The 42835-nt window shown below is 63.3% G+C and carries 51 protein-coding genes and 2 pseudogenes; 25 read left to right on the top strand and 28 right to left on the bottom strand.

What is annotated here, in order from left to right; genetic code table 11:
* Window positions 1-124: 124 nt before the first annotated feature.
* Both DH10_RS21950 and DH10_RS21945 read right to left on the bottom strand, forming a co-directional pair.
* Window positions 125-328, bottom strand: a complete 204-nt coding sequence (locus tag DH10_RS21950; protein WP_192244646.1) for a hypothetical protein — start codon at window positions 326-328, stop codon at window positions 125-127.
* 11 nt (window positions 329-339) lie between these two features.
* Window positions 340-678 (bottom strand): hypothetical protein, encoded by a 339-nt coding sequence (locus DH10_RS21945; RefSeq protein ID WP_192244648.1) that lies wholly within the window; start codon window positions 676-678, stop codon window positions 340-342.
* Window positions 679-900: 222 nt separating this feature from the next.
* Between DH10_RS21945 and DH10_RS21940 the strand changes: the two genes are divergently transcribed.
* Window positions 901-1242, top strand: coding sequence for a hypothetical protein (locus DH10_RS21940; protein WP_376774823.1), 342 nt, complete (start codon window positions 901-903; stop codon window positions 1240-1242).
* Window positions 1243-1245: 3 nt separating this feature from the next.
* Here DH10_RS21940 and DH10_RS21935 read toward each other — a convergent pair whose 3' ends face one another.
* From DH10_RS21935 to DH10_RS21900, 8 genes are all read right to left on the bottom strand, one after another.
* On the bottom strand, window positions 1246-1641 hold the full coding sequence (locus tag DH10_RS21935; RefSeq protein WP_192244652.1) for a dihydrofolate reductase family protein: 396 nt from the start codon (window positions 1639-1641) through the stop codon (window positions 1246-1248).
* Window positions 1642-1851: 210 nt separating this feature from the next.
* Window positions 1852-2400, bottom strand: coding sequence for a cupin (locus DH10_RS21930; protein WP_192244654.1), 549 nt, complete (start codon window positions 2398-2400; stop codon window positions 1852-1854).
* A 59-nt stretch (window positions 2401-2459) separates the two neighbouring features.
* Window positions 2460-3671, bottom strand: coding sequence for an arabinose transporter (locus tag DH10_RS21925; RefSeq protein WP_192244656.1), 1212 nt, complete (start codon window positions 3669-3671; stop codon window positions 2460-2462).
* 40 nt (window positions 3672-3711) lie between these two features.
* Complete coding sequence (locus DH10_RS21920) at window positions 3712-4050, bottom strand: lipocalin-like domain-containing protein (RefSeq protein WP_246505885.1); 339 nt, start codon at window positions 4048-4050, stop codon at window positions 3712-3714.
* A 155-nt stretch (window positions 4051-4205) separates the two neighbouring features.
* On the bottom strand, window positions 4206-5222 hold the full coding sequence (locus tag DH10_RS21915) for a zinc-dependent alcohol dehydrogenase family protein (RefSeq protein ID WP_192244658.1): 1017 nt from the start codon (window positions 5220-5222) through the stop codon (window positions 4206-4208).
* Between the two features lie 27 nt (window positions 5223-5249).
* On the bottom strand, window positions 5250-5645 hold the full coding sequence (locus tag DH10_RS21910) for a (R)-mandelonitrile lyase (RefSeq protein WP_192244660.1): 396 nt from the start codon (window positions 5643-5645) through the stop codon (window positions 5250-5252).
* Between the two features lie 19 nt (window positions 5646-5664).
* Window positions 5665-6135, bottom strand: coding sequence for a cyclophilin-like fold protein (locus DH10_RS21905; RefSeq protein ID WP_192244662.1), 471 nt, complete (start codon window positions 6133-6135; stop codon window positions 5665-5667).
* On the bottom strand, window positions 6132-7322 hold the full coding sequence (locus DH10_RS21900; RefSeq protein WP_192244664.1) for an MFS transporter: 1191 nt from the start codon (window positions 7320-7322) through the stop codon (window positions 6132-6134). The genes DH10_RS21905 and DH10_RS21900 overlap by 4 nt, the downstream gene beginning before the upstream one ends.
* Before the next feature lie 158 nt (window positions 7323-7480).
* Here DH10_RS21900 and DH10_RS21895 point away from each other — a divergent pair, with 158 nt between their 5' ends.
* Window positions 7481-8374, top strand: coding sequence for a LysR family transcriptional regulator (locus tag DH10_RS21895; protein ID WP_192385308.1), 894 nt, complete (start codon window positions 7481-7483; stop codon window positions 8372-8374).
* A 93-nt stretch (window positions 8375-8467) separates the two neighbouring features.
* Here the strand turns inward: DH10_RS21895 and DH10_RS21890 are convergent, their stop codons facing one another.
* Window positions 8468-8938, bottom strand: a complete 471-nt coding sequence (locus DH10_RS21890) for a hypothetical protein (protein WP_192244668.1) — start codon at window positions 8936-8938, stop codon at window positions 8468-8470.
* A 295-nt stretch (window positions 8939-9233) separates the two neighbouring features.
* Here DH10_RS21890 and DH10_RS21885 point away from each other — a divergent pair, with 295 nt between their 5' ends.
* The 3 genes from DH10_RS21885 to DH10_RS21875 all read left to right on the top strand — a co-directional run bounded on the left by DH10_RS21885 (window position 9234) and on the right by DH10_RS21875 (window position 12029).
* Window positions 9234-9812, top strand: a complete 579-nt coding sequence (locus DH10_RS21885) for a TetR/AcrR family transcriptional regulator (protein ID WP_192244670.1) — start codon at window positions 9234-9236, stop codon at window positions 9810-9812.
* Between the two features lie 39 nt (window positions 9813-9851).
* The gene (gene fabF, locus DH10_RS21880; protein WP_192244672.1) at window positions 9852-11150 is read left to right on the top strand and encodes a beta-ketoacyl-ACP synthase II; all 1299 of its coding nucleotides are present in this window, start codon (window positions 9852-9854) and stop codon (window positions 11148-11150) included.
* A 63-nt stretch (window positions 11151-11213) separates the two neighbouring features.
* Complete coding sequence (locus DH10_RS21875) at window positions 11214-12029, top strand: oxidoreductase (protein ID WP_192244674.1); 816 nt, start codon at window positions 11214-11216, stop codon at window positions 12027-12029.
* Window positions 12030-12106: 77 nt separating this feature from the next.
* Here the strand turns inward: DH10_RS21875 and DH10_RS21870 are convergent, their stop codons facing one another.
* Complete coding sequence (locus tag DH10_RS21870; protein WP_312891211.1) at window positions 12107-14050, bottom strand: putative bifunctional diguanylate cyclase/phosphodiesterase; 1944 nt, start codon at window positions 14048-14050, stop codon at window positions 12107-12109.
* A 573-nt stretch (window positions 14051-14623) separates the two neighbouring features.
* On the opposite strand from DH10_RS21870, the gene DH10_RS21865 reads away from it, so the two are divergent.
* The gene (locus tag DH10_RS21865) at window positions 14624-16159 is read left to right on the top strand and encodes an FAD-dependent oxidoreductase (protein WP_192385307.1); all 1536 of its coding nucleotides are present in this window, start codon (window positions 14624-14626) and stop codon (window positions 16157-16159) included.
* 104 nt (window positions 16160-16263) lie between these two features.
* On the opposite strand, the gene DH10_RS21860 is transcribed toward DH10_RS21865, so the two are convergent.
* Window positions 16264-16602: a hypothetical protein gene (locus tag DH10_RS21860; RefSeq protein WP_192244680.1), complete on the bottom strand. Its 339-nt coding sequence runs from the start codon at window positions 16600-16602 to the stop codon at window positions 16264-16266.
* A 155-nt stretch (window positions 16603-16757) separates the two neighbouring features.
* On the bottom strand, window positions 16758-16958 hold the full coding sequence (locus DH10_RS21855; protein WP_192244682.1) for an SDR family oxidoreductase: 201 nt from the start codon (window positions 16956-16958) through the stop codon (window positions 16758-16760).
* Window positions 16959-17085: 127 nt separating this feature from the next.
* On the opposite strand from DH10_RS21855, the gene DH10_RS21850 reads away from it, so the two are divergent.
* The 3 genes and pseudogenes from DH10_RS21850 (at window position 17086) to DH10_RS21840 (ending at window position 19202) form a co-directional block, all read left to right on the top strand.
* Window positions 17086-17361 (top strand): nuclear transport factor 2 family protein, encoded by a 276-nt coding sequence (locus DH10_RS21850; protein WP_246505886.1) that lies wholly within the window; start codon window positions 17086-17088, stop codon window positions 17359-17361.
* Between the two features lie 164 nt (window positions 17362-17525).
* Window positions 17526-18458 (top strand): NAD(P)-dependent alcohol dehydrogenase, encoded by a 933-nt coding sequence (locus DH10_RS21845; RefSeq protein WP_192244684.1) that lies wholly within the window; start codon window positions 17526-17528, stop codon window positions 18456-18458.
* Between the two features lie 44 nt (window positions 18459-18502).
* A pseudogene (locus DH10_RS21840) lies at window positions 18503-19202 on the top strand (helix-turn-helix transcriptional regulator).
* Window positions 19203-19253: 51 nt separating this feature from the next.
* Here the strand turns inward: DH10_RS21840 and DH10_RS21835 are convergent.
* Both DH10_RS21835 and DH10_RS21830 read right to left on the bottom strand, forming a co-directional pair.
* Window positions 19254-19985 (bottom strand): SDR family oxidoreductase, encoded by a 732-nt coding sequence (locus tag DH10_RS21835; RefSeq protein WP_192244686.1) that lies wholly within the window; start codon window positions 19983-19985, stop codon window positions 19254-19256.
* A 36-nt stretch (window positions 19986-20021) separates the two neighbouring features.
* Window positions 20022-20507, bottom strand: coding sequence for a VOC family protein (locus DH10_RS21830; RefSeq protein ID WP_192244688.1), 486 nt, complete (start codon window positions 20505-20507; stop codon window positions 20022-20024).
* A gap of 135 nt (window positions 20508-20642) precedes the next feature.
* On the opposite strand from DH10_RS21830, the gene DH10_RS21825 reads away from it, so the two are divergent.
* From DH10_RS21825 to DH10_RS21770, 12 genes are all read left to right on the top strand, one after another.
* Window positions 20643-21530 (top strand): transcriptional regulator GcvA, encoded by an 888-nt coding sequence (locus tag DH10_RS21825; protein WP_192244691.1) that lies wholly within the window; start codon window positions 20643-20645, stop codon window positions 21528-21530.
* 54 nt (window positions 21531-21584) lie between these two features.
* Complete coding sequence (locus DH10_RS21820) at window positions 21585-21815, top strand: hypothetical protein (RefSeq protein ID WP_192244693.1); 231 nt, start codon at window positions 21585-21587, stop codon at window positions 21813-21815.
* A gap of 91 nt (window positions 21816-21906) precedes the next feature.
* The gene (locus tag DH10_RS21815) at window positions 21907-22068 is read left to right on the top strand and encodes a hypothetical protein (protein ID WP_192244695.1); all 162 of its coding nucleotides are present in this window, start codon (window positions 21907-21909) and stop codon (window positions 22066-22068) included.
* A 116-nt stretch (window positions 22069-22184) separates the two neighbouring features.
* On the top strand, window positions 22185-22490 hold the full coding sequence (locus tag DH10_RS21810; RefSeq protein ID WP_192244697.1) for a hypothetical protein: 306 nt from the start codon (window positions 22185-22187) through the stop codon (window positions 22488-22490).
* Between the two features lie 349 nt (window positions 22491-22839).
* A complete protein-coding gene (locus DH10_RS21805) occupies window positions 22840-23145 on the top strand; it encodes a DUF982 domain-containing protein (protein WP_192244699.1) in 306 nt (101 codons plus the stop codon).
* A 25-nt stretch (window positions 23146-23170) separates the two neighbouring features.
* Window positions 23171-23455, top strand: coding sequence for a DUF982 domain-containing protein (locus DH10_RS21800; RefSeq protein WP_192244701.1), 285 nt, complete (start codon window positions 23171-23173; stop codon window positions 23453-23455).
* 353 nt (window positions 23456-23808) lie between these two features.
* Entirely contained in the window at window positions 23809-24807 is a 999-nt protein-coding gene (locus tag DH10_RS21795) for a L,D-transpeptidase (protein WP_192244703.1), read from the top strand.
* Between the two features lie 147 nt (window positions 24808-24954).
* Window positions 24955-27393, top strand: coding sequence for a GcvT family protein (locus tag DH10_RS21790; protein ID WP_192385306.1), 2439 nt, complete (start codon window positions 24955-24957; stop codon window positions 27391-27393).
* 45 nt (window positions 27394-27438) lie between these two features.
* Window positions 27439-28524, top strand: coding sequence for an alcohol dehydrogenase family protein (locus DH10_RS21785; protein ID WP_192244707.1), 1086 nt, complete (start codon window positions 27439-27441; stop codon window positions 28522-28524).
* A 104-nt stretch (window positions 28525-28628) separates the two neighbouring features.
* A complete protein-coding gene (locus tag DH10_RS21780) occupies window positions 28629-28952 on the top strand; it encodes a DUF2934 domain-containing protein (RefSeq protein ID WP_192244709.1) in 324 nt (107 codons plus the stop codon).
* A 218-nt stretch (window positions 28953-29170) separates the two neighbouring features.
* Window positions 29171-30121 carry a S1/P1 nuclease gene (locus DH10_RS21775; RefSeq protein WP_192244712.1) on the top strand — a complete coding sequence of 317 codons (951 nt, stop codon included), beginning with the start codon at window positions 29171-29173 and terminating at the stop codon, window positions 30119-30121.
* A 171-nt stretch (window positions 30122-30292) separates the two neighbouring features.
* Entirely contained in the window at window positions 30293-30760 is a 468-nt protein-coding gene (locus DH10_RS21770) for a methyltransferase family protein (RefSeq protein ID WP_192244714.1), read from the top strand.
* A gap of 58 nt (window positions 30761-30818) precedes the next feature.
* Here the strand turns inward: DH10_RS21770 and DH10_RS21765 are convergent, their stop codons facing one another.
* The 4 genes from DH10_RS21765 to DH10_RS21750 form a co-directional block, all read right to left on the bottom strand.
* Window positions 30819-31091 carry a PilZ domain-containing protein gene (locus DH10_RS21765; protein WP_192244716.1) on the bottom strand — a complete coding sequence of 91 codons (273 nt, stop codon included), beginning with the start codon at window positions 31089-31091 and terminating at the stop codon, window positions 30819-30821.
* 186 nt (window positions 31092-31277) lie between these two features.
* Window positions 31278-32603: a cation diffusion facilitator family transporter gene (locus DH10_RS21760; protein WP_192385305.1), complete on the bottom strand. Its 1326-nt coding sequence runs from the start codon at window positions 32601-32603 to the stop codon at window positions 31278-31280.
* A gap of 7 nt (window positions 32604-32610) precedes the next feature.
* The gene (locus DH10_RS21755; protein WP_040973109.1) at window positions 32611-32868 is read right to left on the bottom strand and encodes a metal-sensing transcriptional repressor; all 258 of its coding nucleotides are present in this window, start codon (window positions 32866-32868) and stop codon (window positions 32611-32613) included.
* Between the two features lie 100 nt (window positions 32869-32968).
* Window positions 32969-33118 (bottom strand): hypothetical protein, encoded by a 150-nt coding sequence (locus DH10_RS21750; RefSeq protein ID WP_095770090.1) that lies wholly within the window; start codon window positions 33116-33118, stop codon window positions 32969-32971.
* A gap of 421 nt (window positions 33119-33539) precedes the next feature.
* On the opposite strand from DH10_RS21750, the gene DH10_RS21745 reads away from it, so the two are divergent.
* Entirely contained in the window at window positions 33540-33722 is a 183-nt protein-coding gene (locus tag DH10_RS21745; RefSeq protein ID WP_210324999.1) for a hypothetical protein, read from the top strand.
* Between the two features lie 59 nt (window positions 33723-33781).
* Here the strand turns inward: DH10_RS21745 and DH10_RS37125 are convergent.
* The 5 genes and pseudogenes from DH10_RS37125 to DH10_RS21725 all read right to left on the bottom strand — a co-directional run.
* Window positions 33782-33958, bottom strand: a pseudogene (locus tag DH10_RS37125) (sulfite exporter TauE/SafE family protein); the annotation flags it as partial.
* A gap of 8 nt (window positions 33959-33966) precedes the next feature.
* Window positions 33967-34374: an arsenate reductase (glutaredoxin) gene (gene arsC, locus DH10_RS21740; protein WP_192244720.1), complete on the bottom strand. Its 408-nt coding sequence runs from the start codon at window positions 34372-34374 to the stop codon at window positions 33967-33969.
* Window positions 34371-35084, bottom strand: coding sequence for an aquaporin (locus DH10_RS21735; RefSeq protein WP_192244722.1), 714 nt, complete (start codon window positions 35082-35084; stop codon window positions 34371-34373). The genes arsC and DH10_RS21735 overlap by 4 nt, the downstream gene beginning before the upstream one ends.
* Window positions 35081-35431 carry an ArsR/SmtB family transcription factor gene (locus DH10_RS21730; protein ID WP_192244724.1) on the bottom strand — a complete coding sequence of 117 codons (351 nt, stop codon included), beginning with the start codon at window positions 35429-35431 and terminating at the stop codon, window positions 35081-35083. Before DH10_RS21730 ends, DH10_RS21735 begins: the two co-directional genes overlap by 4 nt.
* 511 nt (window positions 35432-35942) lie before the next feature.
* A complete protein-coding gene (locus tag DH10_RS21725) occupies window positions 35943-36161 on the bottom strand; it encodes a hypothetical protein (RefSeq protein ID WP_192244726.1) in 219 nt (72 codons plus the stop codon).
* A 247-nt stretch (window positions 36162-36408) separates the two neighbouring features.
* Between DH10_RS21725 and DH10_RS21720 the strand changes: the two genes are divergently transcribed.
* Together DH10_RS21720 and DH10_RS21715 are read left to right on the top strand one after the other, a co-directional pair.
* A complete protein-coding gene (locus DH10_RS21720) occupies window positions 36409-37809 on the top strand; it encodes a sensor histidine kinase (RefSeq protein ID WP_192244729.1) in 1401 nt (466 codons plus the stop codon).
* On the top strand, window positions 37806-38450 hold the full coding sequence (locus tag DH10_RS21715) for a response regulator (protein WP_192244731.1): 645 nt from the start codon (window positions 37806-37808) through the stop codon (window positions 38448-38450). Before DH10_RS21720 ends, DH10_RS21715 begins: the two co-directional genes overlap by 4 nt.
* Window positions 38451-38623: 173 nt before the next feature.
* On the opposite strand, the gene DH10_RS21710 is transcribed toward DH10_RS21715, so the two are convergent.
* The 3 genes from DH10_RS21710 to DH10_RS21700 form a co-directional block, all read right to left on the bottom strand.
* Entirely contained in the window at window positions 38624-39085 is a 462-nt protein-coding gene (locus DH10_RS21710; protein WP_192244733.1) for a hypothetical protein, read from the bottom strand.
* Between the two features lie 811 nt (window positions 39086-39896).
* Window positions 39897-40421 (bottom strand): hypothetical protein, encoded by a 525-nt coding sequence (locus tag DH10_RS21705; RefSeq protein WP_192244735.1) that lies wholly within the window; start codon window positions 40419-40421, stop codon window positions 39897-39899.
* A 320-nt stretch (window positions 40422-40741) separates the two neighbouring features.
* Complete coding sequence (locus DH10_RS21700) at window positions 40742-41770, bottom strand: EamA family transporter (RefSeq protein ID WP_246505887.1); 1029 nt, start codon at window positions 41768-41770, stop codon at window positions 40742-40744.
* A gap of 449 nt (window positions 41771-42219) precedes the next feature.
* Between DH10_RS21700 and DH10_RS21695 the strand changes: the two genes are divergently transcribed.
* Window positions 42220-42835, top strand: a 616-nt coding sequence (locus DH10_RS21695; protein WP_192385304.1) for an acyltransferase family protein, incomplete at its 3' end; no start/stop codon positions are given.

Here is a 42835-nt window from a genome sequence, read left to right as displayed (position 1 = left end):
GAAGCAAGGCCCTGCGAAAGACGTCAAAACGCCGGAGACACGGAAAGGCTCGATAGCGCTTGACCTCAACATGCCGAATAGAGAAGTGTCTCGGGCGCCGTTTCACGCTTTTTCTGGAACTGCTTTAGTCTTCAGCCTCTGAGGCCGGCACTCCGTTGGCGGGGATCTTGCGGAAGTTTCTGCTCTCGACATCGATAATGGCTCCGCAGCCCGGGCATTCCACCTGCGTGTGCGCGCGCAGCCAGCCGACGCTCTTGCGCGACTCATAGGCGCAGTCCGTGCAAACGACGCCTATCTCGTCGTCCTCGAGCGATCTGTCGGTCTCCACGGATTTGCCGCTCAGATCAACAGATGGCGCGCTACCGTCTCGCGGTCGCGCCGTCGCATTCCGCTCGTGTCGTTGTCGATCCAGCGCCGCGCTTCGGTTCGCGGTTCTGTTCCGACGGCGCCACCCTCATTTTTCCATTGAGCGAGTGCGTCCTGGTACGAGTCCAAGCGTTTTACGTATGCGCTCAGGATCGCGCGCAAATGCGTTTCCGAATCTCCATCGAAGCGTTCGGCAAGAAAGCGTGCGGCAGCCGTTCGGCGGCGGCTGCCGTGGATCAAAGTTGGGCGAACCTCGGCGAGAATTTTCTCGATCGCCGTTATTTGCTCGGTTGTCGGGTAGGCGGAAGACATGGCGTCCTCCTTCTTGTTGGGGCTAGGGCACCCTGGCCGCCCTCTGTCGGCATCGCCCATTGCAGAAGCTGCTGACGCGTGACGATACGCCTGTTGCGGATGAATGACGATGGCCAGTCGGGAAATAGTTGGCGGATGCCGGTCCAGCCGTCTCCTTGCCCGAAGAAGCGTTCTGTGTTTTCTCCCCCGAACATTAGGAAAGGCTTGTGGATGAGAATCGCAATGATCGTCGCGCTGGCCGCGACGCTGGCTGGATGTGTGACCTCTCCGGTCGACTACGGAACGAAGCTTTCGCAGCAGGACCCTAAATGGGCGTCGCCGGGTTGCCAGCAGGCCCGCATGGCGGCTTCGGACTACGACGCGCGCGAAAAGGAGCACCCCGGCTGGGGTTTTGGCGTCCTGCTCGGCCCGTACAGCATGGGGCTGGTGGCGTCCATCAAGGAGCACGAGCAGCAGCAACGCAAGCTGTTCGCCCGCCAGGTGCACTTGCAGTGCTCAAGCCTGCCGCTGCCAAAGGAACTGGAGGGCGCGCCAGAGGCCATCAAGCCGACGAAATATCCCTAAGCGTCACGACCCGCGCGCTGACGCGCAGGAATAGGTGAGGATCGCGACGCCGGTATCGGTCGCGACCTGGTTCGACAATTCGAGCTTCGCCAAGGCCGGCGCGGCATCGAAAAAACGGAATCCTTCGCCTAGGACCAACGGATGGATCATCAGCACGAGTTCATCGATCAACCGGTCCTGCATCAGCCAACCCACCAGCCTGCCGCTGCCGAAAACGATCAACGGCCTCCCATGGCTTGCCTTGAGCTCGCCGACCGTCTGCCCGGCCTCGCCGGCGAGCAGCGTCGAATTCTCCCAGCGCGGCTCGTAGCCAGGATCGTGGGAAGCGACGAATTTCCGCACGCCAGTGAGCGCCCGCGTCATCGGACTGGTGGGCTGCCTGACGAACCAGGCCTTCATAGAGGTCTTCGTAGGTGGTTCTGCCTGCTAGCAGCGACCATCCTGCGCTCATGCAGCGGCCGATGATCTCCTGCATCTTCCGGTCGCTCCCGGGAATGGACCAGCCGCCATGCCCGAAGCCATTGCGGGTGTCCTCATCGGGACGTGCGGGCGCCTGGTACACACCTTCGAGGGTCAGATGCTCGATGGCGACAATCCGTGCCATTTCCGTCAGTCTTCGTCCCATGCGGTCAGCAGCGGGCCTTCGCTGCCGTAGACCGGGTCCTTCTCCGGGCGGCCGACCTTCGGGATCGTGCGCAGCGCCTCGGCGTGCTGTTCGGCGCGCGTGCACAGATCATAGGTGCCGAAGGGCGGATAGGCGCCGACGACGAGCAAATCGGATGACGAGGACAGGCGCTGGTGGCCGGTGCCGGCCGGCAGGATGGCAACGTCGCCGGCCTTGACGGTCAGCACCTCACCCTTGTCGCCGCCGAAGCGTACTTCGGCCGTGCCTCGCGCGATGCCCAGCACTTCGTGGATGCGCGAATGGTAGTGAACGTAATCGTAGATGCCGTTGCGCCAGCCGTCGCCCCAGCCATTCGTGCTGAAGAGATCCTCGAACACGGAAGCCAGATCGACACCGTTCGGCAGCCTCACGGCGCCAGGATAGACGAGCATCGGCCAGCGGGGATTGTTGGGCACAAGGCCGTCATCCGCGAAGCGGAAGGTGAGCGGTTCCCGCCGCTCGACAAGCTCGGTCAGCTTCGCGTGTCCTGGCATGCCGTGACCTTTCCGCTTCTTCGCTCGAACCCGCTCCAGCCAGCCGGTGCCGACCGGTCTCAACCAGCGGCGGCGCGCTTTGTTCCCGGACTTGTCGCGCGCGCCTTGGCGCGGAGCACGAGCGCGATGGAGAAATCGGGAAGCGCTGCCGCCGCGACGGCGAAGAAGACGAACTGCAGCCCGGCCGACGCGGCGATGAGCCCGAGCGCCGGACTGCCGAAGCCGAGCGCCACGTCGAGGAAGGCAGTGTAGAGTCCCATGGCAAGGCCGCGGCTGCCTGGCGGAAGATGGCTTACGGCCTCGGCCCCGAGACCGGGATAGACCAGCGAGTAGCCGAGGCCGGTCAGGCCCGCTCCGATGGCGGCGAGAACAGGCCCGGGCGCAAGCCAGATCAGCACGAGGCCCGCCGCCTCGACCGCCACGAAGATCGCGGCGACGCGCGCGCCCCCAAACCTGTCAGGCAGGTGGCCGAAGCACAGCCTTGCCGCGATCAGCGAAGCGGCATAGGCGGTGAAGGGAAGCCAGACCGGCTGCCAGCCGCGTTCGGCAAAGAGCAGCGCCCCGAAGGACAGGATCGCGCCATAGCCGAGGCTGCTGAAAGCTGCTCCGACGCCAGGAAGCCAGACCGCTTGCGCCACGCTCGTCCATGATTGCCGGGCGGCGCTGCCGGCCAACCTGATGCCGCGCATCGGCAGGGCGGCAAGCAGCGTTGCAAGGGGCAGGACGATCGTGGCGAGAGCGATCGCGGCGAAGCCGCCGGCCGCGTAAAGCGCGGATCCGATCGGGGCGCCGAGCGCGAGTGCGGCGAACATTGCGGTGCCCACCCAGGCGATCACCTTTCCGGAGTTCTGTCCGCCCGCAAGCGCAAGGCCCCAGGCCGCGCCGCCGGTGATGATGAAGCTCTCGGCCGCGCCCAGCACCGCCCGACGGACGAAGAGCGCCGCCGCGGACGCTAGCGGCCGGCCCAGCAATGCCAGCGAGCCGAGATAAATGAACCCCGCCAGGGCGGCGGCGATGAGGCCGACGACGACGGCCCGCTTGCCGCCGCGCCTATCGGCATAATTTCCGGCGCCGATGCGCGACAGCAGCGAGGCGACGAACTGGCTACCCGTCACCAGTCCGACGGCGAAGGGGCCGAAGCCGAGCCCCCGGTGAAGATGCAGCGGCAGGACGGGCAGCGCCAGGCCGATCAGCAGGAAGCCAGCGAAGACAGCCGCCATGATCGGCAACAGTTCCGCCATTGCGCCATTTCGGTCCGATGTCCGCGCCATTGTGGCCACCGATAAAACCTTCGCAGCCGGGCTGTTCAGATCAGTAGCGCTCGTAGGTCACGCGCCAGCCTTCGGCCGGATTGTCCGGCGTGAGGACCAGTTTGTTGTCCGAGACTTCGAATTTGCGCTTCATGCTCTGCCCGACAAGGTTGCGGACCAGAGAAGACTCGACGGTGATGACGAAGGTCTTGTCCTGGTCGTTGATGGCGACTGGCCCATAATAGGCCTCGTAGCCGTTCGCGGTGTAAGGCGTGTCCGGCGCCTTGGCGTCGGGGTTCTGCGCCTGCACCGACAGAGTGCCGGCCTCAGTGAAAATGACCTGGCCGGAATATGGCACGGGCTTGAGGTTTCCCTCGGCGCCGACCTCGAGCGACGTCATGCGCGAATGCACCGACGATCGGGGACTCCCCGGAAAACGCCGGCGTGGCGGCCGAAAGCGCAAGCGCAAGGGCGGCGATCTTCAACCTCATCGTCATATGTCGTTTTTCCTTTCCTGACTTGCGAGTGCGGACAGAGCGCCCTCCCAATTTTCGCTCACACCGAAAGCATGACCTTAATGGCGCGTCGCTCGCCCATGGCGCGGTAGCCTTCGGCGACCTCCGCCAGCGGCAGCTGGAGGTCGAAGACCTTGCCCGGCTTGATCGTGCCCTGCAGCACACGATCCATCAGATCGGGCAGGAAGCGGCGCACCGGCGCCGGGCCGCCCAGCATGCGCTTCTGGCCGAAGAACAGGCGCTGGCCGTCGAAGCTCACGCCATGCGGCACGCCGACATAGCCGATGGTGCCGCCGGGCCGCGAGCAGGCCAGCGCCTGGTCGAAGGATTCCGCCGTGCCGACGCATTCCAGCACCGAATCCGCGCCGACGCCCTTGGTGAGCTCCTTGATGCGGGCAATGCCTTCCTCGCCGCGTTCGGCCACGATGTCGGTCGCACCGAATTCGCGCGCGAGTTTCTGGCGGCTCTCGTGCCGGCTCATGGCGATGATGCGCTCCGCGCCCATTTCCCGGGCCGCCAGCACACCCATCAGGCCGACCGCGCCGTCGCCGACGACGACCACAGTCGATCCCTCGCGAACCTCGGCAGCGTCCGCCGCATACCAGCCGGTTCCGAGCACGTCCGAGACGGCCAGGAGGTCGGGCACCAATTCCGCCGGCGGCACCTCGGCGGTGGCGACCAGGGTGCCGTCCGCCAGCGGCACGCGGGCATAGGGCGCCTGCGCGCCCGACATGAACTCGCGCTGCACGCAGGAGGACTGGAAGCCGAAGCGGCAATGCGGGCAGGTGTTGTCGGAGAGGCAGAAGGAGCCGACGACGAACTGGCCGGGACGCACCGTGCGCACCTCTGCGCCGACCTCGACGACGATGCCGCAATATTCGTGGCCCATATGCATCGGGCTGTCGACCGGCTGCAGTCCGCGATAGGGCCACAGATCCGAGCCGCAGATGCAACTCGCCGAGAGTTTGATGATGGCATCCGTCGGGCGAAGGATTTTTGGGTCTTCGATTTCCTCGCAACGGATATCGCCCGGCTTGTGCAGAACGGTTGCTAGCATTTTGGTTTTCCTTTCGTTCCATCTGGGTCAGGCGCCGTAGTCGGCGTTGCTGACATGTTCCAGCCAGTCCACGACCTTGCCGTCCTTGACCTCCTGGAGGGCAATGTGGGTCATGGCAGTCTCGGGTGACGCACCGTGCCAGTGCTTTTCGCCGGGGGCGAACCAGACGACGTCGCCCGGCCGTATCTCCTCGACCGGGCCGCCAGAGCGCTGCACGCGGCCGCGGCCGGAGATGACGATCAGCGTCTGCCCGAGCGGATGCGTGTGCCAGGCGGTGCGGGCGCCAGGCTCGAAGGTCACCTGCGCGCCCTGCACCCGCTCGGCGTCGAAGGGGTTGAAGAGCGGGTCGATCCGCACCGTGCCGGTGAACCAGTCTGATGGGCCTTTGCCGGACGGCCGCGTGCCTGCGCGAAGAATGTCCATAGCGATCTCCTTTGTGCCCTCAAATGCGCTCGATGCGAAGCGGGAACTCGCCGCGTGTGTGCAGCGCCTCTTCGCCCTCGTCGAAGCGGCCGAGCCTGATCAGCCCGGGGTGGCGATAGTCGGCGTAGAACATGGCCAGATTGCCCCAGGGCACAAAGTAGCAGAGGTCGTAGGGCCGCTCGTTGCCGAACGGACCGCTGCCCTCCTCGGTCAGCTTGCGCGGCAGGTAGGCGATCTTCTCATTGTGCGCATAGTCGTCGATCGTGAGATGGAGCGGCAGCATGGAAAAGAAATCCCGCGCCGACGGGTTGTCATAGAGCGTGGCCGTCATGGTCCGGCCGTTGAAAAACATCCTGATCCTCATGCCGGTGGGCTCCTGGCTGGCTGGGTCCCTGCCCTGCTGGCTGCGGGCGGCCCGCGGCAGGATCGCTGTCGCGAGCGCGGCGCCGAGCAATGTCCGGCGGCTGAGCTTCGAGCGGTCGAACGTCATGACACGGACCTCCCGGCCATACGCCATGCGGCCAACGCGGTGAGCGCCGATCCACAGAGAAGCGCAGCGCCAAAGGCGAATGCGCCCCACCAGCCGACCGTGTCGACGAGCGTGCCGCCAATGGCGGCGCCGCCGGTAATGGCAAGCTGGATGACGGCCACCTGCAGCCCGCCGCCGGCCTCCGCATCCTCCGGCAGCGTGCGGCTGAGCCACGTGCCCCAGCCGACGGGTGCGGCCGTGCCGAAGAAGCCCCAGGCGAAAAGCAGCAGCGATACCGGGACCGGCTGCGTTCCGAGAAAGATCAGCCCGACGGCCAGCGCGGCCATGACCAGCGGAATGACGATAAGGACGCTGAACAGGCGGAAACGCAGTAGCCGGCCGATGCACCAGGTGCCGATCACGCCCGCCAATCCCATCGCGAGCAGGATCGCCGAGAGCGCCGCGATGTCGAGCCGGGTGACGATCTCGAGGAACGGACGCAGATAGGTGAAGAGCGCGAACTGGCCCATGAACAGCATCATGATCGACGCCATGCCGATCGCCACGGGAGGACGGCCGAGCAGCGCCAGTGGATTGCCCGGACGCTTCCTTCGGCGCGGGGGCAGCGCTGGCAGGCTGATCCACTGCCAGACCAGCGCCAGAACCCCTAGCGGCACCACGAGGAAGAAGGCGCCGCGCCAGCCGACATAGGCCCCGAGGAAGCTGCCCAGCGGCGCGGCGATGGTGGCCGCGATAGCGTTGCCGGCGTTCAGCATGGCGAGGCCCCTCGGCACCATGTCCTGCGGCACGAGGCGCATGACGATCGCGGTCGACATCGACCAGAAGCCGCCGATCGCGACGCCGAGCAGAGCCCTGCCGACCATGAGGAACGCGTAGTTCGGGGCGAAGGTGACGGCGAGCCCGGACGCGATGAGGAGGACGGTGAAGCCGGTGACGACCAGCCTGCGGTCGACCTGGCGCGTGAGGCCGACGACCAGCAGGCTGGTCAGCACGGCGAAAATGCCCGAAATCGAGATGGCCTGACCTGCGCGGCCGTCGGTGATGCCAAGGTCGGCCGCGATCGGCGACAGTAGGCTGACCGGCATGAATTCCGATGCGATGAGCACGGCAACGCACAGCGCCATCGAGAGCACCGCGCCCCATGCGGCGCGGTCTTCGACAAGCCTTGTGTCGTAGGTCGTTTCCATGAATGGGCATCCTTGAAGAGCGGCAGGGCGGAACCACGGCCGCCAAGACGGAATATCAAGACATGCCGGGAAGATATCGCAGGGGAGCCCATTCGATTAGATCGAATAATCCGCATGGACTTATCGTTGTGTGATATGAATGATCAAGAGGACTCCCGATGCAGCGCGACGACATGAAGGATCTGCTGTGGTTCCTTGCGGTCGCCCGCGAGCGCAGCTTCACCAAGGCGGCGGCAGAGCTCGGCACCTCGCAGTCGACGCTCAGCCACACCATCAAGGAGCTGGAGGCGCGGCTCGGCGTTCGCCTGCTCACGCGCACGACGCGCAGCGTGGCGCCCACCGAGGCGGGCGAGCGGCTTTTCCAGTCGCTCGCGCCGCGCTTCGAGGAGATCGAAGCCGACCTCGCCAGTCTGGTCGCCTTTCGCGACAAGCCCTCGGGCACGGTTCGCCTCACGCTGTCCGACCACGCGCTGCAGACGGTCGTCTGGCCGGAGCTTAAGCCGGTGCTCGGCAACTATCCGGATCTCCGCGTCGAGCTCTACAGCGACAACGGTATGCGCAACATCGTGGAGGAGCGCTTCGACGCCGGCGTGCGGCTCGGCGAGAGCGTCGACAAGGACATGATCGCGGTGCGGATCGGTCCGGACTGGCGGCTGGTGGCCGCCGCCTCGCCCGACTATTTCTCGCGCCGCCCGGTGCCGAGGACGCCGCAGGACCTGGTCGGGCACGATTGCATCAGCCTGCGGCAGGCGACGTTCGGCGGGCTCTATGCCTGGGAGTTCGAGAAAAAGGGCCGCGAGCTTAGGGTGCGCGTGGATGGCCAGCTGACCTTCAACTCGACGATTCCCATGGTCGATGCGGCGCTAAGCGGTTACGGCATCTGCTACGTCCCGGAAAACCTCGTCAGCCACCACATCGCGGAGGGGCGGCTGACGCTCGTGCTCGACGACTGGAGCCTGCCCTTCCCGGGCTATCACCTCTACTATCCAAGCCGTCGGCAGCTTTCGCCGGCGATGGCGGTGATCGTCGAGGCGCTGCGGCATCGGAGCTGAGGCTGGGAACAGATCGGAGCTGGCCTTCGACGAGGTCCTCCAGTGGCCTTGCGCGCAGACCTGCCGCGGCAGGCTGCGATCTGCGCCGGCGAGTCAGCGCGTTCGTGCGTCGACGCGCTGATGCATGTCGGTCCCAGTCGAGACCGTGACCTCATCACCAGACCTCGAGAACGTGTAGAGCAAGTCTTGGTAGCCGGGCATAGAGAAGGCCACGGAGTCGCGGTCGGCGAGGCCCATGACGACCCGATGCGGATCGCCTCCGTCCTTTGGCGCGAAGGTAGCGGTGACCTCCAGGAGGTCGCCGTCGACTGGGACGTAATAGACCACCATGTCGAGACGTCCCTTGTGCAGGCTGCCGGCTTCGATGGGGCGTCCGATGGTTGCCTCTTCGGCGACGGCCGGCGCCGCCATAAACAGCGCGGCCAGAAGCGATGCGCCCAGGGCCCTGCGGAACTTCGTATCTCCTCTTGTTAGATTGCGATCGAACTCTATATTATATAGATGTCGGATGCAATCTAAAAAGAGAGAGGCATTCAGTCCGCGGCAAGCCGCCGCACCGATCAACGGGCGAGCCGTCTATTTCGCCACTGAAATCGGCTCAGAGGGCAGTTGCCGGTTCGCTACAGCACCGACACTCGAAGCCGCTCTCTGGCCCCGCCAGGAAAATTCGCAGATCAGGGGTCTCGCGTGTGACCTCACCATGCCCTTTCCTCCAGCAAACAACGGGGTCGCCAGAAACAGCGTGGCCAGGTGACGCGCCCGGCTTCCGTGATCGTCCCGCATCCTCTCTTGATAGATTGCGTTCGATCTCTATATTGGTGTATAGATGTTATACGAAATCTAAATATGGAGGTCGACGATGCGCGTGAGCCGCATTCAGGCTGAGAAGAACCGGCAAACGGTGATCGACGTGGCCAGCCGCCTTTTCCGGGAACATGGCTTTGACGGCATAGGCCTCAAGGATCTGATGAAGGGTGCCGGGCTGACCCAAGGCGCCTTTTACAAGCAGTTCGCGTCAAAGGAGGACTTGGCTGCACAGGCATCCAGGCGGGCGATGGAGAGCGCTGCCCACCGATGGGCGGCTGCGACCGCAGCGAATCCTGGCGATCCGCTTGGGGCGGTGACCGCGTTCTACCTCAGCATGGATCATCGCGAAGAAAGGATGGACGGCTGCCCGGTCGCGGCGCTCGGCTCGGATGCCGCTAGACAAGGGACCGACGTGAAAGCGTCGTTCGAAGCCGGCATCAAGGAGTATCTCGAAATCATCGGCCGTTTGATTGCCGCGACCGACGGCGAGGAGCCCAATAGCAAGGCCATGGCCATTCTCTCGACGATGGTCGGTGCGCTGATGTTATCGCGCGTGGTCAACGACCCCGACCTCGCTCAGGCCTTCCTGGATACGGCGACCGAACAGGTTCGCGACGTCGTCACCGCATGAACGGCGCCGGGCTGGCGTCTCGGATCGATAGGAGCATGGATGAGAAGGATTGTTGTCACGGGCATGGGCGCGGTCACGCCGCTTGCCGCCGATGTCGAGACTTCTTGGTCGCGTCTCCTGGCCGGCCGCTCGGGTATCCAAAGGCTTGCGGACGACGTCGTGGGAGATTTGCCGGCCAAGATCGGCGGCGTGGTTCCCTCCCTCGAGGAAGACCCCGAAGCCGGCCTCGATGCGACTGCCTTCGTGGCCCCGAAGGATCAGCGTAGGATAGACCGCTTCATTCTCTTCGCGCTGGCGGCGGCAGAGGAGGCGCTTGCTCAGGCGAGATGGAAGCCGGCCTCGGAAAGCGACCGGGTTCGCACCGCGACGATCATTGCTTCAGGCGTCGGAGGATTCCCCGCCATAACCGAGGCGGTACGGACAGTTGACCAGCGCGGCGTTCGGCGTCTTTCGCCGTTCACGGTGCCGTCTTTCCTTGTGAACCTCGCGGCGGGCCACATCTCGATCCGCTACTGCTTCAAAGGCCACATCGGCGCGCCGGTGACGGCGTGCGCCGCCGGTATTCAGGCGATCGGCGATGCGGCTCGTATTATCCGCGCCAATGAGGCCGACATCGCGGTGTGCGGTGGAACTGAAGCATGCATGAATGTCGTCAGCCTGGGCGGTTTTGCGGCGGCACGCTCTCTTTCAACCTCCTTCAATCACCGCCCTGATCAGGCTTCTCGCCCGTTCGACATGTCGCGCGACGGTTTCGTCATGGGCGAAGGCGCTGGCATCCTGGTCATTGAAGAATTGAGCCATGCGCTTGCGCGCGGTGCGAAACCGCTCGCCGAGGTCGTCGGCTACGGCACGACGGCGGATGCCTATCACGTCACTTCCGGTCCGGAGGACGGCGATGGCGCGCGTCGCGCGATGGAGATCGCGATTGCCCAAACCGGTATTTCCCCGCGCGAGATTCGCCATCTCAATGCGCATGCGACCTCCACGCCGGTGGGTGACCTGGGAGAAATCGAAGCGATCAAAAGCGTCTTCGGCACCGATTTCTCCATAGCCGTCAGCGGAACGAAGTCGGCGACCGGACACCTGCTCGGGGCCGCCGGCGGGCTTGCCGCGATCTTCACTATCCTGGCGCTCCGGGACCAGGTGGCACCGCCCACTCTCAATTTGAGCGCTCCCGATCCGGCCGGTGAAGGGATCGACTTCGTCGCGAACCGGGCCCGGGCAATGGAGATGGATTACGCGATCTGCAACGGTTTCGGTTTCGGAGGCGTCAATGCCAGCGCTCTATTCCGGCGCTGGACTGAACACGGCGCGAACGCTGGAGCCGCTCATGATTGACGCTTTTGCTGCGACCTTTCCTGCTTCGCCCAACTCACATTCGACCCAAAGAAAGTGATCTCCATGGATAAGCCCAGTCCTGGCGTCGCCCTCGTGACGGGGGCATCCTCCGGCATCGGGCACGCGACAGCCAACACCCTGCAGAATGCGGGCTTTCGTGTCTTCGGAACCAGCCGTCGCGCGGTCGTCGGGAGATCCGACGGCGTTACCATGCTGAGCTGCAACGTGACCGATGACGCATCCGTATCGAATCTGGTCGAGGAAGTGCTGACCGAAACCGGGCGCATAGACCTGCTCGTCAACAATGCCGGCATTGGGCTGCTCGGCGGCGCGGAAGAATCATCGACTGCGCAGGCCCAGGCGCTTTTCGACGTGAATGTCTTTGGCGTTATCCGAATGACCAACGCCGTCCTGCCGGCGATGCGACGCCAACGGAACGGTAGAATCGTGAATTTGAGTTCCGTGTTGGGGCTGATCCCGGCTCCCTACTCCGCTCTCTATTCGTCGACCAAACATGCCATCGAAGGCTATTCCGAATCGCTTGACCATGAACTGCGCTCGTTCGGAATTCGCGTGGTGTTGGTCGAGCCCGCCTATACGCGCACGTCATTTGAAGAAAATCTCGCCAGGCCCGATCAATTGCTTGATATCTATGGCACTGCGCGTGCCGATATGGATGTGATCCTGCGCAAAGCGATCGAAACAGGCGATGCTCCCGAGGTCGTAGCCAAGACGGTCTTGCAAGCAGCGACCGCCCCAGATCCAAGGAGGCGCTATGCAGCGGGGAAAATGGCTCGCCAGATCAGTCTTCTGCGCCGTTTCGTTCCCGAATCCGCTTTCGACAAAAGTCTGCGAAAGCAGAACGGCTTGCCGGTCTGATATCCGAGCGGGCGACAGCTGTCGGGGCTGAGCGGCTTCGGTCGTATGGCCGTCGAGCCGTCGCAACCGCCCGCCGCTCAGGCAGCGCTGCCGGTTCGGCGCGACGGGAGCCCCGCAGGATCGAAGGAGGCGGCGGCAGGACTGTCCAAATGCCCTGGTTCGAAGGTAAGCGCATCATGCATGGGTAGCGCTGCCGAGAAGAGAAATCCCTGGGCGATCATGCAATCGAGCGAGCGCAGGATCAGGCGATCGGCGTCCGTTTCGACCCCCTCGGCCATCACTTCTATTCCCAATGTCCGTCCGAGATCGATGACCGCCTTGACGAGCGCCTGATCTTCCACGGACTTGGCCAGATCGCGAACGAAGTCCTTGTCGATCTTGATCTTGCGGATCCGGCTGTCTTTCAGCGAAACCAGGGTCGAGAAGCCGGTGCCGAAATCATCCAGCACGATCGATATGCCCGCGTCCGCCAGGCGTTCCAGTTTTTCGTCAACCCTGTCGCGATCCACGGGCGCCTCTTCCGTGATCTCTATCTCGAGCATGGCCGCGGGAACGTTGTTTGCCCTGAGGCCGTCGAGGATCATGTCGTCGACATTGCCTGCCTCGAGCTCGCGGGGCGAGAGATTCATCGCCACGCGCACATCCTGGCGGCCCTTCCTCGCGAGCCCTTCGATCATGGAACAGCAGTTGAGAAATACGGTCTCCGTCAGCAAGGAAAGCAGACCGGTTTCACGCGCCGCTGTGACGATCTCCGGCGGCGGAATAGCCCCATGGACCGGGTGCTGCCACCGCAGCAGCGCTTCGAAGCCGACGACCGCATGGGTGTCCAGCCGCACGATCGGCTGGAACCATGAGCAAAGAGCGCCTCTCTCGATGGCCGCGCGCAGGTCGCGCTCGATGCAATGCTTGCGTTCGAGCCCGTGCTCGAGTTCGGCATCGAAGAGACAGTATTCGTTCCTGCCGCTATGCTTGGCCGCATAAAGCGCGAAGTCCGCGCGCAGCAGCATCTCCGTTAGTTGTGGTTTCTCCGACGCGTAGATGCCGATCGACGCGCCGACACGCACCGAATTCAGCGCCGGATCAGGATCCGCGATGGCCGCGATGATCAAGGATGCAAGCTCTTCCGTCGAATGCAGGGACCTCGGGGCGGGAAACAGCAGCACGAACTCGTCGCCGCCGATGCGCGCAATTGTTGCCCCCGGCGGGGCATGGTTCTCTATCCGGCGCGCGACCCTGACCAGCAGGTCGTCGCCGATGTTGTGACCATAGGTGTCGTTGACGGATTTGAAGCCGTCCAGGTCGATCAGCATGGCCACGAACGGGCCGTCGGAACGCCCGAGCCGGGAGATGGCCTGCTCAAGCCCGTATCTGTTGAGCAAATTCGTCAGCGGATCCCGCCTGGAATTCCGTTCCATCTGGGCGGCGAACGCCCTCGCCTCGTATTTGAGGCGGCTCGTCTCTTTGAAGCGGGCCTGTCCGAGAAGCGAGCTCCTGATCATTCCTCCGAGAAAAAGCAGGACCGTGAAACCGAGGACGTAATTCTCGATATTGCCTTTCGCCAACACGCATCCGGCAGTGATCAGCAGCGGCAGCGTCATGAAGTTGATTGAAGCCGGTGCGTATGACGCTCCGTAGGTGACCGAACCGGCCGACAGGCCCGCAAGAACGACCAGATAAAGCGGCGCCTGGGGCGTGGTGTACCCATCCGACAGCACGGCCAAAAAAGACCACGCGATGCCGGATGCCAGAGCCAACAGCCCGTAGAGGGAAAGTCGGACATCGACCGGCTTCCGCCCACTATCGGGCCCACTATCGGGAATGTCCGGCTGGGCAAGCGCCAGTCCTATGCGGGCGCCATTTATGATGCTGACCGCCGCAAACCACAGCACCGCCGCAAGGCCGCCGCCCGAGAGCATCTGCACGGCCAGGATCAGGGCCGAGAGCACCGTGCCGATGGGCATCGAAATGAAGAGCCCCGTCCTCAGGTCAGCGAACTGATCCCTGAGGATACCGGCTTCCACGGATTCGCTTTCGCCCTGTGGGCTGGGTCCAGGGCCAGGCTGCTTGAGATGTCCCATAATGCCAAATGGCTAAATGAGCGGGATGAAAATCACGTTAAGGATTTCAGCAGCTTACGGCGCATCAGGCAGAGATAGGCAGGCGCGACGTCCGCGGACTCTCCGTCATCGGAGTTGAGGCTGCCCACAGGTCCGGCCGAATGGACCGTCCTGACCCCGCCCCGCCGCTTCGATCTGATAGGATAGGACGCCGTCGATCGCTCGAAAGGCGCATCCGCATAGCGCAAGCCGGCAGGTTTGCACAAGCAGAGATCCCAGACCCGATCCGACGGTGCGGTCAGAACTGCGAAAATTTATCGGTCCGTTGGAAACCGATCTGAGGAAACTTCATCAAATCATCCGTCGGCCTCTACGGCCGGAGGAAAGGATGGGCGCGCCGATGTCGCGACATGGCCTCGAACCTTTCTTCACCGATTGGAGTAAGGCAGGCCAAGCGATCGTGTGATTGCCCAAAACATAGCCGGGAGTCAGTCTGGCATGGGGCAGGCTCCAATCGAATAGCGCAGGGAGAAGAAGATGGCTCAAGACCAATCTAAATCGAACGGACCGGATTTGACCCAAGGCATCGCGCTATCCGACCTTCCCGATGGCGGAAAGCTGGTCGGTCACTGTGGCGATGAACAGGTGCTGTTGGTGCGCCGCGGGACAGAGGTCTTCGCAATCGGGGCGACGTGCACGCATTACGGCGGGCCGCTGGTTGACGGTCTTGTCGTGGAGGATACCGTTCGATGTCCGTGGCACCATGCATGCTTTGATTTGCGCACTGGCGAAGCCGTGCGCGCGCCCGCCTTCAATCCACTCGCCTGCTGGTCGGTGGACCAGCGGGATGATCGGATATTCGTGGGCGAGAAGCGCAAACGGATGGCTCACAAGCCCGCCAGCGGAGGCACTGGTCAGTTTGCCGGTAAAGTCGTGATCGTCGGCGGCGGCGCGGCTGGTTTCGCAGCCGCCGAAAGACTACGTCGCGAAGGCCATCAGGGCAGCATCCTCATGCTCAGCGACGACGAGGCGCCGCCCGTCGATCGTCCCAACCTTTCCAAGGACTACCTCGCCGGCAAGGCGCCGTCGGATTGGGTTCCGCTGCGTGGGGCAAGCTTTTATGCAAAGAACGACATCGATCTGCGTCTCAAAACCAACGTCGCCGACATCGATGTCCGGTCCGGCGAGGTCGTACTCGCGGATGGAAACCGGACTGCTTACGACCGATTGCTGCTTGCAACGGGAGCCGAACCGGTCCGCCTGACCATCCCCGGCGCCGATCAGCCACACGTTCATACGCTGCGCTCGTTCGCCGACTGCAGCACGATCATCGACCAAGCCAAGACTGCCCGCAGCGCCGTCGTGCTGGGCGCCAGTTTCATCGGTCTCGAGGTTGCCGCGTCCCTGCGCGCGCGGAACATCGAAGTTCATGTCGTCGCTCCCGACGAACGCCCCATGGAACGGGTCCTCGGGCCGCAAATGGGCGACTTCATCCGCAGCCTCCACGAGCAGAATGGCGTCGTGTTCCATCTCAAGGACACCGCGACCGGCATCGACGGCACGAACGTGCAACTGAGCAGCGGCCTTGCTTTGGCCGCGGATGTCACCGTCGCCGGCATCGGCGTGCGGCCGCGGCTCGGGCTCGCCGAAAAGGCTGGGCTCAGCCTCGACCGCGGCATCATCGTGGACTCCTTTCTGGAGACGAGCGTGCCGGGCATTTTCGCGGCCGGCGACATTGCGCGGTGGCCCGATCCCCACACTGGCGAAAACATCAGGGTCGAGCACTGGGTGGTCGCGGAAAGGCAGGGGCAAACGGCAGCACTGAACATGCTCGGGCACCGCGAGAAGTACACTGCCGTCCCGTTCTTCTGGAGCCAGCACTATGACGTCCCGATCAATTACGTCGGACATGCGGAGCCATGGGACGAGATAGCGGTGGAAGGCGACATCGCCGCCAAGGATTGCCTCCTGCGTTTCAAGCGCAAGGGACGCACACTGGCGGTCGCTTCGATTTTTCGCGACATCGAAAGCCTGACGGCCGAAATGGAAATGGAACGCCAGACAGCCAACTGATGAACCATGCAGGAGCAGGTTAGAGCACTGGTCTTGCCGCGGCGCGACCGGGTTTATCACAGCTGCGCTCATCCTGGTGTCGGACCTGGCAGAGACGGGCTGTATTACCTTGGCGTTGGGAGAAATAGAGAGACCTTCAACCGCGGCGCGAAGAAGCAACGCAAATAGGGCTGATTGGTTATGACGTAATTATTCTCGCAGATATGGTATTGGTCGTCTGGCGATTCCTGCACCCGGTCTCGCGGGATGTTGAAATCATCGGGCAAATAAGTATAGCCACCGTCACCCTTGGACCGCACCGACGACTGAGGTATGGCGCGGCAATCATGACCGCCGCAACACTTGAATTTCGTCACCGGATCAACCTTGTTTTCATACCAGTCATGGGCGTTGGCGCCTGTTGCGGCGGCAACGCACATGGCTATGAAGATGACCCTTCGCACGGCATTCCTCCTATGCAGAGGCGCTGCTCATTCGAGCATCATGTATATTAGCGTTCCGCTGAAAATGCCATTGGTCCGCGAATGCCCGGCAAAGCCCTAGCGAGCGATGTTCGGCCCTGGTGAGACCAGGACACCAGGTCTTCCGCCTTCGCCACTCAGATCAGCCTCTGCCCGCCATCGATGTGGATCGTCTCCCCCGTCATAAACTCGTTCTGCATCAGATAGAGATAGGCGCCACATCGGCTGGCGTAGCCTCGCCGACGATCTCGTCCCGTGTCCACCCAGCCGGACCAGACGATTTCTTCGGTGCTCCTGATCGGGTTGCGCATCATGCTGACAAAATCTGTCACTGCCATGCGCTATCTATGCTCATCCAAACCAACCAACAAAGGACAAGTAAAATGAGCAGTGACCCCAGCCTCGCACTCCAGGTCGCTTTGGCCTACCACGACGCCTGGAAGACCCAACGATCATGCGACAGTCATGAAAGTCGTGGCGGACGACGTTGTGTCTGAAACGCCGTTCGGCCTCATCGAAGGCGGCGCCGCTCTGCATAGGTCCGAATCGGATTTCGCCGGCATGCTCAAAGGGGCAACGATGGTGGCCGCGTTCGGCGACGAGACCACGGCACTCCTCATGTATTACACCCACACCCATCCCCTCCCCAGCGTCCTCTCGGCGAAGTACTTCACGGTCGAGAACGGGAAGATCACAGCGATCAAGGCGCTCTTCGACAAGAGCGTGTTCGGCGCACAGTGAAAACGGCTCAGCCGCACTGACGCGCACAATCCTACAGAAAGTACTCTCATGATTACCAACAATGCTACGACGGGCCGCTACGGGCGGCTCGTCGCTGACGCCTTGCTGCGCCCGGCTGGTGCCAGCGATGTCGCAACCGCCACACTCAAGGGGAGCGGCGTGCGATGAAACGGATCCAATACCATCAGTATGGCGGCCCGGAAGTGATGCGGCTCGAGGACTTCGAGCTTCGCACGCCGGGCAAGAGCGAGGTTGCGGTGAAGGTCAGCTTCGCCGCCATCAACCCGATCGACTGGAAGATTCGCGCCGGTCACCTGAAGATGGTGACCGGGAAGAAACTCCCGCGCGCCCTTGGCAGCGACATCTCCGGCATCGTGATTGCGATCGGCCCGGGCGTCACCCGCTTCAAGGTGGGCGACGCCGTGTTCGGATCCGTCCAGATCAAGGAGGGTGGCGCAATTGGTGAGGGTGCGATCGCACTAGAGACCTTTCTCGCCAAAAAGCCTGCCTCCGTGTCCTTCGAGAAGGCCGCGTGCCTCGGCACGCCTGGGATAACGGCTTGGAACGGCCTTGTCGGCAAAGCCAATCTCAAGGCGGGCGCTCAGGTCTTCATCAACGGCTGCACCGGTGCTGTCGGTGAATCCGCCGTCCAGATCGCGCGGATGCTCGGGGCCAAGGTCTCGGGAAGCTGCAGCCTGCAGCAGAGGCAACGCGCTGAGGAGATGGGTGTCAGCCGCATCTATGACTATCGCACGACCGATCTCTCGCAGATCAGCGATCGGTTCGACGTCGTGTACGACACAGCCGCCACGATGACAGTTGCAGTCGGGCTCGGTCTGCTCCGCAAGGGTGGCGTGTATCTCGACATCAATCCGACACCGGGCAAGTTCATCCGCGCGATGTTCGACCGCAGGCTCAAGCCGATCGTCTGCACCGCGCGGGCCGACATCATGGAAGGGCTTGCCCACGCGGCTGCCGACGGAAAGCTCCGGCTTCCGGTCGCCGAGATCGTTCCGCTCGAAGATGCGATCGCGCTGGTCGCTGCCCTGGAGCAGGGGCGCAAGCTCAACGGAAAAGCGCTCGTGTCGATGTCTTGAGCAACCCCCTGCCAAAATCTGTCATTGGCTTGTAAGATTGTCTCATGTCTAAGAGCAATCGGCTTTTCGATCTGATGCAGATGCTGCGCCGGCACAATGGTCCCGTGCCGGGCACCGAACTCGCGCGCGAGGCCGGCGTTTCCTTACGCACCATCTACCGCGATATCGGCACCCTCCAGGCAATGGGCGCCGATATCGAGGGGGAGCCAGGCTTCGGATACGTGCTGAAGCCTGGCTTTCTGCTGCCGCCGCTCATGTTCTCGCAGGACGAACTCCATGCGCTCGCGCTCGGCGCGCAATGGGTCGGGCGCCAGACGGACGACGGCCTTGCCTTCGCAGCCCAGAACGCAATCGCCAAGATTGGTGCGGTGCTGCCGACGGAATTGCGGCACCTCCTGACAGACAACGCCTTTTCACGTCGGGCGCAACCGGCCAGAGACGCCAGCCGTGGATCCGGGGCTGCTTCGTCAAGCCATGCGCGAGCAGATCAAGCTTCAGATCGTCTATCGGGATCCGCAGGGCAACGAGACCCTGCGCGTCATCTGGCCAATCATGCTGGGCTTCATCGAGTCGAAGCGGTTCGTGGCCGGCTGGTGCGAGCTTCGGGCGGATTTCCGGACGTTCCGGGCTGATCGTATTGAACGAGTTCAGTTGATCGAAGAACGTTATCCCGGTCGACGCCGGGACTTGGTGAAGAAATGGCGGGAACAAGTCGCAGACGCCGCAAGCCTGTCTGACGTGTGACCCATCCGGCCGATTTCGCGCTTTCGGAGATCGCGCCGTTTCCCGCAAAGGTCACATCAGCCTCTGCCCGCCATCGATGTGGATCGTCTCCCCCGTCATGAACTCGTTCTGCATCAGATAGAGATAGGCCGGCGCCACGTCGGCCGGCGTCGCGACCTTTCCCGCCGGAATACGCTCGCCCATCTGGTCGAAGTAGCCGGCCTTGGCCTCGCCGACGATCTCGTCCCACATCTCGGTGTCGACCCAGCCAGGCGAGACGATGTTGACCCGCGTCGGGGCAAGCTCCAGCGCCAGCGCACGGGCGAAATAGGTGAAGGAGCCGGCTACCGCCGAGACGACCGAGCCGCCGGGGACCGGCGGCCGGTCCTTGTTGATGCCGGAGGTGAAGGTCATGGAGCCTCCTTTCCTCAGCGTACGCACGGCATGCTTGGCCAGCATCACCGCGCCGATCAGCTTGCCGTCGACGAACTGGCGTACGAACGCCATGTCCGTCTTGCCAATCGGGAAGTTGGGGGGCGGCGTGCCGGCCGTCGCGACCAGATGATCGAAGGCGCCCACCGCGCCGAACAGGCGGGCGACATCCGCCTCGTTCGCCATGTCAGCGGCAATCGCCGTCACCCGCCCTGCCCCGGCGAGCCTTTTTTCGGCGGCCTTGAGCTTCTCCGCCGAGCGGCCGACGATTGCCACCTCCGCGCCGCTTTCCAGCGCGGCCGCCGCCACGCCGAAACCGATGCCGGAGCTGCCTCCGACGACAATGATCCTGCTTCCCGTGAGCGCAGCCATGGGGTTCCTCCGTCTTTTCAGCTATGGGGTTGAGAATTACGCGCGGCCGGCGTGGGCCGCCTCGATATCGGCGAGGATGATCTTGCTCATCGAGTACATCGCCTGCCGCGCCCGGTCGGCCTTCTCGCGGTCCGGATCGTTCATCAAGCGCAGCGCCGGTTCCGGGATGATCTGCCAATAGACGCCGAACTTGTCCTGCAGCCAGCCGCAGGGTTTTTCCGAGCCGCCGCCCGCAGTCAGCGCGTTCCAGTAGTAGTCGGTCTCGGCCTGGTCCTTCGTCTCGATATAGAGCGAGATCCTCTCGTTGAAGGACGGCATCGAGCCGGCGTTAAGCGCGGTGAAGCGCTGGCCTTCGAGCTCGAAGTCGAAGATCGCGTGCGGCACGGTCTTGTTGGTGCCGCCGACGAAATCCGTGAACTCGATCGACCCGAGCGCCCGGCCGTTCCTGAAGACCGACAGATAGAAGTCGCGCGCCCCTTCGGCATTGAGGTTGAACCACAGGAAGGGATGAACGGTAGCCATGTTGTCCTCGCAGGTTTGATCGTTGGGGTGAGCTTTGATCACAAGTGCTGTGAGGATTTTTGACTGGAAAATGCCCGGTAGACAAACCAAAATTTGGCAAGTATTTGTTACTAACGCTCACAAATAGATTTCGCCATGGCCCGCGGACTGCCGCCACTGAATGCATTGCCGGCCTTCGAGGCCGCCGCCCGGCATCTGAATTTCTCCAGGGCGGCGGACGAGCTCAACGTCACGCATGGCGCCATCAGCCGGGCGGTAAAACATCTCGAGGACCAGCTCGGCGTGCAGCTCTTCGAGCGCGCGACGCGTTCGGTGCGGCTCACCCCAGTCGGCGAGCCTTACGCGCTGGCCGTGCGCGAAATGCTCGACCAGCTTGCCTTGGCCACCCGGACGGCGACGTCGCGTCTTTCGGGCTCGACCTTGAATGTCAGCACCTCCGACGGTTTTGCCGGAAAATGGCTGGTGCCCCGGCTCTACCGCTTCCATCGCGCGCATGGCGACATCGACGTGCGCGTCTCGACCACCGGCAAGCTCACCAATTTCCGTGGCGACGGCATCGATGTCGCCATCCGCTATGGCGGCGGGCACTATCCCGGGCTGACGTCGGAATTCCTTACCGGCGAGGAGGTGTTTCCCGTCTGCAGCCCGAAGCTCTTGGAGGGGCCGCATCCTCTCAGGAAGCCCGCGGACCTCAAGCATCACACGCTGATCCGCGACGGCTACCGGATCGACTGGGCGGCCTGGCTGGCCAGCGCCGGCGTCGAAGGCGTCGACCCGAACAGCGGGCTCACCTTCGATTCCGCCACCTTCGCGGTGGAATCCGCCGTTCAGGGCGAAGGCGTGGTGCTCGGCCGCACCATGCTCGTTTCGGCCGACCTCGCCACTGGCAGGCTGGTCCGGCCATTCGACCACGCGCTGAAAGCCGTCTCCAGCTTCCACCTCGTCTACCCGCCGGAAGCGATCCGCCAGCGCAAGGTCAAGGCGTTTCGGGATTGGCTGTTTTCGGAGATCGAGCCGGGCTGAAGCTGCCGAAAATCCGCAGCTTGCGCGGACATGCCGGTTGCGCGATGGTGGGCAATGATCGTCGGTGCGTATCTGAACCACAAATTGGAATGCCCGTTTTGCGGTGTGATCCGGTTGCAGATTCCGGCCGATGCTCAGCCCGCCACCCGAATCCATTGCGCCGAGTGCGGCGAATATCTGGGTACGTGGGATGAACTCCAGACTGACTTCGAGCGCCAGGGCGGCACTGACGGAGTATTCCGTCTGGACAAGGGACGTATCCAGAAGCTCGCTTCCAGCAAATGACGAGCCGCCGCCCGCAAGGCCACGCCGGGGTCCGTGAATTGACGGGAACAAACCCCTGACTTGAACGTTGCGCCGCCATAGGGGACTCGCCATGGCGCACAAATCTGAAAATCAATCACAGGAATCCGTCGTCCAACGGCTTGTTCAGGAGATCGGCATTACCGAAGCGCAGGCTTTGGAACTCATTTCTTTCCTGGGCCTGAACTGGGGTTCGCTCGTTCGCGAAGCGAAGGCGCTGTTGCGCAAGCTGTAGCCTGTTCGAGCCGGATTCGGCTTTCTCGACCCCATTCCAAAACGCGCGCTGAAAAGCTTCGCGGCGATACATTAGCAACCGCTTGACAAAGCAGACGGCCGCGCCACCCTTCCTTCATGGCCACAGGCATCAAGGTCGGCGACGAGGTCGCCATTACAGCAACTGTTCGGCGGCGGGTGACGGAGGACCGTGTCAGCGTGTCGATCCCATCCTACGGCCAGCCGCATTCGATCGTCGACCGCACGTCAACCGTGAAGAGAGGCCAGCCGATCGAGCTTGTCGGAGATGTAACCTGCGTCAATGGGGACCGAGTGACGGTGAAGCTCGGCGTGCCGGTCACAGTGGACATCGATAAGGTCAGGCTGGTGACCGCCCATAAGCCTCCCGCGCGAAAGGCGCCGCTGATCGACCGGCCGGAGTGAGGAAGACTTGGGTCTGTCGGCAATTCCGCACGGAAACCGTTTCACGCTTTTCCTGAAAGTGCACCCAGCCAAAGCCCGCCCGGGGAGGACTGCGGGCGGGCTTCTGCAATTGAGCGAGACGAATGACTCGCTCGCGGACCATGGCCCTCATTCAGAGCAGAGGGAGTTTGCCGTTTCGCTACGCACCGAACTGCAAAGGCAGCAGAAAGTTCCCTATTGCGCCGGGACATTCCCGCACGCCCTGATCTTGACGGCCAAAACCCATAAACCCATATCGCAGCCAGGCGCGGACCGCTGTGAGCCCCTGCCTATCCCAAACTCAAATTGTTCGTTCGACTTGGAGGATCTTATGAACGATCGGATGTTTGACAGCCCTGTTTTCGTGAAGAGCGGCAACGGCCTTATCCAGGAAATCGCGTGCCTCGAAGACGCCCTGGAATTTCTCTACGAATGGCCCAGGAACAGACGCGGCACCATCTACGAGACCGCCCTGCGTGCCTGCCAGCGAGCATTCGACAGCAGTTATCCGCTGACGGCCGCTAGAGATGCGTTTTGCGGTTTCGCAAAGTCCGTCAAAATCCACGAGGAAGTGAACGTCGCCTTGCCTTGGATGACCGGCAAAGGCGGCGGTCGCGGCGGCGGAGTGGTTGCGTAGAGCGTCGCAGAACGGAGCAGTCGCGATGCTTGCCGAACCGTTCGAAAAGCCCATCCGCGTCTGGGTCGGACTGGGATTCCCGCGTCAGTTGAATACTGTCGCAGACGCCTATCAATTTGTCGTCGACTGGTGTGGCAACAGCCCCGAGCAGAAGGCGGCAATCCGTGCTTGCAAGGCCGCGCTGGCAGGGGATATCGACGCAGAGACAGCGAGAGGTGTCTTCGTTGCCTTTGCTCGCAAGAAGGACATCCTTATCGAGGATGGAGCAATTCCTCCCGCAACAGGAAAAGCCCGGCCGAAGCATGCTTGATGTGACTGAGGCGGCGACTGACGCCGCCTCGTTCATCTGGCGGGCCAGCTGCCTTTCGGCTGGCTCTGCGGGGCTTTGGGCCCTCAAATGGGGCAACCGACGGCATGGGCGGGGGGCGTTGGGGAGCCGCCGGTCACCAGGACGAGGGGCCATGGAATCAGAAAAATGCATAGGCCCTTATACAATCATGCCAGCAATTCGCGTTCTTGGGAACTGGTTCCGGCTTAAAATTCAAACTCATATGCCCAAGAGTGCACATTCGCGGTGATCTTCGCACGACTCTCGTGACAGGAACCAGATCGGCCGCGCCGCGTCATAGAGACAGGTCCTGTCGAAGTTCCGGAGTGACGTCGATGGTAAGGCTCCTTCTCGTCGTCGCGGTGGCCCTCACGCTCGCATGCAGCGGGGCGCAGGCTGCCAAGCTGGAGTTCGACGCGGTCAATCAGGCGCAGTTCAGCGAGGGCGAGCCGAAGGGCGTCGATCCGATGCTGCTCAAGGCGCAGATTCTTCTCGATCGCGCCCGCTTCTCGCCCGGCCTGATCGACGGCCGCCTTTCCGACAATTTCGCCAAGGCCGTCGCGGCCTTCCAGGCGGCGAACGGGCTGCCGTCCGACGGCAAGCTCACGCGCGAGACCTGGAACAAGCTCGCGGCAACCTTCGCCGGCCCGGTGCTGACAAATTACGAGGTCACGGCCAAGGATGTGCGCGGGCCCTTCACCAGGCGTATCCCTGCGCGCATGGAACGAATGGCGCATTTGAAGCGGCTCGGCTACCGCAACGCGCGGGAGAAGCTAGCCGAGCGTTTCCACCTCAGCGAACAAGTGCTGAGAATGCTCAATCCCAAAACCGGTTTGAGGAAGGCCGACACAACGCTGGTGGTGTCTGATGTCGGCCGAGGCGATCCTCCCGCAGCAGTCGCCAGCGTCGAGGTCGACAAAGCGTCCCGCCAGGTGCGCGTGCTCGATCCTTCGGGCAAGCCGCTCGCGGTCTACCCAGCCTCGATCGGCAGCGAGGAAAAGCCGGCGCCGAGCGGCGCGGCGGAGGTCAGGCGCGTGGTCCACAACCCGACCTATCACTACGATCCGAAATTCGCCTTCAAGGGGATCAGGACCAAACGGCCGTTCACCATTGCCAAGGGGCCGAACAATCCGGTCGGATCGGTCTGGATTGACCTCTCGATCGAAAGCTACGGCATCCACGGCACGCCCGATCCCGGCAAGATCGGCACGACCTTCTCGCATGGCTGCATCCGCTTGACCAACTGGGACGCCGAAGACCTCGCCGCCATGGTCAAGCCGGGCACGAAAGTCGACTTCAAGGACGAGACCGCGCAGGACGGGCAAGCGCAGTGAAATGCCGCCAGTTTGCCACTCCGCCCAAGCGGACCGCTGCATAAGCCCAGCTTATCGTCACCCCTAGTTTTTCAGAACGTTACATGTCCTTCCGTCGCCTGTAGCTTCGGCGGCGCTCTTTGAAAACGGTCCGGATTTGGTGATTTGATGCAGACACATGCGAGAGTGGTGATCGTCGGCGGAGGCTGCGTCGGCGCCGGCATCTTGTATGGCTTGGCCAAGCGCGGCTGGACCGACGTGGCGCTGCTCGAGCGCACCCAATTGACGGCCGGCTCGACCTGGCATGCGGCAGGCCTCGTCCCGTCCTATGCCCGCAACATCAATGTCGGGCGGATGATCAAGAAGACCATCGAGATCTATGAAGGGCTCGAGGCCGAGACCGGGCAGCCGGTCGGCTGGCACAAATGCGGCCAGTTGCGCATCGCCAATTCCAGGGATCGGCTCGACGAGTTCAAGAGCTATATGAGCGTCGCCGACGTCCAGGGCATGCGGGCGCAATTGCTGACGCCGGCGGAGGCCAGGGAGCTCTGCCCGCTTCTCGACAACGACCATATGCTCGGCGCGCTCTATCATCCGGACGACGGCCATATCGCGCCGGCCGACGTGACCCATGCCATGGCCAAAGGCGCGCGGGATCTGGGCAGCAAGGTCTATCTCAACACCGAAGTCACCGGGTTCAAGCGGACGCCCGGTGGCGAATGGCTCGTGCAGACGAACAAGGGCGACATAACCTGCGAGCACGTGATCTGCGCCACCGGCAACTATGCGCGCCAAACCGGCGCGTTGCTCGGCCTCGACATCCCGGCGATCCCGATCCTGCACCAGTACTGGATCACCGAAGCCGTGCCGGAGGTCGTGGAGCGCAAGCGGCAGGGACGTCCCGAAATGCCGATCCTGCGCGACGAGGGTTTTGAGGGGTATCTGCGCGAAGAAGGCGACGGCCTGATGTTCGGGCCTTATGAGCGCACCGAGCACCTCAAGCTATTCGCGGAGGACGGCGTCCCCGCCTGGTTCGGCGCCGATCTTGTCGAGGAGGATTTCGAGGCGGTGTCGTGGAACTGGGAGCAGGCACTGCAGCTGGTTCCGGAGCTGGGACGAGTGGGCATCAAGGCCAATGTCCGCGGCCCGTTCCAGATGACCGCGGACGAGCTGCCCTTGATGGGGCCGGCCTGGGGCCTGCCCAATGTGTGGCTGGCCGAGGGCGTGCCGGGCGGTATCCTGTGGGGCGGCACGATCGGCTACTATCTGTCGGAGCGGATCGTCGAGGGCGGCAACAGCCTCGACACGTCCGATCTCGACCCGCGCCGCTTCGGCGACTATGCCAACAAGGCCTGGACGCGCGAAAAGGTCCGCGAGGCCTGGGGCACGCATGCGGAACAAAAATATCCCGGACAGGACATGCCCGCCGCCCGGCCGCAGAAGACCGCGCCCTCCTATGCGAGGCTGACCGAGCTCGGCGCGGTCTGGGGCGTGCTCAACGGCTGGGAAATGCCCAACTGGTTCGCGCCGAAGGGCGTCGAGGCCAAGGACCAGTATAGCTGGCGCTGGACGCCCAAGGGGAATTTCGTCGCCGAGGAAGTCCAGGCGGTGCGCAACGCCGTCGGCCTGGTCGAGATGACCCCGATGACCAAGTTCGAGGTTTCGGGGCCGAACGCTGCCGCCTGGCTCGACAACATCCTCGCCAACCGGCTGCCAGCGGCCGGCCGGGTGACGCTCGCGCATCACCTCACGGTGGGAGGCGGCGTGCAGGCGGAATACATGATCGCTCGCCTCAAGGACGATCTCTTCTACCTTATCTCGACGCCGCGCGCGGAGCGCTGGAATTTCGACGATCTCTCAAGACTGCTTCCCGCCGACGGCAATGTCAGCCTGAGGAACGTCACCAACGACCGCGGCTGCTTCACGGTCGTTGGCCCCAAGGCGCGCGAGGTGCTGCAACCGCTGTCGGAGGTCGAACTTTCGAACGAAAGCTTCCCATGGTTCAGCGTGAAGACCGGCAGCGTCGCTCTGGCCAGCGACGTCAGGCTGCTGCGCGTCAACTATGAAGGCGAGCTCGGCTGGGAGCTCTATCATCCGCTACACTACCAGCGGCAGCTGCTGGACGCGATCCTGAAGGAGGGCGAGAAGCACGGCATGCGGCTCGTCGGGCTGCATGCGCTGGAGTCGCTCAGGCTCGAAAAATCCTATCGCGCCATGTATCGCGACATGAATCCTGAGCTCAACGCGCTGGAGAGCGGGCTCGAGCGTTTCATCCGCCTCGACAAGGGCGATTTTGTCGGGCGCGACGCGGTGCTGAAATACAAGGCAAGGGGCGACCAGCGCCGGTCGGTCACGCTCAGAATTGAAACCGACGGCGCGAGCACGCTCGCTTCCGAGGGCCTCTACATCGACGGCGCGCTGGTCGGGCGCATCACGTCGGGCGGCTATGGCTACGCGCTCGGGCATGACGTGGCGCTGGCGCTCTTGCCGGAGCGTCTCAGCAAGCCCGGCACGAAGCTGGACGTCGCGATCCTGGGGGAATGGAAGGTCGCCGAGGTGATCGCGGATTCGCCTTACGACCCGACCTCGGCCAGGGCGCGGATGTAATCAGACCATCGAGCACGGGAGATGGGAAGCTTGATACCGGAGACGATGAAAGCCGTTCTCCTGACCGGACATGGCGGTTTCGACAAACTCGTCTACCGCGAAGTGCCGGTGCCGAAGCCTGGCGAGGGTGAACTGCTGATCGAGGTCGCCGCGGCCGGGATCAACAACACCGACATCAACACGCGCATCGGCTGGTATTCAAAAACGGTGACGTCCGAAACCGCCAGCGGCGGCGCGGGAGGCTTTGCCGCCGTCGACGACGCGGATGCGGGCTGGTCCGGCACGGCTCTCGAGTTCCCGCGCGTCCAGGGCGCGGATGTATGCGGCCGCGTCGTCGCCGTCGGCAATGGCGGCACGGCCGAACGCATCGGAGAACGCGTCCTGGTGCGCAACATGCTGCGCACCTATGTCGGCTATCGCCCCTACGGATGCTGGACGCTCGGCAGCGAGTGCGAAGGCGGCTTCGCGCAGTTCGTGGTGGCTCCCGCGCGGGAAACCTACACCGTGCGCTGCGACTGGAAGGACGAGGAACTGGCCGCTGTGCCATGCGCCTATTCGACGGCGGAGAACATGCTGCACAGGGCACGCGTGGGGACCGAGCGCGTGCTGGTCACCGGTGCTTCGGGCGGCGTCGGATTGGCGGCGGTTCAACTGGCCAGGCGCCGTGGCGCGACGGTCATTGCGGCCTGTTCGGCGTCCAAGGCGGCGGCGGTGCTGGCGCAAGGAGCGGATCGGACGATCGATCGGGACGCCGACCTGAGAGAAACTCTCGGCGCGGGATCGGTCGACGTTGTCATCGACGTCGTCGGCGGACCTCGGCTCCCGCAATTGCTCGATACGCTGCGGCGCGGCGGCCGATATGTGGTGGCGGGCGCCATCGGAGGCCCGATCTCCGAAATCGACCTGCGTACGATCTATCTCAACGACCTCACCCTTTACGGCTGCACTTTCCAGGAAGACGAGGTTTTTGAGAACCTCGTCGGATACATCGGGCGGAACGAGTTCAGGCCACTTGTCTCGCGGGTCTACCCGCTGCGGGAGATCGTCAAAGCCCAGCAGGACTTCCTCTCGAAAGCGTACCCCGGAAAGCTCGTCCTAGTGCCTGAGCGCGACAGCTCGACGTCAGGCTGACGCGATTTTGTCGTAGCGACGACGCAGGCGACCGGTCATCTTTGCACCGCCACGGATCGTTCCGCCCTGCCCTGCGTTGATCACCACGCACGGAGGAAACAGCAATGGACGACGATCGGATCGAGAAGATCAGACAGCGCGCCTACGAGATCTGGCAGCGCGAGGGCAGCCTCGATGGCGACCATGAGCGGCACTGGCATCAGGCCGAGATGGAAATCGATCGCGAAGCGGCCCTGCCGCTGACGGCGGACGACGCGCTGCCTGAAACGCGAGGGTCCGGCAGCGCTGATGTGCTGACGGTCGAGGCGCTGGCTGAGCGCACCGGGATCAGCAGCGGGCAGGCGCAGGAACTGCTCGATCGGCTGGGCAACGACCGGGCCGCGATCGAGCAGGCGGCGCAGAGCATCCAGGCGCGGACAAGGCCCTAAAGCGCGTCGCGATCTTTCAGATTCGCTCCATGTGCTTTAGGTTTTCGATTTTACGCATGTCTTTATCCCGTAACCGGTTCCCACTTTCGGGAGACATGCTTTAACCGCGAAGCGCCAGACAACAGCCTCTCCGCACGATAGCGGCATGGGAAGCCGCTTGTTTGTGACACGCGCCTGCATTGTACTTTCCAGGATCCAAACCTTGGGGAGGCAAGGCGATGACCTGGAAAGCGGCGGCGGTTTCCTTGGCGGCGGCGATGTCGATGGATGGGGCGATGTGTGGCCAGGCGCTGGCCTGGGGCCAGGAAGGCCATGCCGTGATTGCCGAGATCGCGCAGCACAGGCTGAGCAAAGACGCCTATGGGGCGATCGAGCAGCTCTTGCGTTCGCATCTCAAGCTGAAGCTGCCGGCGACGGTCTCTCTGGCCTCGGTCGCGAGTTGGGCCGACGACTATCGCGCCGAGAACCACAAGGAGACGTCGAACTGGCATTTCGTCGACATTCCGCTGGCGTCGAAGCCCGGCGACACGACGGCCGGCGCCACCGCTTACGACCCGGCACGCGATTGCAAGGACGATGCGAGTTTCGGCACCTGCCTGATGAAGGCGCTGCCGGCGCAGGAGAAAATCCTTGCCGATCCGAAGAAGAGCGACGAGGAGCGCTGGAAGGCGCTCGCCTTCGTTGTCCATCTGGTCGGCGACCTGTCGCAGCCGCTGCACTGCGTCGAGCGGATGGACAACAACCAGGGCGACCAGGGCGGCAACACGCTGACGGTCACCTTCAACGTCTCGCGGCCGAAGCCGGACGGTTCCACCTACCGCGACCTCACCACCTTCCATGCGGTGTGGGGTTCGAGCCTGATCCTGTTCAAATACTATGATTGGGGCAAGGTCGCGCTCGACCTCGAGACCGAGGTCATCCCCAATCTCGCGCCGATGCCGGCGGCTGACCAGACGCCTGAGAAATGGCTGGCCGCCTGCCACGCAGCAGCGGAGGACGCCTATCGCGCCCTGCCCAAGGGCACGTCGATCAAGTCGGACAACCCGCACGAGGTGATCCTCGACCAGGCCTATTTCGAAAAATTCTCGCCGGTCGCCGTCGAGCAGCTCGCGCTCGGCGGACTGCATCTGGCCGCCGTGCTCAATGAGACGCTGGCGGTTGACAAGTAAGCGGCGGAGAAAGGCCACTTCTGGAGAAGTGCCGCTGACTTGGAGCGGCTCAGCTTTGATGGGGCTGACCCGCTCCAAGCCTGCCCCGCCAAGCGGCGATTGCCGCGCGGCCCGCGCGGATGCATAGTCGGGAGACGGCAATGGCGCCTGGCTCGACCGGCGGAAATGGCCATGAACGACGAAAAAGACAATCCCGGCGTCGCGGTGTTCCCGCCGCTGCTGTTCCTTGTAGCGCTGATCCTTATTCTGGCGCTGCGCTATGTCTGGCCGCTGGCGATCGGCGGCAGACCGCTGACCATGGTGCTGGGCATCGCGCTTGCGGCCCTTGCGATCGCCATCATCGCCTGGGGCCGCATGACGATGCAGCGCGGGGGCACCAATATCGACCCGACGAAGCCGACGCTGGCGATCGTCACCGGCGGCCCGTTCGGCTTCAGCCGCAACCCGCTCTATGTCGGCCTGATGGGGCTGCTTCTCGGGATCGGGCTCGTGTTCGATACCTGGTGGGGCGTGCTCGCTCTCGTCCCGATCTTCCTCGTCCTGCATTCCGGCGTGGTGCTGCGCGAAGAGGCCTATCTGGAGCGCAAGTTCGGCGAGCCCTATCGCGCCTACAAGGCGAGCGTGCGCCGCTATCTCTAAGGCGATGCCGCGCACCTGATCCATGCGATCGGCCCAGCAGGTGGGCGTGTTTCGGCCGTCAGCCCTTCATCGAGTTGCTGAATATCTGCACGCCGACGCGCTCGTTGCGCCGCCAGCGCACCACGGCGCGATAGACGGCATCGTCGTCGGGAACAATCAGCGTGAAGCGGTCCGGCAGTTCCACCTGCGGCCCGACGCGCAGTTCGGCGCCATGCTCGTGCTGGTTTCGGATGGAGCACCGGATGCTGGCGTCGCTGGTGACGATCGTGGCCTGCTTCAGCACGAATTCTCGTGAATGAAGACGGCGCTCTGCGTGGGGAAAGGTGGCCATGGTGCACTCGTCCCGGAACTCTTCGGCGGGCTCAGCTTCCCAACCGCGACGCTGTACCATAGCAGCGAGGCCTTTCCGATCCGTTAGCGGTTGCTAATCGCTGTCGGCTGGAGGCGAGCCCATTTCCGCAGACTTTGCAGCCCGAAGTTGGCGTCGGCAACAGGCCACCGAGCAGACGCCCTTTCTTCAATACGCATGCGCGTGGTGATGGCCTTCCGGCTCCATCATGGCGAAAAGCAGATTCTCGCTGTTGGTGCCGGCCGCGAGCTGCAGCCTGGCGCTGAACTCATGCGGCTCGGCCGGGGCGACGAGGCTCTGCAGATAGTGATGATCGCCGCCGACCGGCGACAGCGGCAGGCGCTCGACCCTACCGCCAGGCCGCTCGATGGCGACATGCGCCTGCAGCCCCTCGGCATGGCGCGACAGGCGCAGCCGCATGCGTTCGCCCTGCGGCGTGTCGACGATCTCCAGGAGCCCGCTGGCGAGCTTGCCCGACACCAGGAACGGATCGGGAGCGTGATGGTGGGCACCTTCGGCCTGCGGCCCGGCGAAACGGACCGTGGCGACGTCGAGCGCGGGAATGTGGGCAAAGAGCTCGGCTTTCAGCGATGCGGCGATGTTGTTTGCCGCGGCGAGCAGCAGACCGTCATTGACCGCAATCGCCACGTCGACATGCAGCTTGTGGCCGAGCCAGCGGGCCTTCGCCTCGACCACCTTCTCGATGCCTACGACATGTTCGGCAGCATGATGGATCTCGTCGACCAACCCGGGCTCCACCCCGTCCAACATCCGGGTCAACACCGACCGCGCCGACTGCCACACAATGCCAAAGATGGCGACGGTGATGATGAGGCCGATGATCGGATCCGCAAGCGGATAGCCGATCCAGACGCCGATCGCGCCTACGACGACGGCGAGGCTGGTGAGCCCGTCGGTGCGGGCATGATAGCCGTCGGCGACCAGCGCGGCGCTGTTGATCTGCCGGCCGACGCGAATGCGGAACACCGCCACCGTCTCATTGCCAAGAAAGCCGATGACGCCGGCAGCGGCAAGCCAGCCAAGGAACCGCACCGGCTGGGGATTGAGCAGGCGGTCGATCGCCTCGTTTCCGGCGACAATCGCGCTCCCCAGGATGATGAGAACGATGACGATGCCGGCGAGGTCCTCGACCCGACCGAGGCCGTAGGTAAAGGTCCGGGTCGGCTTGCGGCGCGCCATCGCGAAGGCGATCCAGAGAGGTATGGCGGTGGTCGCGTCGGCAATGTTGTGGATGGTGTCGGCGAGCAGCGCCACGCTGCCCGAAATCGCGACGACGGTAACCTGCAAGGCAGCGCTGACCGCCAGGATGACGAAGGACCATTTGATCGCCCAAATGCCGCGATCGGTCGTCGCGATCGTGGCGTCGATCACGCCATGCGTATGACCGTGCGGACCGTGATGATCATGGCTGTGCCCGCCATAGGTATGTCCATGCGCCCCGAACCCGAACCAGTCCAGAATTCTTGCCCACATGGTGGCCTCACAGATATTTGGTGAGCTGCTTCAGCTCCTTGAGCGTGTCCCTGGTCGGCTCGCCGCCTTCGACCAGGCAATGCTCCATGTGGTCGTGGATCAGCTCGCGCTTGGCGTTGCCGACGGCGCTTTCGACGGCATGAAGCTGTTGCGCCAGATCGAGGCAGGAGCGCCCCTGCTCGAACATGGTGAGCACAGCGGCCAGATGGCCATGCGCGCGCTTGAGCCGGGCGATGATGTCGGGATGGGAGCTATGTATCGTCATGCGGGCTATCCTATCCCCCAGGGTAGGATATAGCAACGAGCGACGCGTCAAACGTGCGGGTTGGCTCTACGGGCCAATCCGGTCGATCTGCCTGAAGAAACTAATGCCGCTTGAAGTACTGCACTTCGCGTTCGTGCTTCTCGGCAGCCTCGCGCGACTTGAAGGTGCCGAGATTCCGGCGCTTGCCGGTCCTCGGATCCACCTTGCGCGAATAGAGACGGTATTCGCCGGACTTCAGCTTGCGGATCATGGCAACCTCCTGTGCGCAGATGATCCTAAACCCTTTGGAACCATGCCGGTTCCAGGTCAAAATTGCCAACGGGTCAGGGTTCCGCCGATCGATGCTCGCCCCGTGCATCCGGCTGGCAGCATCCCGAAACCGGGCGCGAAACGTGAGACCGCAGACTAGCAAAAAATCGAAGCAGGGTCGTGGCGAGGCGTCTTTCGTGGTTTGCTTGCCATCGGGGTTGCCTCCGGGCAGCGTCCGCGGCGCGAAACCGGCGGTAGGCCGGCCAACAGGCCCGACCGAAAGTGATCCATTTCACGGAAGCGCCGGGCCGAATGTCGGAATCGAGACGGCAGCGACACAATTCGGTCGGATTATTTGTACTCAAATGACTTCCGTAACGTTAGGGTAGCGTTGCGGGCATGCCGGACTGGAGGAGGATGAGATGGTGACGGCGAAGCTTCACGGCGTCGAACTCGTCAAGGGCCAGAAGTGGACGGTGCGCGTCACCGCCTACGGCACCACGCTGACCTTCCCCTTCGAAGCCGAGCAATATGCCCGCTCCTATGCCGACGGCCAGGCCTTCCGCCTCGGTGTCGAAGTGGTCGAACTGAAGGACTGCGCCTAAAGCGGTTCGCCGTTTCGATCACCGGCGCACGAGCGCAACCAGACCGGCGCAGGGCCCCAGACGATTCCCAGGCTTGTCGCCTTGTTGAGGATTACCGCTTCAAACGCTCCGAAGCGGAAGAGACCTATGAGCAGGGGCAAGCGGAACTCGGCTCCGTCCAATCCGGTAAGGCCACCAAGCGCGCCAATGCCCGCGCCGGACGCGAATGTCAGCGGTTTGTTGTGAGCCTGCTGTATCGCGCCCCTCAGCGTGGCGTGTAGGCGACCTTTTCGCCATCCTCCTTGATAAACTCCCGCACCGGATTGTCGAGCAGCGGCAGCACCGCCTCCGAAGGCCGGCAGAGTTTTGTCCCTTTCGGCGTCTCGACGATCGGCCGGTTGATGAGGATCGGATGGGCGAGCATGAAATCGATCAGCTCGTCGTCGCTCCATTTCGGATCGGCGAGACCAAGCTCGGCGTAAGGCGTTCCCTTCTCCCGCAACAACTCACGCGGAGTGATCCCCATCGCCGCAATCAATTCCAGCAGCCGCTCGCGGCTCGGCGGCGTCTTCAGATATTCGATCACCACCGGCTCCTCACCGCTGGCGCGGATCATGGCGAGCGTGTTGCGCGAGGTGCCGCAAGCGGGGTTGTGGTAGATCGTGACCGTCATGACTTGCCTTTGGATGGTTGGGCTTTCAGTGGCTCAGATTGCTGAATGATGTCAGGCCGTAGCAGCCAGCCCATCAGCGCCAGCGCGATCAGGGCGCCGAGCAGTTCGGCTACGATGAAGCCCGGCAGGTCGACCGGCCTGATGCCGGAAAAGCTGTTGGTGAGCGAACGCGCCACCGCGACGGCCGGATTGGCGAAGGAGGTGGAGGCCGTGAACCAGTAGGCGGCTGTGATGAAGAGGCCGACCAGCCATGGCACGGCCCGTCGGTCGAAGCGCAGGCCGGCGAGGATGACGGCGACAAGGCCGAATGTCGCGACAACTTCCGAGAACCATTGCGCCGGTCCGGCGCGCAGCTTCGTCGCGATCTCCAGAACCGGCAGGCCGAACATGAGGTGCGCGCCGATGGTGCCGGCGATGCCGCCGGCGAACTGCGCGGCGAGATAGGCCGGCAGATCGCGGGCCGGCAGCGATCGGTTCAAACAGAAGACGAGCGAGACGGCCGGATTGAAATGCGCACCGGAGATCTGCCCGAGGATGGTGATCAGCACCACCAGCATGGCGCCGGTCGCCAGCGTGTTGCCAAGCAACGCCAGCGCCGTGTCATGCGTCAGCGCGTCGGCCATGATGCCGGAGCCGACCACCGTTGCCACCAGCAGGCCGGTGCCCAGTGCTTCGGCGACAACCCGGCGCGGCAGATCGTAGGAGATCATTGCCGCCTCCCCTCGCCCGGCTGGCAGCAGGGCGTGGCAAGCGCCGGCGCGCAGATTTCCGGACGGCCCGAGCAGCAATCCTCCATCAGGAAGCGGATCAGGCCGGAAAGTGCATCATATTCCGCGCTGTAGACGATCGAGCGCGCGTCACGCCGCGCGGTCACGAGGCCAGCGCGCTCCAGTTCCTTGAGATGGAAGCTGACATTGGAAGGCGAGACCCCGACCTGTTCGGCAAGCGAACCGGCGGCGATGCCGTCAGGCCCGGCAACGACCAGCGACCGAAGCAGCCTCAGCCGCGTCTCCTGCGACAGCGCGCCAAAGGCGACCAGGGCTTGACGCTCATCCACGTTTCAATAATCCTTGAAATATTGAAATGATGGATAGCCGATATGTTTTATCCTGACAATCGGAAAATCGCCCCTGCCCCCCGTCGAGATCGAGCTGTCGCCGCGGCCGGCGCGCTGCAAGCCGCGCGACCGCCGGCTGGAAGACCGGAAGGCGGCCGGCGCATCATGTTCTCCGGCTGCGAGCGGCGAGGCCTGTTGCAGTTAACCGAATTGTCGGCGCCCCGGCGCAGGCAAATTAGCGATCTCTTGTATTTCTTGCAAATGAGGATCATGCTTGGGTCAATGCGTGGCAACCTGATGCGCAGCGGGGGTGGGTATAATAAAAAGGTAAGGCGTCATGGGATTGGCAGTCTGCTATGATCACAGCGGGATTGATCTGGCTTGGTCGATCTTCCTCGGCATCACCGCGGTTTTCATGCTCATGGCGCCATTGGCCGCTGCGCGGCTGGTCGCAATATCGCGCGCGGATTCAGTCGGACAGCTTCAGACGGCATAACGGCTGAGGGCCGCCCTACCCGGGGGTGACCTTTCGCATGGGAGCTTCGCCAAACAGCGCGGAGCAGTCGATTTCGTCGCGGAAATGCGCATCGGGATCGAGCACCAGCCATGACGTATGCGTGCGAAGGTTCCTTAGCCTGGCGTTCTTTTCCGCGCGCGCCTGGCGCTCCGCCTCGGCAAGCGAGGCAAGGCCCGGCCTCTCGGCGTTGTGAGGGAAAGAACTCTTCGGCATAGCGACACAAAACGCGGTCGCCCCGCTTTGCGTTCCGCCGGAAGCAGCGCGGCCAACCCCGCCTTTTTCTCTATCGCAAGCCGCCTGAATCCGTTTCAGCGCGACGCGCTTTAGAGCCTTCCAATGGCCATTCGCATCCGGCAGCCGCGATGGCGTTAACCCCTTCCCTGGACGCAGGACCAAGGTCGGTGTCGCAATCGCCGCGGCTGGCCTATAGTCTTTGCTCGTGGTGGGGTGAATCGCGCATATGCCCAGGGAGACTTTGAAGCGACTTGTGCAAATCTGGAGCGGGCTGTCGCTGGCCTGGCAGTTTGTGATTGCCGGCGGCATTGGACTATTGGCGGTGATGCTCGTGGTTGGCCTCTGGGTGACATCGCAGATCCGCCAAGGGGTGATGCACAACTCGGCCACCACGACAGCGCTCTATGTCGACAGCGTCATTGCGCCGCTGCTGCCGGACCTGCGCAAGAGCCGTCAGCTCGACGACACGGTCAAGCGGGCGCTGGACGAAACACTCGGCCAGGGCGCGCTCGGCAAGACACTGGTGTCGTTCAAGTTGTGGAGGCGCGACGGCACCGTGCTCTACGCCGACGACTCGGCGCTGATCGGCAAGACCTTTCCTCCCAACCCCAATCTGATCTCGGCCTTCGCCGGCAATGTCGTGGCCGAATACAACGATCTCACCGACGACCCTGAGACCCGCGAAGAGAAAGCGGTGAATGCGCCGCTGTTCGAGATCTACAACCCCGTGCGCGAGCCCTGGTCGGGCCAAGTGGTGGCGGTGTCAGAATTCTACGAGATCGCCGACGATTTCCAGCAGACGCTAAACTCGGCGTTGAGATGGACCTGGCTAGTAGTGGCCGGCGCCACGGCGGCCTCGCTGGCGCTGTTGTCGGGCATCGTGTTTCGCGGCAGCCGCACCATCCAGACACAGCGTGCCGCGCTGGAAGCCAAGGTCACCGAGTTGCAAGCGGCGCTGGCACAGAACTCGTCGCTGCGCCAGCGCGTGCAGCGCGCCTCGCGCCGCGCCACCGCCATCAACGAGCGCTACCTGCGGCGCATCGGCGCCGACCTGCATGACGGCCCGGCGCAATTGGTGGCGCTTGCCGCGCTCAGGATGGACAGTCCGGTGCTGGTCGATCCCGCGACGCCGAAACCGCAGCGCGAAGCCGAGATCGCCGGCATCCATAAGACGCTCGGCGAGGCGATGCGCGAGATACGCGGCATCTGTAACGGCCTGGTGCTGCCGCAGATCGAGACGCAGGCGGTCGCCGACATATTGCGGCTGGCGGTCGCCGAGCATGAGCGCCGCACCGACACCAAAGTGTTGCTGACGCTGCCGGAGCGCTTGCCCGAACTCGGCACCTCGGAGAAGATCAGCATCTATCGTTTCGTACAGGAAGGGCTTAACAACGCCTACCGGCACGGCAGGGGCAAGGGCCAGCAGGTGAGAGCCACGATGAAGGGCGGCAAGCTTTTGGTCGAGGTGCAGGACACCGGTCCGGGCTTCGACCCCGCACGGAGCGAAGGCCTCGGGCTCGCCGGCCTCAGGGAGCGTATCGAAAGCATTGGCGGGCAATTCGAGACGCTTTCGGGCCCTGGGGGAACGAGACTGGTAATCACATTGTCTGTCGAGGAGCAGCCGTGACCGCACCCATCCGCATCGCTATTGTCGACGACCATCCGCTGTTTCGCGAGGGCGTGGCGCGCAGCCTCGGCGAGATCGGCGGCTTCGAGCTTGTGGGCGAAGGCGCCAGCGCCGAGGACGCCGAAAGGCTAGTCCGCGCCAGCGCGCCCGACGTGCTGCTGCTCGACATCAGCATGCCGGGCGGCGGCCTCAATGCGCTGGCCGGCATCCTTTCGGCGGCGCCCGAGCAGAAGATCGTCATGCTCACCGTGTCCGAGACCAATGCCGACGTTGCCCAGGCGCTGAAGGCGGGCGCGCGCGGTTATGTGCTGAAAGGCGTCGGCTCCAAGTCGCTGGCCGAGATCCTGCGCGACGTCGCCAACGGCCAGAGCTACGTGTCGCCGACGCTCTCGGCGCGGCTGCTGTCGGACCTCTTGCAGCCCACCAGCCGCAAGCCCGACCCGCTCAGCCAGCTCACCAGCCGTGAAGCCGAGATCCTGAGGCTGGTGGCCGAGGGCCTGAGCAACAAGGAAGTCGCCGCCCGCCTGTCGCTGCAGGAAAAGACGGTCAAGCACCACATGACCCGAGTGCTCGCCAAACTCAACGTGCGCAACCGGACCGAGGCCGCGCTGCTGATGCATGAGGCGAGAGACAGGAATTAGTGAATGGTGAATAGTGAATAGTGGGTGGTTGGTGAGTAGAAGCTGACGTCACGGCGCCGCCGTCTCACCATTCACTATTCACCATTCACCATCCCCAAAGTAATCACCCCCGCCTCCGGAAGACGGGGGTGACATGCGAGGGTGCGGGAAAAGGGGGTAGCTTCTCTCAACCCTCACAAGCCTAGCAGGCGGGCCAGATCCTCCTGGGTCGCCCAGCGGTCGACTATGGTGCGGCCTAGCGCATCCGTCATCTCGAAGCGCCCGTTCTCGATCTCTTCCTTCATGCCGTTGCGGTGGATGACGGTGATCTTGTTGCCGTCGATCTTTACGGTATCGCCGGTCGTCGCATTGACATGGCTGGCGGACTTGCCTGGGTTGGTGTTGCCTTTGCCGCTGTTGTTTCCAGGACCGGCATTGGCATTGCCGCCACCGGCATTGCCGTTGCCTGAATTGCCACCGCTGTTGCCGCCATTGCCGCCGCCACCCCCACCATGACCATTGCCGGCATAAGCGGTGGCCACTAGGAGCTTGGCGAGGCTATCGGGGGTGAAATGAACAGTCACGACAGCAAGCGCCAGCGCGGCCGCGGCGCGCAGCGTAAGGCGGACAAACCTTTTGGAGGCGGGTTCGCGCATGCTGTCCTTGGTTCATGCCGGTTCCGCCTCGGCCCTGCCGAAGTTCCGCTCTCAGCCGAGCCAAGGCGGAACCGGTATCCCAGAAAAGATTCACGGTTTGGTAAGGCTACGGAAGCGGCCCACGACCCATGCCATGCCCGATCGGACCTTTTTTGCGGCCGCTTGGGGACCATCGTCGCAACTAAAGCGCGTCGCGATCTTTCAGATACGCTCCGGCGCTTTAGGTTTTTGATTTTACGCATGTCTTTGTCCCGAAACCGGTTCCCACTTCGGGAAACATGCTTTAAGCGCGTCGCGATGAAGCGTATCCAGGCGACGCGCTTTAGTCCTTGTTTTTGCGCATGTCGTCTTCCCAAAACCGCTGCGCACTTTTGGGCGATATGCTTGGAGGGAGAAACAACTCGGAGCCGCGACTGCCGCTGCGTTAACCAAATCGCTTGGAAATTGGCTAGCAATTCATTATGACTGTGGCTCGCGAGAACGACGCGGACACTCAACGAACCGCGGCATGCTATGGCGCGTGCCATCTTGGACACGGAAAGTGCCGTAACCCTTTGATTTGCGTGTGGACTGTTTCCCCGGCCTGCGGGGGCCATGCGCCAAGAGCCCGCCTTACCTCGGCAGCCGTCCCAAGGGCCCAAAAAAGTACCCCCGCCAAAAGGCGGGGGTAAGGTGAGCAGCGGGAGTTCTGTCGTAAGACGATCAGGACCGAAGAGACGAAGCAAAAGGTGGCAACCTGATTTTGCAGCGCTGGCCTTTGGTCCCTTAATGATCTAACCCAGATAGAACCTCGCTCTCACAAACTCTGTTCTCATAGACTCTTCAGTCGATTGAGATCGGCGATTGTGGCCTTACGATCGACGATGGTGCGACCAAACTTGTCCTCCATCCTGAACCTGCCGTCTTCGACCGCCTCCTTCATTCCGTTCCGGTGCGTGACCTGGATGCTATTGCCACTAACCTCGACCTTGTCGCCGGTCGCCGCGTTCACATGATCGTCGACATCGGCGGCGCTACTACTTGCGGCACTGTTCGTTGCGCCCTTGCTGTTGCCGCTGTTTCCGATACCGTTGCCGTTTCCGTTGTTGCCGCTCGAGTTGCCGTTCCCGTTATTGCCGCCGCCGTTACTGTTTCCGTTTCCGCCGCCGCTATTTCCGCCCCCGCTATTTCCGCCGCCGCTGTTCCCACCGCCGTTGCCGTTGCCATTGCCGCCTTTGCCGGCATAGGCCTTGGCCACGACAGGACCGTCAAAGGAGAGATGAAAAGGCGCGACAACAAGCGCCAGCGCAGTGAGCGCCCGCAAGCCAAGCCTGCAGCCCATGCGCGATACGCGCATCCCATTCTCCCCTTGCCAGCCATCCGACCCTTCGGCCGAACTACCCCACCGGCAATGTCGCAGCATCAGCATCCCCAATCAGCGCGTCGTGGGGAAGTGGCCCACGACCCTTGTCTTGTTTTCTCAGACCTTTTTCGCAACGATATCGGACCTAAGTCCTATCTCAACCACCAGATGTGGTCGGGCGCGGCTGCGCGCACAGCTTTTTTCTTGCGTGGGTTGCGCTGAAATGGATTCAGGCATCGCGCTTTAAGTCTTTGTTTTGATGCATGTCGTTCTCCCAAAACCGCTGCGCACTTTTGGGCGACATGCATTGAGCCTTAACCAGGCGACGGAACCGGCGCCCTCGCCGTCACGGCCGCGCCGAACGCAGCGGCGATCACGGCGCCGATACCGGCGCATTGCAACACGCTCAGGCTCTCGTGCAGGAAGAAAAAACCGGTCAGCGCGCCGCCCGCGGGCTCCAGGCATACGATCATGCCATAGACTTTCGCCGGCATTCTGGCGAGAACCATCATCTCCAGCCAGAAGGGCAGCGCGCTGGAGAACAGCCCGATGACGATCGCGGCCGCCATGACATGCGGGTCGGTGAGATAAGGTTCCGCGGCGGTGAAGCCGAAAGGCAGCGCGACCAGCGCGGCGATCGCCATGCCATAGGCCGAGGTGCGGGCGCCAAGCTCGGTGCCGGCCTTCTGCGCGAAGATGATATAGAGCCCCCAGCAGCCGCCGGCGGCGAGCGCAAGCAGCACGCCCACCGGATCGAGCCCGCGGCTGACATCGGCGAAGGGGGAAAGCAGCACGATGCCGGCGACCGCCAGCACCACCCAGACGACGTCGAGGAAGCGCCTGGAGCCAAGGGTGGCGACGAAAAGCGGGCCGGTGAATTCGAGCGCCACGCAGATACCCAGCGGAATGCGCTCGAGCGCGGCATAGAAGAGCAGGTTCATGACCGAAACGGTGACGCCATAGGCGGCAAGCCAGGGCAGTCCCCTTCGTGTCGGCAGCACTTTCCATGGCCTGAGCACCGCCGCCAGCATCAGCGCGCCGATGACGAGTCTCAGCATCGTCGTGCCCTCCGCCCCGAGGACCGGAAACAGGCCCTTGGCGAAGGCGGCGCCCACCTGCACCGAAAGAATGGCGCCAAGCAGGCCGACGACGGGTAAGGCGCCCAGCTGCGCCTCCGGTTTTGCGATCGGCGTCGACGTCACTCCATCCCCCTGCCCGCATGGTCGGATGCGGGGATAAGGCCTGGCGACCACATTGTCGTGAGGCAGCGGGCGGCGGATGGTGGGACAGGCGGCGACCGCCGCCGGCAGGATTGCTGCATCGCACAAGACTTTGAAACTCAAGACGCTTTTTCGCGGAACCGCCGAAGAACCCTGAGGCACAAAAAGGTGCCTGCTTCGATACCTCCATTGTTCCCGCTATGGTTGCCGAACCAATTCGCCAACATCCTTTACGATAAATACTTCCAAATATTCAGACCAACTACCCAAAAACATATAGGACCATTGGACAGACGTCCGACTAAACTCGGCATCCAACTATGGCAAACACCCATGGACATCACAGCTTTATTTCAAAGCCGTAAGGATTTTGTGTTGCGCTGCAACATCAACCGCTACAATCGTTGAGCGGGGATGCGCAGTGGAGGATGACGTTAATTGATCCGGGTGGGCATTCCGTTGGCCTGCAAAGATGGCGTTCTCGCTTCGGACGGCGATTTGTCGACTGGCAGATCGGACCGGCTTGGGGCCTCCAACGCCGGATCTTGCGGCAGACCTGGCGGACGCCGCTGATGGCGAACGCGCGCGACATCCAGCTGGACGCGTTGCGGGCCGTTGCCGTGACGCTGGTGCTTTACGCGCATTTCCTCGCGCCAAACGGCACCTCCTTCCTCGGCCATCTCGGCGTTCGGCTGTTCTTCGTACTCTCCGGCTTCCTGATCACGCGGCTTTTGCTGGAGGCGCGCGACGCCGCCTCATTCGAGGCCGGACCGGCGCTGCGTTCCTTCTATGCCAGGCGCATGATCCGCATCTTCCCGCCCTATTTCGCGGTGCTGGCGCTGGTCTGGTTCACCGACCTGGAACAGTCCAGATCGTCACTCGCCTGGCATGCGCTCTATCTCTCGAATTTCTGGTATGCGCTGCGCAACGATTGGAACCCTTGGCTGCTCTGCCATTTCTGGAGCCTCAGCATCGAGGAGCAGTTCTATCTGGCCTGGCCGCTGATCGTGCTTCTGGCGCCGCGCAGGCGCATCGAAGCGATCACCATCGGCGTCATCTGCTTCTCGCTCGCCTACCGCTTCTACTGGCCGATCACCGCCGACCCGGCGCTCGCGCGCGATCTGTTGCCGCCGGCCTCGATGGATGCGCTTGGCTGCGGCGCCCTGCTTGCGGTGCGCCGCGCCAGGG

This window comes from Mesorhizobium silamurunense, assembly GCF_014843825.1.
Taxonomy (GTDB): Bacteria; Pseudomonadota; Alphaproteobacteria; order Rhizobiales; family Rhizobiaceae; genus Mesorhizobium; species Mesorhizobium silamurunense.
Note: the sequence above shows the minus strand (reverse complement) of the source record. Positions and strands in the feature narration are given on the sequence as shown.

Coding starts and splice junctions, on each gene's coding strand:
- fabF (WP_192244672.1), top strand. CDS start 9,852: ATGAGAAGGATTGTTGTCACGGGCATGGGCGCGGTCACGCCGCTTGCC.
- DH10_RS21835 (WP_192244686.1), bottom strand. CDS start 19,985: ATGGCTGCGCTCACGGGAAGCAGGATCATTGTCGTCGGAGGCAGCTCC.
- DH10_RS21770 (WP_192244714.1), top strand. CDS start 30,293: ATGAACGACGAAAAAGACAATCCCGGCGTCGCGGTGTTCCCGCCGCTG.
- DH10_RS21710 (WP_192244733.1), bottom strand. CDS start 39,085: ATGCGCGAACCCGCCTCCAAAAGGTTTGTCCGCCTTACGCTGCGCGCC.
- DH10_RS21865 (WP_192385307.1), top strand. CDS start 14,624: ATGGCTCAAGACCAATCTAAATCGAACGGACCGGATTTGACCCAAGGC.
- DH10_RS21765 (WP_192244716.1), bottom strand. CDS start 31,091: ATGGCCACCTTTCCCCACGCAGAGCGCCGTCTTCATTCACGAGAATTC.
- DH10_RS21795 (WP_192244703.1), top strand. CDS start 23,809: ATGGTAAGGCTCCTTCTCGTCGTCGCGGTGGCCCTCACGCTCGCATGC.
- DH10_RS21825 (WP_192244691.1), top strand. CDS start 20,643: ATGGCCCGCGGACTGCCGCCACTGAATGCATTGCCGGCCTTCGAGGCC.
- DH10_RS21725 (WP_192244726.1), bottom strand. CDS start 36,161: ATGCCGAAGAGTTCTTTCCCTCACAACGCCGAGAGGCCGGGCCTTGCC.
- DH10_RS21845 (WP_192244684.1), top strand. CDS start 17,526: ATGAAACGGATCCAATACCATCAGTATGGCGGCCCGGAAGTGATGCGG.
- DH10_RS21720 (WP_192244729.1), top strand. CDS start 36,409: ATGCCCAGGGAGACTTTGAAGCGACTTGTGCAAATCTGGAGCGGGCTG.
- DH10_RS21830 (WP_192244688.1), bottom strand. CDS start 20,507: ATGGCTACCGTTCATCCCTTCCTGTGGTTCAACCTCAATGCCGAAGGG.
- DH10_RS21850 (WP_246505886.1), top strand. CDS start 17,086: ATGAAAGTCGTGGCGGACGACGTTGTGTCTGAAACGCCGTTCGGCCTC.
- DH10_RS21780 (WP_192244709.1), top strand. CDS start 28,629: ATGGACGACGATCGGATCGAGAAGATCAGACAGCGCGCCTACGAGATC.
- DH10_RS21885 (WP_192244670.1), top strand. CDS start 9,234: ATGCGCGTGAGCCGCATTCAGGCTGAGAAGAACCGGCAAACGGTGATC.
- DH10_RS21910 (WP_192244660.1), bottom strand. CDS start 5,645: ATGGACATTCTTCGCGCAGGCACGCGGCCGTCCGGCAAAGGCCCATCA.
- DH10_RS21745 (WP_210324999.1), top strand. CDS start 33,540: ATGGTGACGGCGAAGCTTCACGGCGTCGAACTCGTCAAGGGCCAGAAG.
- DH10_RS21935 (WP_192244652.1), bottom strand. CDS start 1,641: ATGAAGGCCTGGTTCGTCAGGCAGCCCACCAGTCCGATGACGCGGGCG.
- DH10_RS21905 (WP_192244662.1), bottom strand. CDS start 6,135: ATGACGTTCGACCGCTCGAAGCTCAGCCGCCGGACATTGCTCGGCGCC.
- DH10_RS21875 (WP_192244674.1), top strand. CDS start 11,214: ATGGATAAGCCCAGTCCTGGCGTCGCCCTCGTGACGGGGGCATCCTCC.
- DH10_RS21800 (WP_192244701.1), top strand. CDS start 23,171: ATGCTTGCCGAACCGTTCGAAAAGCCCATCCGCGTCTGGGTCGGACTG.
- DH10_RS21760 (WP_192385305.1), bottom strand. CDS start 32,603: ATGTGGGCAAGAATTCTGGACTGGTTCGGGTTCGGGGCGCATGGACAT.
- DH10_RS21945 (WP_192244648.1), bottom strand. CDS start 678: ATGTCTTCCGCCTACCCGACAACCGAGCAAATAACGGCGATCGAGAAA.
- DH10_RS21940 (WP_376774823.1), top strand. CDS start 901: ATGATCGTCGCGCTGGCCGCGACGCTGGCTGGATGTGTGACCTCTCCG.
- DH10_RS21915 (WP_192244658.1), bottom strand. CDS start 5,222: ATGCTAGCAACCGTTCTGCACAAGCCGGGCGATATCCGTTGCGAGGAA.
- DH10_RS21900 (WP_192244664.1), bottom strand. CDS start 7,322: ATGGAAACGACCTACGACACAAGGCTTGTCGAAGACCGCGCCGCATGG.
- DH10_RS21930 (WP_192244654.1), bottom strand. CDS start 2,400: ATGCCAGGACACGCGAAGCTGACCGAGCTTGTCGAGCGGCGGGAACCG.
- DH10_RS21815 (WP_192244695.1), top strand. CDS start 21,907: ATGGCGCACAAATCTGAAAATCAATCACAGGAATCCGTCGTCCAACGG.
- DH10_RS21810 (WP_192244697.1), top strand. CDS start 22,185: ATGGCCACAGGCATCAAGGTCGGCGACGAGGTCGCCATTACAGCAACT.
- DH10_RS21735 (WP_192244722.1), bottom strand. CDS start 35,084: ATGATCTCCTACGATCTGCCGCGCCGGGTTGTCGCCGAAGCACTGGGC.
- DH10_RS21705 (WP_192244735.1), bottom strand. CDS start 40,421: ATGCGCGTATCGCGCATGGGCTGCAGGCTTGGCTTGCGGGCGCTCACT.
- DH10_RS21755 (WP_040973109.1), bottom strand. CDS start 32,868: ATGACGATACATAGCTCCCATCCCGACATCATCGCCCGGCTCAAGCGC.
- DH10_RS21895 (WP_192385308.1), top strand. CDS start 7,481: ATGCAGCGCGACGACATGAAGGATCTGCTGTGGTTCCTTGCGGTCGCC.
- DH10_RS21785 (WP_192244707.1), top strand. CDS start 27,439: ATGAAAGCCGTTCTCCTGACCGGACATGGCGGTTTCGACAAACTCGTC.
- arsC (WP_192244720.1), bottom strand. CDS start 34,374: ATGACGGTCACGATCTACCACAACCCCGCTTGCGGCACCTCGCGCAAC.
- DH10_RS21855 (WP_192244682.1), bottom strand. CDS start 16,958: ATGGCAGTGACAGATTTTGTCAGCATGATGCGCAACCCGATCAGGAGC.
- DH10_RS21820 (WP_192244693.1), top strand. CDS start 21,585: ATGATCGTCGGTGCGTATCTGAACCACAAATTGGAATGCCCGTTTTGC.
- DH10_RS21775 (WP_192244712.1), top strand. CDS start 29,171: ATGACCTGGAAAGCGGCGGCGGTTTCCTTGGCGGCGGCGATGTCGATG.
- DH10_RS21805 (WP_192244699.1), top strand. CDS start 22,840: ATGAACGATCGGATGTTTGACAGCCCTGTTTTCGTGAAGAGCGGCAAC.
- DH10_RS21925 (WP_192244656.1), bottom strand. CDS start 3,671: ATGGCGCGGACATCGGACCGAAATGGCGCAATGGCGGAACTGTTGCCG.
- DH10_RS21790 (WP_192385306.1), top strand. CDS start 24,955: ATGCAGACACATGCGAGAGTGGTGATCGTCGGCGGAGGCTGCGTCGGC.
- DH10_RS21750 (WP_095770090.1), bottom strand. CDS start 33,118: ATGATCCGCAAGCTGAAGTCCGGCGAATACCGTCTCTATTCGCGCAAG.
- DH10_RS21920 (WP_246505885.1), bottom strand. CDS start 4,050: ATGACGTCGCTCGAGGTCGGCGCCGAGGGAAACCTCAAGCCCGTGCCA.